Origin of the sequence: Streptomyces sp. NPDC006365, from assembly GCF_042870755.1 — a bacterium.
GTDB lineage: Bacteria > Actinomycetota > Actinomycetes > Streptomycetales > Streptomycetaceae > Streptomyces > Streptomyces xiangluensis.
In genome coordinates this window covers 111,701-168,325 of record NZ_JBIAHS010000013.1, presented here as the reverse complement: position 1 = coordinate 168,325, position 56,625 = coordinate 111,701, and the positions used below count along the sequence as shown (strand labels likewise).

48 protein-coding genes and 5 pseudogenes (2 of these 53 only partly in view) are annotated in these 56,625 nt (G+C 69.4%); 28 read left to right on the top strand and 25 right to left on the bottom strand.

Annotated elements, in window-relative coordinates:
- Positions 1–483, bottom strand: a pseudogene (locus ACFYO0_RS30750) (3-oxoadipyl-CoA thiolase) (its annotated part extends 155 nt beyond the left edge of the window); the annotation flags it as partial.
- A 24-nt stretch (positions 484–507) separates the two neighbouring features.
- On the opposite strand from ACFYO0_RS30750, the gene ACFYO0_RS30745 reads away from it, so the two are divergent.
- The 3 genes from ACFYO0_RS30745 to ACFYO0_RS30735 all read left to right on the top strand — a co-directional run bounded on the left by ACFYO0_RS30745 (position 508) and on the right by ACFYO0_RS30735 (position 3,135).
- Positions 508–735 carry an ATP-binding protein gene (locus ACFYO0_RS30745; RefSeq protein ID WP_388682545.1) on the top strand — a complete coding sequence of 76 codons (228 nt, stop codon included), beginning with the start codon at positions 508–510 and terminating at the stop codon, positions 733–735.
- A 118-nt stretch (positions 736–853) separates the two neighbouring features.
- Positions 854–2,425: an alkyl/aryl-sulfatase gene (locus tag ACFYO0_RS30740; protein WP_388682706.1), complete on the top strand. Its 1,572-nt coding sequence runs from the start codon at positions 854–856 to the stop codon at positions 2,423–2,425.
- Positions 2,422–3,135 carry a collagen binding domain-containing protein gene (locus tag ACFYO0_RS30735; RefSeq protein WP_388682542.1) on the top strand — a complete coding sequence of 238 codons (714 nt, stop codon included), beginning with the start codon at positions 2,422–2,424 and terminating at the stop codon, positions 3,133–3,135. Before ACFYO0_RS30740 ends, ACFYO0_RS30735 begins: the two co-directional genes overlap by 4 nt.
- Positions 3,136–3,374: 239 nt before the next feature.
- Here ACFYO0_RS30735 and ACFYO0_RS30730 read toward each other — a convergent pair whose 3' ends face one another.
- Positions 3,375–4,073 (bottom strand): TetR/AcrR family transcriptional regulator, encoded by a 699-nt coding sequence (locus tag ACFYO0_RS30730; protein WP_388682540.1) that lies wholly within the window; start codon positions 4,071–4,073, stop codon positions 3,375–3,377.
- A 143-nt stretch (positions 4,074–4,216) separates the two neighbouring features.
- On the opposite strand from ACFYO0_RS30730, the gene ACFYO0_RS30725 reads away from it, so the two are divergent.
- From ACFYO0_RS30725 to ACFYO0_RS30710, 4 genes are all read left to right on the top strand, one after another.
- Positions 4,217–5,152, top strand: a complete 936-nt coding sequence (locus ACFYO0_RS30725; protein WP_388682537.1) for an NADP-dependent oxidoreductase — start codon at positions 4,217–4,219, stop codon at positions 5,150–5,152.
- 48 nt (positions 5,153–5,200) lie between these two features.
- A complete protein-coding gene (locus ACFYO0_RS30720; RefSeq protein WP_388682535.1) occupies positions 5,201–5,875 on the top strand; it encodes an SDR family NAD(P)-dependent oxidoreductase in 675 nt (224 codons plus the stop codon).
- 111 nt (positions 5,876–5,986) lie between these two features.
- Positions 5,987–6,358: a DoxX family protein gene (locus ACFYO0_RS30715; protein ID WP_196463117.1), complete on the top strand. Its 372-nt coding sequence runs from the start codon at positions 5,987–5,989 to the stop codon at positions 6,356–6,358.
- A gap of 95 nt (positions 6,359–6,453) precedes the next feature.
- Positions 6,454–7,512, top strand: coding sequence for an LLM class flavin-dependent oxidoreductase (locus ACFYO0_RS30710; RefSeq protein WP_388682532.1), 1,059 nt, complete (start codon positions 6,454–6,456; stop codon positions 7,510–7,512).
- A 1,036-nt stretch (positions 7,513–8,548) separates the two neighbouring features.
- Here ACFYO0_RS30710 and ACFYO0_RS30705 read toward each other — a convergent pair.
- Positions 8,549–9,037: a nuclear transport factor 2 family protein gene (locus ACFYO0_RS30705; RefSeq protein WP_388682530.1), complete on the bottom strand. Its 489-nt coding sequence runs from the start codon at positions 9,035–9,037 to the stop codon at positions 8,549–8,551.
- Positions 9,038–9,252: 215 nt separating this feature from the next.
- Positions 9,253–10,128 carry a catechol 1,2-dioxygenase gene (locus ACFYO0_RS30700; RefSeq protein ID WP_388682528.1) on the bottom strand — a complete coding sequence of 292 codons (876 nt, stop codon included), beginning with the start codon at positions 10,126–10,128 and terminating at the stop codon, positions 9,253–9,255.
- A gap of 173 nt (positions 10,129–10,301) precedes the next feature.
- On the opposite strand from ACFYO0_RS30700, the pseudogene ACFYO0_RS30695 reads away from it, so the two are divergent.
- Positions 10,302–10,439 (top strand): annotated as a pseudogene (locus tag ACFYO0_RS30695) (hypothetical protein); the annotation flags it as partial.
- Between the two features lie 83 nt (positions 10,440–10,522).
- On the opposite strand, the pseudogene ACFYO0_RS30690 reads toward ACFYO0_RS30695, so the two are convergent.
- Positions 10,523–10,702, bottom strand: a pseudogene (locus ACFYO0_RS30690) (transposase); the annotation flags it as partial.
- Between the two features lie 811 nt (positions 10,703–11,513).
- Positions 11,514–12,326, bottom strand: a complete 813-nt coding sequence (locus ACFYO0_RS30685; protein ID WP_388682526.1) for an IclR family transcriptional regulator C-terminal domain-containing protein — start codon at positions 12,324–12,326, stop codon at positions 11,514–11,516.
- A gap of 153 nt (positions 12,327–12,479) precedes the next feature.
- Between ACFYO0_RS30685 and ACFYO0_RS30680 the strand changes: the two genes are divergently transcribed.
- Entirely contained in the window at positions 12,480–13,004 is a 525-nt protein-coding gene (locus tag ACFYO0_RS30680; RefSeq protein WP_388682524.1) for a PAS domain-containing protein, read from the top strand.
- A 144-nt stretch (positions 13,005–13,148) separates the two neighbouring features.
- Here the strand turns inward: ACFYO0_RS30680 and ACFYO0_RS30675 are convergent, their stop codons facing one another.
- Positions 13,149–14,117: a helix-turn-helix domain-containing protein gene (locus ACFYO0_RS30675; protein WP_388682522.1), complete on the bottom strand. Its 969-nt coding sequence runs from the start codon at positions 14,115–14,117 to the stop codon at positions 13,149–13,151.
- Positions 14,118–14,325: 208 nt separating this feature from the next.
- Here ACFYO0_RS30675 and ACFYO0_RS30670 point away from each other — a divergent pair, with 208 nt between their 5' ends.
- On the top strand, positions 14,326–14,838 hold the full coding sequence (locus ACFYO0_RS30670; protein WP_388682520.1) for a 2,4'-dihydroxyacetophenone dioxygenase family protein: 513 nt from the start codon (positions 14,326–14,328) through the stop codon (positions 14,836–14,838).
- Between the two features lie 358 nt (positions 14,839–15,196).
- Here the strand turns inward: ACFYO0_RS30670 and ACFYO0_RS30665 are convergent.
- Positions 15,197–15,574: pseudogene (locus tag ACFYO0_RS30665) on the bottom strand (transposase); the annotation flags it as partial.
- 217 nt (positions 15,575–15,791) lie between these two features.
- Here ACFYO0_RS30665 and ACFYO0_RS30660 point away from each other — a divergent pair.
- Both ACFYO0_RS30660 and ACFYO0_RS30655 read left to right on the top strand, forming a co-directional pair.
- The gene (locus ACFYO0_RS30660) at positions 15,792–16,484 is read left to right on the top strand and encodes a response regulator transcription factor (protein ID WP_388682517.1); all 693 of its coding nucleotides are present in this window, start codon (positions 15,792–15,794) and stop codon (positions 16,482–16,484) included.
- Complete coding sequence (locus ACFYO0_RS30655; RefSeq protein WP_388682515.1) at positions 16,481–17,932, top strand: ATP-binding protein; 1,452 nt, start codon at positions 16,481–16,483, stop codon at positions 17,930–17,932. The genes ACFYO0_RS30660 and ACFYO0_RS30655 overlap by 4 nt, the downstream gene beginning before the upstream one ends.
- Positions 17,933–18,199: 267 nt before the next feature.
- Here the strand turns inward: ACFYO0_RS30655 and ACFYO0_RS30650 are convergent, their stop codons facing one another.
- Positions 18,200–20,350: an MMPL family transporter gene (locus ACFYO0_RS30650; RefSeq protein WP_388682514.1), complete on the bottom strand. Its 2,151-nt coding sequence runs from the start codon at positions 20,348–20,350 to the stop codon at positions 18,200–18,202.
- Between the two features lie 395 nt (positions 20,351–20,745).
- Positions 20,746–23,463: an aconitate hydratase AcnA gene (gene acnA, locus ACFYO0_RS30645; RefSeq protein ID WP_388682512.1), complete on the bottom strand. Its 2,718-nt coding sequence runs from the start codon at positions 23,461–23,463 to the stop codon at positions 20,746–20,748.
- Between the two features lie 275 nt (positions 23,464–23,738).
- Here acnA and ACFYO0_RS30640 point away from each other — a divergent pair, with 275 nt between their 5' ends.
- From ACFYO0_RS30640 to ACFYO0_RS30630, 3 genes and pseudogenes are all read left to right on the top strand, one after another.
- Positions 23,739–23,978, top strand: coding sequence for a DUF4236 domain-containing protein (locus tag ACFYO0_RS30640; protein ID WP_388682509.1), 240 nt, complete (start codon positions 23,739–23,741; stop codon positions 23,976–23,978).
- 64 nt (positions 23,979–24,042) lie between these two features.
- Positions 24,043–25,572, top strand: a complete 1,530-nt coding sequence (locus tag ACFYO0_RS30635) for a UDP-N-acetylglucosamine 1-carboxyvinyltransferase (protein WP_388682507.1) — start codon at positions 24,043–24,045, stop codon at positions 25,570–25,572.
- 113 nt (positions 25,573–25,685) lie between these two features.
- Positions 25,686–26,948 (top strand): annotated as a pseudogene (locus tag ACFYO0_RS30630) (FAD-binding protein); the annotation flags it as partial.
- Between the two features lie 7 nt (positions 26,949–26,955).
- On the opposite strand, the gene ACFYO0_RS30625 reads toward ACFYO0_RS30630, so the two are convergent.
- From ACFYO0_RS30625 to ACFYO0_RS30610, 4 genes are all read right to left on the bottom strand, one after another.
- A complete protein-coding gene (locus ACFYO0_RS30625; RefSeq protein WP_388682505.1) occupies positions 26,956–29,505 on the bottom strand; it encodes a YfhO family protein in 2,550 nt (849 codons plus the stop codon).
- Entirely contained in the window at positions 29,502–29,864 is a 363-nt protein-coding gene (locus ACFYO0_RS30620; protein ID WP_388682503.1) for a GtrA family protein, read from the bottom strand. The genes ACFYO0_RS30625 and ACFYO0_RS30620 overlap by 4 nt, the downstream gene beginning before the upstream one ends.
- On the bottom strand, positions 29,861–30,817 hold the full coding sequence (locus ACFYO0_RS30615; protein WP_388682501.1) for a glycosyltransferase family 2 protein: 957 nt from the start codon (positions 30,815–30,817) through the stop codon (positions 29,861–29,863). The genes ACFYO0_RS30620 and ACFYO0_RS30615 overlap by 4 nt, the downstream gene beginning before the upstream one ends.
- Positions 30,818–30,927: 110 nt before the next feature.
- On the bottom strand, positions 30,928–31,410 hold the full coding sequence (locus tag ACFYO0_RS30610; RefSeq protein ID WP_388682500.1) for a DUF6299 family protein: 483 nt from the start codon (positions 31,408–31,410) through the stop codon (positions 30,928–30,930).
- 232 nt (positions 31,411–31,642) lie between these two features.
- Between ACFYO0_RS30610 and ACFYO0_RS30605 the strand changes: the two genes are divergently transcribed.
- Positions 31,643–31,846 carry a DUF5999 family protein gene (locus ACFYO0_RS30605; RefSeq protein ID WP_388682497.1) on the top strand — a complete coding sequence of 68 codons (204 nt, stop codon included), beginning with the start codon at positions 31,643–31,645 and terminating at the stop codon, positions 31,844–31,846.
- Between the two features lie 143 nt (positions 31,847–31,989).
- Here the strand turns inward: ACFYO0_RS30605 and ACFYO0_RS30600 are convergent, their stop codons facing one another.
- Both ACFYO0_RS30600 and ACFYO0_RS30595 read right to left on the bottom strand, forming a co-directional pair.
- The gene (locus ACFYO0_RS30600) at positions 31,990–32,388 is read right to left on the bottom strand and encodes a RidA family protein (RefSeq protein WP_388682496.1); all 399 of its coding nucleotides are present in this window, start codon (positions 32,386–32,388) and stop codon (positions 31,990–31,992) included.
- Positions 32,385–33,563, bottom strand: coding sequence for an acyl-CoA dehydrogenase family protein (locus tag ACFYO0_RS30595; RefSeq protein ID WP_388682494.1), 1,179 nt, complete (start codon positions 33,561–33,563; stop codon positions 32,385–32,387). The genes ACFYO0_RS30600 and ACFYO0_RS30595 overlap by 4 nt, the downstream gene beginning before the upstream one ends.
- Before the next feature lie 119 nt (positions 33,564–33,682).
- Between ACFYO0_RS30595 and ACFYO0_RS30590 the strand changes: the two genes are divergently transcribed.
- The 8 genes from ACFYO0_RS30590 to ACFYO0_RS30555 all read left to right on the top strand — a co-directional run bounded on the left by ACFYO0_RS30590 (position 33,683) and on the right by ACFYO0_RS30555 (position 41,653).
- A complete protein-coding gene (locus ACFYO0_RS30590) occupies positions 33,683–35,401 on the top strand; it encodes an AMP-binding protein (RefSeq protein ID WP_388682491.1) in 1,719 nt (572 codons plus the stop codon).
- Positions 35,402–35,416: 15 nt separating this feature from the next.
- On the top strand, positions 35,417–36,271 hold the full coding sequence (locus ACFYO0_RS30585; RefSeq protein WP_388682489.1) for a PaaX family transcriptional regulator C-terminal domain-containing protein: 855 nt from the start codon (positions 35,417–35,419) through the stop codon (positions 36,269–36,271).
- Positions 36,272–36,354: 83 nt separating this feature from the next.
- Complete coding sequence (locus tag ACFYO0_RS30580) at positions 36,355–37,254, top strand: sulfotransferase family protein (protein ID WP_388682487.1); 900 nt, start codon at positions 36,355–36,357, stop codon at positions 37,252–37,254.
- Positions 37,251–37,685, top strand: a complete 435-nt coding sequence (locus ACFYO0_RS30575; RefSeq protein WP_388682484.1) for a hypothetical protein — start codon at positions 37,251–37,253, stop codon at positions 37,683–37,685. The genes ACFYO0_RS30580 and ACFYO0_RS30575 overlap by 4 nt, the downstream gene beginning before the upstream one ends.
- Complete coding sequence (locus tag ACFYO0_RS30570; RefSeq protein WP_388682481.1) at positions 37,682–38,947, top strand: glycosyltransferase family 4 protein; 1,266 nt, start codon at positions 37,682–37,684, stop codon at positions 38,945–38,947. Before ACFYO0_RS30575 ends, ACFYO0_RS30570 begins: the two co-directional genes overlap by 4 nt.
- Positions 38,944–39,495 carry an adenylyl-sulfate kinase gene (gene cysC, locus ACFYO0_RS30565; RefSeq protein WP_328768084.1) on the top strand — a complete coding sequence of 184 codons (552 nt, stop codon included), beginning with the start codon at positions 38,944–38,946 and terminating at the stop codon, positions 39,493–39,495. Before ACFYO0_RS30570 ends, cysC begins: the two co-directional genes overlap by 4 nt.
- Positions 39,492–40,412: a sulfate adenylyltransferase subunit CysD gene (gene cysD, locus ACFYO0_RS30560; protein WP_388682478.1), complete on the top strand. Its 921-nt coding sequence runs from the start codon at positions 39,492–39,494 to the stop codon at positions 40,410–40,412. Before cysC ends, cysD begins: the two co-directional genes overlap by 4 nt.
- A 2-nt stretch (positions 40,413–40,414) precedes the next feature.
- Positions 40,415–41,653, top strand: coding sequence for a sulfate adenylyltransferase subunit 1 (locus ACFYO0_RS30555; RefSeq protein ID WP_388682476.1), 1,239 nt, complete (start codon positions 40,415–40,417; stop codon positions 41,651–41,653).
- A gap of 203 nt (positions 41,654–41,856) precedes the next feature.
- On the opposite strand, the gene ACFYO0_RS30550 is transcribed toward ACFYO0_RS30555, so the two are convergent.
- Positions 41,857–44,154: a bifunctional salicylyl-CoA 5-hydroxylase/oxidoreductase gene (locus ACFYO0_RS30550; RefSeq protein WP_388682474.1), complete on the bottom strand. Its 2,298-nt coding sequence runs from the start codon at positions 44,152–44,154 to the stop codon at positions 41,857–41,859.
- The gene (locus tag ACFYO0_RS30545; RefSeq protein WP_388682471.1) at positions 44,151–44,978 is read right to left on the bottom strand and encodes an enoyl-CoA hydratase family protein; all 828 of its coding nucleotides are present in this window, start codon (positions 44,976–44,978) and stop codon (positions 44,151–44,153) included. Before ACFYO0_RS30545 ends, ACFYO0_RS30550 begins: the two co-directional genes overlap by 4 nt.
- A 377-nt stretch (positions 44,979–45,355) precedes the next feature.
- Here ACFYO0_RS30545 and ACFYO0_RS30540 point away from each other — a divergent pair, with 377 nt between their 5' ends.
- Entirely contained in the window at positions 45,356–45,808 is a 453-nt protein-coding gene (locus ACFYO0_RS30540; protein WP_388682469.1) for an ATP-binding protein, read from the top strand.
- Between the two features lie 11 nt (positions 45,809–45,819).
- Here the strand turns inward: ACFYO0_RS30540 and argF are convergent, their stop codons facing one another.
- The 5 genes from argF to ACFYO0_RS30515 form a co-directional block, all read right to left on the bottom strand.
- Positions 45,820–46,827 (bottom strand): ornithine carbamoyltransferase, encoded by a 1,008-nt coding sequence (gene argF / locus ACFYO0_RS30535; RefSeq protein ID WP_388682468.1) that lies wholly within the window; start codon positions 46,825–46,827, stop codon positions 45,820–45,822.
- Positions 46,828–46,951: 124 nt separating this feature from the next.
- Positions 46,952–48,175: an arginine deiminase gene (locus ACFYO0_RS30530; RefSeq protein ID WP_388682466.1), complete on the bottom strand. Its 1,224-nt coding sequence runs from the start codon at positions 48,173–48,175 to the stop codon at positions 46,952–46,954.
- A 221-nt stretch (positions 48,176–48,396) separates the two neighbouring features.
- Positions 48,397–50,964: a polynucleotide kinase-phosphatase gene (locus ACFYO0_RS30525; protein ID WP_388682463.1), complete on the bottom strand. Its 2,568-nt coding sequence runs from the start codon at positions 50,962–50,964 to the stop codon at positions 48,397–48,399.
- Entirely contained in the window at positions 50,961–52,436 is a 1,476-nt protein-coding gene (locus ACFYO0_RS30520) for a 3' terminal RNA ribose 2'-O-methyltransferase Hen1 (protein ID WP_388682460.1), read from the bottom strand. The genes ACFYO0_RS30525 and ACFYO0_RS30520 overlap by 4 nt, the downstream gene beginning before the upstream one ends.
- A gap of 291 nt (positions 52,437–52,727) precedes the next feature.
- On the bottom strand, positions 52,728–52,868 hold the full coding sequence (locus tag ACFYO0_RS30515) for a hypothetical protein (RefSeq protein ID WP_388682458.1): 141 nt from the start codon (positions 52,866–52,868) through the stop codon (positions 52,728–52,730).
- 126 nt (positions 52,869–52,994) lie between these two features.
- Here ACFYO0_RS30515 and ACFYO0_RS30510 point away from each other — a divergent pair, with 126 nt between their 5' ends.
- Positions 52,995–53,783: a DeoR/GlpR family DNA-binding transcription regulator gene (locus ACFYO0_RS30510; protein ID WP_388682456.1), complete on the top strand. Its 789-nt coding sequence runs from the start codon at positions 52,995–52,997 to the stop codon at positions 53,781–53,783.
- Between the two features lie 189 nt (positions 53,784–53,972).
- On the top strand, positions 53,973–55,100 hold the full coding sequence (locus ACFYO0_RS30505) for a glycoside hydrolase family 76 protein (RefSeq protein WP_388682454.1): 1,128 nt from the start codon (positions 53,973–53,975) through the stop codon (positions 55,098–55,100).
- 135 nt (positions 55,101–55,235) lie between these two features.
- Here ACFYO0_RS30505 and ACFYO0_RS30500 read toward each other — a convergent pair whose 3' ends face one another.
- Positions 55,236–56,159 (bottom strand): LLM class F420-dependent oxidoreductase, encoded by a 924-nt coding sequence (locus ACFYO0_RS30500; protein WP_388682452.1) that lies wholly within the window; start codon positions 56,157–56,159, stop codon positions 55,236–55,238.
- Positions 56,160–56,345: 186 nt separating this feature from the next.
- Between ACFYO0_RS30500 and ACFYO0_RS30495 the strand changes: the two genes are divergently transcribed.
- Entirely contained in the window at positions 56,346–56,510 is a 165-nt protein-coding gene (locus tag ACFYO0_RS30495; RefSeq protein WP_388682450.1) for a hypothetical protein, read from the top strand.
- A gap of 55 nt (positions 56,511–56,565) precedes the next feature.
- On the opposite strand, the gene ACFYO0_RS30490 is transcribed toward ACFYO0_RS30495, so the two are convergent.
- Positions 56,566–56,625, bottom strand: partial view of a DUF6099 family protein gene (locus ACFYO0_RS30490; RefSeq protein ID WP_388682448.1) — the final stretch only. 414 nt of this gene lie beyond the right edge of the window; only the last 60 of its 474 coding nucleotides appear in the window; the start codon falls outside the window, past its right edge — the gene reads right to left on this strand; its stop codon occupies positions 56,566–56,568.

Sequence of the window (56,625 nt, the reverse complement as noted above, 5' to 3'; positions counted from 1 at the left end):
AGAGTGGGGGAGGGTGGCCGAGGGCGATCGCGTCGCCCTGAGGGTCGAGGATCGTGGGGTCGAACTCGGGCCACTCGGCGAGGCAACCCAGGACCTGGGCGGCGAACGCCTTGTTCAGCTCCAGGACGGACAGGTCGTCGAATCCCTTGCCGGCCTTGGTGAGTGCACGGCTTACCGCCTCGACAGGGGCTAGACCGAAGTAGTGCGGGTCGAGGGCGGAGACTCCGGTGGCGAAGACGCGGGCGAGGGTTCACGGCCGGTGGCCTTCAGGCCTTCCTCGTCCGAGAGGAGAAGGGCGGCCGCGCCATCGTTGAGGGGCGAGGCGTTCCCGGCTGTCACCGTGCCCTGCTCTGGACGGAAGGACGGCCTGAGCTTCGCCATGGCGGCGAGGGAGGTGTCCGGTCGTACGCTTTCATCGGCGGCGAAGGTGATCGGGCCGCCCTCGCGTTGCGGAATCGACACGGGTGCGAGTTCGGCGTCGAAGGGCTGGCCCTCCCCACGGAGCTCATGGTCAGCGAACTGGCGACGAACGCGATCCATGCGAGGTTTCCGACGGCAGTAGCACCGCCCCGCACCCCGCGCCGTACCCGGACCTTCGACGAGGGCGGCCGCGGCCTGCTCCTGGTCGCCCGGCTCGCGCGGAGCTGGGGCACCCGGCACACCCGCGAGGGAAAGGTCATGCGGGCGGAACAGCCGCTGCCGGCGATCGGCAGCGGAAAGCCCCCGGACGCGTGAGCCGCCTGCCGCCCCGCTGCTGGTTGTGACGTGTCAGCGGCTCTTCTGTGATGCGTCATCGGGCGTCGTCGGCCCGGGGGTGTGAGGATCGACGACCATGACCAGCAGCGAGACGACCATGACCAGCAGCGTGCACGAGCCCAGGGGCATCGGCCTGGCCTGGGACGACGATCGGGACTTCGCCGATGCGGACCGGGGGTTCATCGCCCGACTGGAGCCAGGCGTGGTGCGGGCCGCGGACGGCCGGGTCGTGTGGGACGCGGACGCGTACGGCTTCCTGGACGGGGAGTGTCCGCCGACCGCGCATCCCTCGCTGTGGCGGCAGAGCGGGCTCGTGGCGCGGCAGGGGCTGTACGAGGTGGTGCCGGGGATCTACCAGGTGCGCGGCCTTGACCTGTCGAACGTGACCTTTGTGGAGGGCGAGCGCGGTGTCGTCGTCATCGACCCGCTGATCAGCGCCGAGGTGGCCGCTGCCGCCCTCGCCCTGTACCGGGAGCACCGCGGCGAGCGGCCCGTGACGGGTGTGATCTACACCCACTCGCATGTCGACCACTTCGGCGGTGTCCGCGGCGTCGTCGATCCGGCCGAGGTCGCGGCCGGGCGGGTACCGGTCATCGCCCCGGCCGGGTTCCTGGAGCACGCCGCCAGCGAGAACGTCTTCACGGGTACGGCGATGGCCCGCAGGTCGGGTTACATGTTCGGGGCCGCGCTGTCGAAGGGGCCGGCCGGGCAGATCGGCTGCGGGCTCGGGCAGACGACGTCGACCGGCAGCGTCGGCCTGATCGCGCCGACGGTCGACATCACCCGCACCGGGCAGGTGGAGACCGTCGACGGGGTACGGATGGTCTTCCAGCTCACGCCGGGCACGGAGGCTCCGGCCGAGATGAACTTCCACTTCCCCGATCTGGGGGTGCTGTGCGTCGCGGAGAACGCCTGCCACACGCTGCACAACGTGCTCACCCTGCGCGGGGCGCTGGTGCGGGACCCCAGCGCCTGGGCGCGGTATCTGACCGACACGATACGGCTGTTCGCCGACGACACCCACGTCGTCTTCGCCTCCCACCACTGGCCCACCTGGGGCCAGGAGCGCGCGATCCGCTTCCTGGAGGAGCAGCGCGACGCCTACGCCTATCTGCACGACCAGTCGGTCCGGCTGATCAACGCTGGGTACACCGGTGCCGAGATCGCCGAGGAGCTTACCTTCCCGCCCGCGCTCGCCAGTGCGTGGCACGCGCGCGGCTACTACGGCACGCTCAGCCACAACGCCAAGGCCGTCTACCAGCGCTACATGGGCTGGTTCGACGGCAACCCGGCCCACCTGTGGCAGCACCCGCCCACCGAAGCCGCCGTCCGGTACGTGCAGTTCATGGGCGGACCCGACGCGGTGGTCGCCAAGGCGTGCGCGTCGTACGAGGCCGGGGACCTGAGGTGGGTCGCGGAAGTGCTCAGCCACGTCCTGTTCGCCGAGCCCGAACACCGCGAGGCTCGCGCCTTGCAGGCGGACACCTTCGAGCGGCTCGGCCACGGCTCCGAGTCCGGGCCACCAGCCACAGATCGACCACTACCTCTACGGAGCCGTCGCCGCCGTGAGCCAGGTACTCCCAGGGATGCTGGAGCGAGGCAGCGGCGATCCCGGTCGGCGGACGCGTCCGAGGTGTGGAGAAGGCACCCGTGGCCGGAGCGGCGGTGACGCTGATCTCTCTGGAAGGACGTCCGCTGGGCCGCTCCGTCACCCAAGCCGACGGCTCATACGGCATGGAGGCGCCCAGCGCCGGATCGTACGTGCTCATCGCCTCCGCGGACGGCTACCAGCCGCAGGCCACGACGGTGGTCGTGGCCGATGAGCCGGTGGCCTACGACATCCTGCTCAGCGGCACCAGCGGACGGAGCGGTGTGGTGCGCTCCGCGGACACCGGGGACCCGATCGCCGCTGCCGCGGTCATCGTGACGGACGTCCGCGGGCATGTCCTGGCCAACGAACAGACCAACGCCTTCGGCGAGTTCGGCCTCGTGGGCCTGGTGCCGGGAACGGTCACCCTCGCGGTCACCTCCCCCAAGCACCGGCCGCTCGCCCAGCCCGTCGACATCGGCGCCGGCGGCACACACATAGAGGTCGAACTGCTTCCCGGGGCCCACCTGCGCGGTACCGTGCGCGGCGGTGGCGTCCCGCTCAGCGACGCGCGCGTCACACTGGTCGACTCTGCCGGCAACGTGGTCGCCACCACGACGACCGGCATCGACGGGGCGTACGCCTTCTCCGACCTGGACAGCGACTCATACATCGTCACCGCCACGGGTTACCCGCCTCGGGCGGCCGAGGTCGCCGTCTCCGGCGGCGGCGTCGACGGCCTCGACGGCCTCGACGGCGTCGACATCGAACTCGCCCACACCAGCGAGTAGTCCAAAAGCCCGGCCCGCGGACGGTTTCCCAGCGCGGGAGGCTCGTCGTCCGTTGAACCCCAGCGCGTCGCCGTCGCCTCGAAATCGGCGAAGGGCCTTCCATCTGGTGGCCTGCGCCGCCTCCACGACCCGGACCCAGCCTTACCCACGAACAGGAACGACTCGCTGGACACTGACTGTCACCCGACTGCACGCGCTCGGCTCACGCTCACGATGCGCAGTCGGGCGGACGTGGCCCTTCAGTCCTTCCTCCCTGGTTCCGCCGAGGCGGAGCACGCCTGACCGGCACGGAGCATGGCTTTGTAGAGGGCGCGGGGCTCGGGCGAGTCGGGCAGGGGGCCGCGGGCGGGGGCCTCGAAGGACTGGAGCATCAGGGCGACGACGCGTTTCCAGGCGTCGGGAGCGGAGTCGCCGGTGGCGTTGACGACGCCGGCAGTGGCCATGTGCACCAGCACCAGGTCCTCGGGGCTGAAGTCCTCACGCAGACGTCCGGCGGCCTTGGCGCGGCCGATGAGCTGGACGACGCCCTCGTACGCCTGCTCTCGGCGCTCCTCCAGAGCCTTGGCTCTGGAGAAGGTCATGTTCAGCACGTCGGCGAAGCCGTAATCGGCGGCCTGCATCGCGCAGCCGGTTTCGATGAACCCCGCGAGACCGCGCCAGGGATCGGGGTCATCGAGGGCGACGCCGACCGCGTCGACGTAGGCGTCCATACGGTCGGCGAAGACCGCGGCGACCAGTTCCTCCTTTGTCGGGAACCGGCGGAACAGGGTGGCGATGCCCACCCCCGCCTCGCGGGCCACGGAAGCCATGGAGGCATGCAGGCCGTCACGCCTGAACACCGTGCGCGCGGCGGCGACGATCCGCGCGCGGTTGCGCTCGGCATCGCTGCGCAGAGGCTGTGCGGCAGGGTCATCGCTGGATCGGGCGCCAAGGTTCATGACACTCAGTCTACCGAATCGGAATGCCCCATCCAGTTTCAGTGCTATCGTAGACACCGCAGAACCGGACAGGCCTTTCCGGATTCCCGAATCGGATACCCCTTTCCGAATCGAGCGAACCGATGCCAAGGAGTTGATGATCAGTGCGCGCTGTGACACTGGCGCAGGTACCCGGCAGCCCCGAGGTGACCGAGGTGGCGGTGCCCCGCCCGGAGGCCGGTGAGGTGCTGGTGAAGGTGGCCGCCTCCTCGGTGAACGGGTTCGACCTGGGCACGGCGGCCGGATACCTGCGGGGCAAAATGGAGCACCGCTTCCCGCTGATCCCCGGCAAGGACTTCGCCGGCACCGTCGAGGCGGTCGGTGAGGGTGTCGAGGGTTTCGCGGTCGGCGACGACGTGTTCGGCGTAGTCACCAAGGCGTACCTGGGCACCGGTTCGATGGCGCAGTACGTCGCCGTTCCCGCTGCCATCGGCATCACCCACCGGCCCGACGGGGTCTTGGTGCGTGACGCCGGCGCGCTCGGGCTGGCGGGCACCGCCGCCTTCGACGGTCTCGCCCTGCTCGGCCCGCTGGAGGGCAGGACGGTGCTGATCTGCGGTGCCACCGGCGGCGTGGGGGCCATCGCCGTACAGCTGGCCGCGGCCCGGGGCGCGAGGGTGATCGCCACGGCCAAGCCGGGTTCCGAGAGCGGCTTCGTCTCGGCGCTGACCGACGCCGAGGTGACCGTCATCGACTACCTCCAGGACGTGACCGCGCAGGTCCGGGCGATCGCCCCTGACGGCGTGGACGCGGTGCTGCACCTCGCTGGCGACCTGGCCGAGCTCACCGCGCTCACCCGCGACGGCGGCGCCATCGCCTCCGCCCTCGCCGTCCCCGAGGCCTCGGAGGACCGCAAGCTGCAGACCGCCATGATCCAGTCCAACCCGACCGCCGACACCCTGTCCACCCTCGCCGGGCAGGTCGCCTCCGGCGCCCTCACGGTGCCGGTGAACTCCGAGTTCGACCTCGAGCGTGCCCCCGAGGCGTTCACCTCGTTCGGCGCCGGCACCGTCGGCAAGATCGCCATCACCGTCGCCTGACCAGTCCATATCCCAGACGCTTCCCCCACAACACGAAAGGACTTCACCATGCCCAGCATCGCCATCGTCGGAGCCGGCCCCGGCATGGGCCTCGCCATCGCCCGCACCTTCGGCTCGCGCGGCTACGACGTCGCTCTCATCGCCCGCAACCGCGCCAAGCTCGACGACCTCGTCGGCCGACTCACCGCCGAGGGCATCACCGCCGCGGCATTCCCGGCGGACGTGCTCGACCACGACGCGCTGACCCAGGCCCTCAAGGACGCCGCCACCCGCTTCGGCGGCATCGACGTCCTGGAGCACTCCCCCGCTCCCAGCATCGGCTCCATGAACCTCACCTCCCCGTCCCAGACCAGCCCCTCCGATGTGCAGGGATGGATCGACTTCCTGCTCTACAGCGCCATCACCGCCACCCAGGCCGTCCTGCCCGCGATGCGTGAGTCCGGCGCGGGCACCCTGCTCTTCACCAACGGCGCCGGCTCGGTCGACCCCATCCCGATGCTCGGCAACGTCAACGCCGCCCAGGCGGCGCTGCGCAACTGGGTGCTCAACCTGCACAAGGAGCTGGCCGGCACCGGTATCCAGGCCGCGCACGTCGCCATCGGCGTGTGGATCGGCGCGGGCGGCCCTCCCGGAACCCCGACCGCCGAGGCCGAGGACATCGCCCCTCTCTACTGGGACCTGCACACCCAGCGCGACGAAGCCGAGCGCGTCTTCACCGTCTGACGCCTCCCAGCTCTCCCCCGTTGAATCTTTGTTGAACCTTGATCCGCTCCATCCTCATCCGCCGCGGCGATCCCCGCCGCGGCGCGACCGAAGAAGAAGGTCTCCGCTCCGATGAACGTGTTCCTGTGGATTCTGCAGGGCGTCCTCGCCGCGTTGTTCGTGGCCGCCGGCGTCACCAAGTCCACCCAGCCCCGCGAAAAGCTCATGTCCCAGCTGCCGTGGGTCAGTGACGTCTCGACCCCCGTGGTGCGTCTGATCGGCGTCGCCGAACTCGCCGGCGGCCTCGGGCTGATCCTGCCAGGTGCTTTCGACATCGCCACGGTGCTCACCCCGCTGGCCGCCACCGGCCTGGCTGTGATCATGGTCCTGGCCATGGGCCTCCACGCCCGCCGCAAGGAGCCGCAGGCCATCGGGTTCAACGCGATCCTGCTCATCGTCGCCGCGGTCATCATGTGGGGCCGTTTCGGGCCCCACTCCTTCTGACCACCCGGTCCCCCGCACCTTCACAGCGGCCCGGCCCGCGACCACGCCGGCCGGGCCGCTCCCTCCCAACCCCTGTCCGCCAATCGGAGACGACCGTGGAACTGGGCATCATCTCCCTGTCCGACCTGCAGACCGACCCCACAACAGGAAAACTGCACGACCCGGGGCGCCGCACCCGCGAGATCGTCTCCTACGCCATCGCCGCCGACCAGGCCGGCCTGGACGTCTTCGGTCTCGGCGAGCACCACAGCTGGGACTTCGCAGTCGCCAACCCCGCCGTGCCGCTGGCCGCGATCGCCCAGGCCACCGCCCGTATCCGGCTGGCCAGTGCCGTGTCGGTGCTGTCCACCGCCGATCCGGTCCGGCTGCACCAGGACTTCGCCTCCCTCGACCTGATCAGCGACGGCCGCACCGAGATCATCGCGGGGCGCAGTGCGTTCGTCGAGGCGTTCCGCCTGTTCGGCGTGGACCTCGAGGACTACGACGACGTGTTCGCGGAGAGGCTGCGGCTGCTGCTCGCCATCCGTGAGAACCCCGAACACGTCACCTGGCGCGGACGGTTCCGCCCGGCCATGGACGGCCTGTCCGTCCAGCCCCCGCCCCAGCAGCCGCAGTTGCCGCTGTGGCTCGGCGTGGGCGGCACCCCCTCCAGCGCGGAACGCGCCGGACGCCTCGGCCTGCCCATGGTGCTCGGCCTCATCGGCGGGGACATCCGAAGTGTCCGCCCCCTCGTCGAGCACTACCGCGCGGTCGGCACAGCGGCCGGCCACCCCGCCGACCGGCTGCGGCTCGGCAGATCCGGCCACTTCTACGTCGGCCGCACCTCCCAGGGCGCACGCGACGACGTCTTCCCCTTCTACAAGGAATACGTCCGCCCCAAGCCGCCCACCGGACGCGGCTTTCACATCGGACGCGCCGAGTTCGACGCCGCGGCGGTACCGTTCGGCGCGCTGATGGTCGGCAGTCCCCAGGAGATCATCGACAAGATCCTCGCCGAACGCGAAGTGCTCGGCATCGACCGCTACATCGGACAGGTCGATTTCGGCGGTATGCCCGCCGGGATGGTCCACGACTCGATCGAGCTTCTCGCCACCGAGATCGCCCCCGTCATCCGCAGGGAACTCGCCCCACCGGCCGGACCGGCCGCAGCCTGACGAACTACTGAACCGTCGTCGCGGACGTCGGCGGCCACGATCTTGCGACATGCGCATCCTCTTTGAAACGACGATCGTCCTGCTGAAGCACCCGACCCGACGTCAGGCGTCCCAGGATCCTCGCCACGACCGTGATCGACGATCGACCTGAAAACCTCGACGAGGGTGGCGGCGTGGGGATTGGCCAACGCCCGGTCGACGTAGGACAACCCGGTTGCTCAACTCCTTCTGCGGGGTCTCAGCAGACGCAGGACGCTGATGTAGACCCGGTGCAGCGGAGTTCGTCGGCCTGACCCGGGTCGTCTTCACCGGCGGTCGTAACACAGTGGACGAAGACGCGGCCCGCGTCGAGGCAACGCAGTGCGTGGTGCTGTTGACCCGGATGGACGGGTCGTCGACTCCTGTGGACGCCAAGGCGCTGAGCGAGGTACTGCTCGCCGAGTACGACGAGTTACTTGCCCGCCACACCCCCGTTTTTGTTCCACTCCGGCCGTTACCCCCTGCTCAGCTCCAGCGGAGTCCCCCCGCTTCGGCTGACCGGACTGTGGCTGAGGGCCTCGGGTGCCGCTGGTCCGGCGACTGCACCACCGACACCAACATCAACCTCCAGATGGCCGGGCGGTCGTCACCGGCATGCCCCGAACTGTCGAATGTCGAAGGTCGCCGCAGCACTGGGCTGCGACATCGATGCCCCCGCCACGCGCGCCGAGCTGTGGTTCGCACTGCAACCTGACGACCGGTCCTGAGGCAGGATCGGGGCCGCGGTGCCGGCCGAGATGCCGAAGCCGGCCGGGGCTGCGCGAGACCGTCGCGCCGACGCATCGTGACCCACTCGAATCAGCGGGGCGCTGAGAGCCGCTACCGGTTGCCCCGGGAGGCGGCCGATCCCCGTACTCGACTCGAGCCGGGATGGTCCGCGAGATCGCCGCCCGCACCTGTCTGGACCCGGACGGGCTACGCGGCGTTCCCGCCGGGGCCGCGCTCCCACACCGCATCACACACGCCGCGCCCAGGTCGAACTCGGCGGTTTCGGTGGTCACGGATGTGTCGGCAGCCTGAGATTCTGCGCCGTGGCGTCAGGGTTCGCGTTCGTCTGGAGCACGTTCATGATCCTGTGCTCGAACAACCAACCGGCGTCCGTCCGGACAAGTCGATCATCCCAGCGGTGAGTGATGACATAGAGCCCATCCCGTGCCAGTTCACGCGGGACCTGGCGGAACACCAGGATGTACGACATCTGGGTCGCCTTGTCACCCTCGATGGTGATGACGTTGTCGGTGGTGGCATGCACGGTAGAGAAGAGATGTCCCGTCATTCCGAAGCCAATGTCGATAGGCTCTCCATGCGCCTGGGCGTCAAAGAAGGCTGCGATGGCCGCTCTGCCCTCGTGGCGCGGGCCCGCCTCGAGTACGCCGTTCTCGGTGAAGGCCGCGGCACAATCGGCGCCGCGCAACTGGTCGACCATGTGATTGAAGCGTGCGGTAAGGCCACGGATGGCCAACTCGTCAGCGACCCTGTCGGGCACGTGGATCCTCCTTGATCGCTCCGTGCAGCACGGAGTTGTGAGCTTGATGGCGTCCGGTCCGGGCGTGGACGGGAGGTGTCGACGCCCGGACGTTGCGAAATCGGGCCGGCGCGATGGATGTCCGCCCCACTAGGGACATCGCCGCCAGTCCCTGGGCTGCGGTGGAGCGCGGTCTGTCGCCCCGCGCTCCGCCGAGCTTCCTGGGTCCGGTTCACTCAGACTGCTGGGGTCACCGGGCGCAGTACGAAGTCGTGGGTCACGGTGTGGTAGGGCGCATCCAGGCCGCGCGCCTTGAAGTCGGCCGGGTCGTCATGGAGCTGTGTGACGTGCACGCTGGACTCGGGCGTCGTGCGGGGTTCGAGGGTCTTGTAGACGATCGGGTCGCTTTCGAAGTAGGACTGCGTGGTCAGCGTGTGGAAGCCGGCGGCGGTGACGATCGTGTGGATGTGCAGCGGGCGGATGTCGACCCGGTCCAGTGTCTTGATGAGCCTGCCCAGAGGGCCGTCCTCGGCGATGCCCATGACCTCGATGCCGGGCATGACCGTCCGGTACTCGAAGCGACCCTCGTCGTCCGTGAGCAGCTTTCCGCGCAGGTTGAACGGGGGCAGGCTCTCGTCAAGGTCTATGACCAGAGGCCGGATCATCTCCGCAGTCAAGTTCGAGTAGTCGCCCTTGGCGTTGGTCATCCAGATGTCGAGCTCCGCGCCCGCGATCGGCTCGCCGCTCGTGGAGCGCACCTGTCCCGAGACGAAGAGCACCTCGCCGGGTTCGTCGGGGCGCATGGGCAGCGCGTACGGGCGTTCCAGGACCGGCGCCCCGGGCACATAGGCCGGCCCCCTGCCGACCCAGGGGCTCGCACCGTCCTTCTCCGGATTCGCATACGCGGCGCCCAGGTTGGCCTCCAGTACCGGATGCATGAAGAACTGGTAGGTCGTCATGGGTATTTCGCCGGCTTCGGCGAGTTCCAGGGCCCATGCGATGGCTCGCTGGAACTCCTGCTCGGTCACTCCGTGCTTGATGATCAGATCCGCGATCGTCAACTGGAGGTCGTCGAAGACGACCTGGAGCCTGGTGCTTTCCGACGTGCTCATCAAAGTCCCCTGCCGGTGGTGGGCGTTGGGCCGCGACGGCCCCCGGAACCCCCAATTGGATTGGGTGCTCCAGTTGAGGTTACATCAACTGGAAAAGGCTATCCACTACTCAGTTGAAGTCACGGAGTCCGGCAGGTCGTGACGGTTCTTGATCGTTGCGGTACGACGGCGTCATGCGGTACGCGCATGGGGGCGGGCCGACACCCAGGGAGCAGGAGAAGCGGGAGCGGGTGCGCCTGGAGGCGGCCGAGCGGTTCGCACGCGGTGAGAAGACCGAGGCCGTCGCGAGGGATCTGCGGGTGACGGCTCGGTCGGTGCGGCGCTGGCGTCGGGCGTGGGAGCAGGGCAGCGCGGACGCGTTGCGCTCGAAGGGGCCGGCGTCGGTGGAGCGGCTATCCTGGCGCACACCCATCAGGACCAGGACGCAGGAGTGTGCCTTCCCGAGCCGGACCTCGGGGTGCACGCCGTCGGCCCACACGTACACGTAGTCGGTGTCCGGCAGGTCGCGGCGCTGGAAGGCGGCGTGGTCGTCCTGCCACTGCTTCGTTAGCCGGGTCACGGTTGCGGGCGACAGGCAAAAGAGCGGCAGACGAGTCAGGCTATACGCCGGGTTCTGTGCACAGGAGGAGGCCCGCTCGTTGGCTTGTCAACACGCAGCTGCAGCACATCGCCTAGCGGCGCTCGTTCGCCACACGCTCACAAGGACAGAAGAACCCCGCGCCTGGTACCAGGCGCGGGGTTCTTCGTCGTCGTAGGATGCGCAGCTCCGCTCCGGGAACAGATCGCCTGCGATCACGGTCACAGGCGACGTCTTCCGCACCGTCGAGCGCGAGTGCCCCGCCCCCCGCGCGCGAGATGCAGGGGCAGGGCACTCGTTCACGTCAGGTCAAGAACCGGCAAGTTGGCGAAGCACGTAGTGAGACATGCTTCGATTGCCGTTCTTAACGCTATTCACCGCCGCCGTTTGACCTCACTCTCGACCAACCACACAAAACGCCTGGCCAGAGGCGTGCCGAGGGATACAAAGAGGCACTGACTCGCAGTTGGTGAAGCACCTCAGTTCACATGCTTCGGCTGCGGTACTCGGGATCGCCACCTCCCCTGAAATCCGACGTTGCGATCGCCCCGGGGTCCGAGCCGGGCTTCCGCGCTTGGCACCGGCTTCGTCGGTCATGGGTGGGCATGGCAGCGCTGCTGCGGGCAGGCGAAGACCAGTCGTCCTGAGCGAAACCGACGCGTTCGGCTGACGAGTCGAGAGCGGCTCGTACTTGAGGAAGGAGGCTGTCGGTCCAAAACTGACGATCACCATTGACACCTGGGTCTCCGATCACTAAGGAGATCCACATGCCGAAGTGAGCCGGCGGTGGCCCGGAAGGGTGCTTCGCTCAGGCGTCGGCGCCAGGACTGTCCAGTCGTTGCGGGGTGGCTGCCGCAACCTGCTCTTCTATCCGGTGCGCCGCGGACTTCAGGTCGTCGAGGTGGCGGCGTGCCACCTCCTGCGCGGGCATGACCGTCCTGCGCCAGGTCACGTTGACGCACCCCAGCACCTCCCCGTGCACCCGGATCGGCAGGGCGATCGAATTGCGACCGTCGAAGTCGTACTCCGGTGCGCGCACGCTGTATCCGCGTGACCGAGTGGTCGCCAGCAGCCGGCTCAGCCACTTCGAGTCGTGGGCGTAGGCGTTACCGGGGGCGTCGTGTTCGCGAAGACGTCGCAGGACCGCCTCGCGCTCCCGCTCGGGGCAGAAGGCGATGTAAGCCCGGCCCGAGGCGCCGAGCAGCATGTGCGAGCGGAAGCCGATGGGGGCGACGGGGACGACCTCGTCGAAGTAGGCCCTCGGGCTGTTCGTGTCGATGGTCTCCATGTAGTCCAGGCGCGGCACGGTGAGCACGGAGGGCCACATGACGCGTTCGCACAGCTCTTCCAGGACCTGCGTCGCCAGCTCGCCGAGCCACTCGGTGTCGTCGTACGGGACGCGCTGCGGCCTGAGGCTCGCGAGGAAGGCTCCGTCGGCGAGCCGTTGCCACACCAGTCCCTGCTGATTGCAGGTGTGAAGGATCCGGAGGAGTGTGGCTTTGGGGATGCCGGTGACCTGGTACAGGTCGTGCAGACTGGCGGCACGCATCTCCTGAAGGGTCCGCAGCACGTGCAGGCCGCGTTCCAGAGAGCTGATCGTCTTCACTTGGTAGTTCCGCATGGGACCTGCTCTCACCTGCGAAGATGCGGCGGGCGGAACCAGGCTGGAATCCGCACAGCGAGCGTGGTCGGCACGGCGGTGGGCGAGCGGCCCTCGTCGACGTTCGTCGCACCCCATGCCGACACACGCCCGTGGACCAACAGGAGGCGGGGTGTGAGGACGAGCGACACGACCCCGGACAAGGACGCCGGGGCATCCCAACCGTCTCGGCATCACCTCTCCACGGCCGAGGACGACGGGATGTCGAGCGCCCTGGCCGGTACGCCGGGTGAGCGGACGTCTCCACAGTGCGACGACGTGGTTCTTGGCCTGGTGCGGGCCACGGGTGAAGCCGTTTTCACGGTCGACGCGGCCTGGCGGATCACCTTCGCCAACGACTCCGCCGAGCGACTTCTCGGCCCCGGTCGACTGTTCGGCGACGACCTGTGGGAGATGCCCGCGGCTCGCGTACCCGGCCTGGAGGTTCAGTGCCGCCGTGCCTCCGTCGGGGGGAAGACGGTCGAGTTCGACCTCCGATGGCCCGGTGACCGAGGCCTTCGGAGGGTGCGCGTGATCCCGGTCCGGGATCGCGGTCAGATCATCTCCCTCTCCGAGGCCACCGAGCCGAGGCAGACGGAAGTCGGGCAGAACGCCCGGACGCAGTCCCCCGATCGGTTGGCGAGCCGGATGAGCGAGTAGACCATGGCAGGCGTTAGGTAATGCCGGCCGCAGACATCGCTGTCGCCGAAGAGTTGGCGGCGTGCGCCCAGCCGGAGACGAGCCGCGGCAGCTTCCCCTTCGGCGGCGCCACCGCCCCGCTCTGCCCTCCGGCCAGGGCGCCTGTCAAACGGGGCCGGAGGGCGATTGCCTGTCGCGGTAGGCGCGTGGACCCGTTCCGTAGTGGTTCTTGAACGCCCTGGTGAAGTGGGAAGCGTCTTTGAAACCGAGACCGAAGGCGATGTCGGTGATCGTCCGCCCCGCATGCCGAGGGTCCGTGAGGAGCCGCGCGGCGCGTTCGAGCCGCCGCTCCTGGATCGACCGGGAAGGTGAAGTGCCCTCGGCACGGAAGAGCACCTGCAGATACCGGATGGACACACCAAGGGCCTCGGCGACCATGGCGGGCGAAAGCTGCGGGTCCGCGATGTGCTCCGCGATGTACTGACGGGCCCGCAACCACTGTGCCGATCGAGGGAGCGCCGAGCCGTCACCAGAGGCGGGCCCCTTGGGCAGAGCAGCACCCAGGAGCTCCAGAACATTGATGCCGACCTGCTGGACGACATCGGGCGCCAGTTCGGCCGCGTGCCTGGCCAGCGAGCGGAGGTAGGGCGAGAGCAGGGCGCCTACGCCGTGATCGCCTCGAACGACGGTCGCCGTCACGTCCTGCGGCAGCCGACAGTATGCGGTGAACAATGTCCGGGGGATCCTCAGCGATACCAGCCCGAATCGGTCGGGGCCCGTGATCCGGCACGGACGGGCGCTGTCGTAGAGGGTGAATTCTCCCGGCCGCAGGACCGCGTCGCGCTCGTCCTGGGTCACGATGACCGACCCACGGACGGCCAGGTTGACGAGGAAGTCGTCCTGTGGCGACCGGCGTATCAGTGATGGCGTCCTGAACACGGTGTGCGGATCGGCCTCGACCGTGGCCACCTGCATGCCGGCGATCGCGTGAGTGCTGACCGTCCCCTGGAAGCCCTCGGTGCGGCGCCGCGGCGCGGTGACGTCGTAAGGGACGAACGCCTCGCTGACCACCTGGCGCCAGTACGACAGCTGTGAGGGGTCATCGACCGTCGCTGTGGAGAATTCCAGACTCATGCGGTCACCTCGCTGCCGACCCTGCACGGACAAAGGAGACCCGTGTGCGCGCAGAGTCAACAATCCCGTGCGGCGGGAGTCAAGACCTGGCCATACGTCTCCATCTACGTTCGGCGTGGGGCCAGGAACCGGCGCCCGCCGGCGGCAGCCGCACCGGAATCGGTTGTTGCGAAATCCCCTCCTTCCCCGCCTTCAGAAAAGAGGACAGATGACCACGTCCGAAGAGATCATGAAGCAGCACGTCGCAACAGAGTCACGGGTTGACCTCATGCGGGACAAGTACGCACTCGAAGAGGGCTATATCAGCGACGACAGCACTCCGTGGGTGCCGTTCGCCCCCAACGTCTTCATCAAGCACCTCACCTTTGACGTCCGGACCAGCAGTGCCGCGAACGTGCTGTGGGTGCAGGAGGGCGGTGTGCTCGGCCGCCACCGCCACCGCGGCCCGGTCTCCGGTTACGTACTGGAAGGCAGCTGGCGCTACATGGAATACGACTGGGTCGCGCGGCCGGGCGACTTCGTCCGCGAGAGCCCGGGGCGGAGCCACACGCTCTACTCCGAACGTGGCATGAAGACGATGTTCTGGCTCAACGGGCCGCTGGAATTCCTCGACGAAGAGGACCGCGTGCTCGAAACGGTCGATGTCTTCTGGTTCATCGATCATTACGAGAGCCACTGCAAGGCGAACGGAATAAAGATCAACGAGAGGCTTTATCTGTAACGTCGGCCCTTCACGGTGAGCGGCCCACCGGGGCGGAAGTCATGGTCGGCTCTGCGATGTCCTCGACGACGACAGCCGCACCGGGGACGGTCCGACGGGCTCCGCCACCGGGCCGGCCGGGGCACCGCCACGGCGACCAGCATCTGCATCCTCTGGGCAATCCCCACGGGGAGACCAACCAGGACTCATCCGTTTCTCATAGGCTCCACGGCCTGCGCCCCGGCCTCGATCCCGCCACAGCGGCGACGCAGCGGCAGCCGCCTCCCGTCTCCGTGGGCTGTCCGCGGACCCCGCCTCCCGGCAGGCGGCGTCGATCAGTCCGGGAGGCTGCGGACCAGCCGTGGCGGCGGCCTCGATCTTTGTTGCGGCCACGGCCGTACACGTGACAGAACAACCGGTCCGGGCTCGTCACCGCGTCCGGGCGTAGCCACGCGGATATCCACCGCCAGCATCAACCGGCCGTCAACAGCACGAGGAAGGGTGAGCCCGGCCAGCGCGGTCCGCAACAGCTGCACGTCGATCCGACCCTGATTCACCGCGTCGTACATCGCACCGTGCCCGCGCCGGTGTTCCGGCGCCAAACTCAACCCCACCAACGATTTCACCGGCCCGTCAGTACACAACAGCGCATCCGTCAACTCGAACAACGCATCCCCCGAGCGGTCAGACAGCGGTGCAACTCCCGCCGGAAACCCGCCAGTTCCCCGGCCGCGTCCACCGGACACACGTCATGCACGCTGTTCAACGAGACAGCCCTTGGTATTGATGCTCTTCCCTCGACAAGAAGATCATCGACCAAGAGCTGTTCCCATGGCCAACCAGGGGTCACCACCGACCAGCATGGGTTAACAACAAGCCAAGAGCGCGGTCCCCAGCCACGCGCTAATCCTGGCCTCAGGTTGATCGGAGACAATGAGCGGCAAAAAGCATCGACTGGAAGGGGGCGGGCCGGCGTGCGGATCATGATCGCGGATGATGAAGTGGCCATCCGTGAGTCGCTGGAGCGGGTGCTCCAGGTCGAGGGTTACGACACCAGCACCGTCACCAACGGTCTCGCCGTGCTCGACGGGGTCGGTGGGGTCGGCGGTGACACACTGGATCTGCTGATCCTCGACGTGATGATGCCCCGCCTCGGCGGGTTGGAGACCTGCCGGCGGTTGCGGGCCGCGGGTCGGGATCTTCCGGTGCTGATGCTGACCGCCCGTGACCAGGTCTCCGACCGGGTCACGGGGCTGGACGCGGGCGCCGACGACTACCTGCCCAAGCCGTTCGCCACCGAGGAGTTGCTGGCCCGGGTGCGGGCCCTGCTGCGCCGGCGCACGCCGACCGACGGGGAGTCGCAGATCCTGTCGTTCGCCGACGTTCGGCTCGATCCCGACAGGTTCGAGGCGTGGCGGGGCGGGCGGCCGCTGCGCCTGACCCGGACCGAGTTCTCCCTCCTGCAGGTCCTCATGCGCAACGCGACCCGGGTCTTGACCCGCGACGCGCTGTTCGAGGCGATCTGGGGCTTCGACATGAGCGCCACCGCCAACAACCTCCAGGTATACGTGAGCTACCTGCGCCGCAAGATGGAGGCCGAGGGTGAGCCGCGATTGATCTACACGCTGCGCGGCCTGGGATACACGTTGCGGGAGACTCCTCCGTGAGCAGGCCCGCCGGCCGGGAACCGCGTCGGCTGACCCGATGGTGGCGCCGGCGATCCCTGCGGACCAGGCTGACGGTGATCGCGGCGACGGCCATCGCGGTCAGCGTGTTCGTGGCCTTCCAGGTGGCCAGCGAGCTACTGGGCTGGGAGCTGCAGGACACCGCCGAGAATCAGCTACGCGCCGACTCCCGCGTCCTGGCGACGAACGCGCAGCGCGCCGGTCTGGCGCAGGTCCAGCTACCGCCGTATCCCGGATCCGGTCGGCTGGTGCGGGTCATCCTGCCCGACGGCTCGACCCGGACGCCGGCCGGCCAACCCGCGCTGCCCCCCGTCAGCGAGCACGCCGGGCGCGTGGCGCAGGGCGCGTCGGCCGACCTGATGGAGTCGAACGACAGCGACGACGACGGCTACCTCATCTACACGCTGCGTGCGGGCGACGGCGCGGTCCAGGTGGCCCAGGTCGCCGACGACAGCCCGATCAACCGGTTCGGGTTCGGCATGCTGCTGATCGGGCTGCTCTGCGTGGTCGGCGGCGCCCTTGTCGGGCGGACCGTGGCGCGGACCGGGCTGGCACCGATCGACCGGCTGACCGCCGCCGCGGTACGTGTCGCCCACACCCGGGATCTCGACGCCGACATCCCGGATGAGGGCGGTGGGGAGATCCGGCGACTGATCCAGTCGATCAACGACATGCTCGCCGCGCTCCGGGACTCCCGGCGGGCCCAGCGGCTGCTCGCCGAGGACGCCGCCCACGAGCTCAAGACCCCGCTCACCAGCCTGCGCCTCAACGTCGAGCTGCTGATCCGGCTCAATCGGCGCGGCACCCTGGACAGCGCACTGCCGGCGGAGAGCCGGACCCGGCTGCTCAACGATCTCGGCGCCCAGGTGGCCGAGTTGAGCACCCTTGCCGCCGAGCTGACCGACCTGGCGCGCGGTGACGTCAGCGACGAGAACACCGAGCTGCTCGACCTCGCCGACGTGGTGGGGGCCGCCGCGACCCGGGCGCGTTCCCGTGTGCCCGACATCGAGGTCGCGCTCGACGTGACCTCCGTGTGGGTGAGCGGGCGTCCCGCTGCGCTCCAGCGGGCGGTGCTCAACCTCATCGACAACGCCGGCAAGTGGTCCCCCGCGGACCAGCCGGTCCAGGTCCGGCTCCGTGCCGAGGGCGCGTCGGCGGTGCTCGAGGTCGACGACGCCGGGCCGGGCATCGACGCCGCCGACGTACCGCGGGTGTTCGACCGGTTCTACCGTGCCGACAGCGCCCGGGCGTTGCCGGGATCCGGTCTGGGGCTGTCGATCGTGCAGCGGGTCGTCGACGCCCACGGCGGCCGGGCCACCGTCGCCCGCTCCGCACGCGGTGGCGCGCTGCTTCGGGTCGACCTTCCGGCCGCGGCCCCGCCCGCCCCGATCGCGCGGCTCACCGCCGGGGAGGACACCGCGGTGCGCTGACCCGCCCCGGCGGCGCGGCGCAGGACAAGGGACGGCGGTCGGCATGGCCCCGCGCGGCTCACCGTCGGGGCAGGACACCGCGGTGCGCCGACCCCAGCCCCGGCCGCACGGCGCAGGACAAGCGGCCCACCACCGGGCAGGACACCGCGATGCGCCGACCCCAGCCCCGGCGCGTGGCGCAGGACCAAAGGGCGGCGACCGTCGGGCCCATGAAAGATCCGGGACGGGCCTGGGTCCCCGTCCCGGATCTCGTCCGTGCCGCCGCGCTCACCGTTGCAGCGCGGGCTCCTCCTCGTCGGCGAGCGGCTGTTGACCGTCCGGCAGCTTTGCCGCTGGACGGGACAGCCGGCTCGGCCACCACATCCGGCGGCCGATCAGCAAGGTGAGGGCGGGCACCAGGACCGACCGCACCAGCAGGGCGTCGAGCAGCACGCCGAAGGCCACCAGGAACCCGACCTCGACCAGCATCACCAGCGGAAGTGTGACGAGGACCCCGAACGTGGCCGCCAGGACCAGGCCTGCCGAGGTGATGACGCCACCGGTGGCGGAGAGGGCTTTGAGCATGCCCTCTCTGGTGCCGAGGCGCACGGTCTCCTCCCGGGCCCGGCTGGCCAGGAAGATGTTGTAGTCGACGCCGAGCGCCACCAGGAACAGGAATGCCAGCAGCGGCACCGAATAGTCGACGCCCTTGAACCCGAGGATCGTGTCGAAGACGAACACGCTGCCGCCGAAGGCCGCGGCGAATGAGACGATCACGGTGGCCATCAGGACCAGCGGGGCCAGGATCGCGCGCAGCAGCAGCCCGAGGACGATCAGGACGACGGCGAGCACCAGCGGGATCACCAGCTTCTCGTCGCGCTTGGTGGTCACCTCGGTGTCGAGGTTCTCCGCACTCGGCCCGCCGACGATCGCCTCCGCCCCGCTCACCGCGTGCACGGCGGTGCGCACCCGCTTGATCGTGTCGTACTCTGCGACGGTGTCCGGCGCGTCCTTCGGGAACACGGAGATGTTGGCCCAGCCACCGCTGGTCTGCTCCGGGACGGCCAGGGCCACACCGCGAGTGTCCTTGACGATGTCGAGCACCCGCTCCTGGTGCGCCGGCCGCGTGAAGATCGTCATTGGCTGGCCGCCGAGCTCCGGGAAGTGCTGGCGGAGAACGGTGAAGCCGGTGACCGACTCCGGCGCGGACAGGAACTGGTCCTGCTCCCGCAGGGCGCCGGTGTTGCCCGCCAGCCCGAGGGCGAGCACGCCGAGGACTCCGAGCGAGCCGAGCGTCGCCACCCACCGGCGGCGGCTGATGGCGGTGCCGAGCCGTCCCCACAGCCCCGGCTTCTCCGCCACGGCCGTGCTGAACCGCGGGATGGCCGGCCAGAAGATCCGCCTGCCGAGCACCACGAGCACCGCCGGGAACAGCGTCAGCATGGCCACCAGCGCGCACAGGATGCCGGCCGCACCGATCGGGCCCAACCCGCTGGTGCTGTTCAGGTCGGCGACGAGCAGGCAGAGCAGGCCGGCGACCACGGTGGCCGCGGACGCGACGATGGCCGGCGCCGCGCTGCGCAGCGCGTGGACCATCGCGACCCGGACGTTCTCATGGTGGTGCAGTGCCTCCCGATATCGAGCGATGAGCAACAGCGCGTAGTCCGTGCCGACGCCGAATACCAGGATCGTCAGCAGCGCCGAGTTCTGGTCGTTGACCACGATGCCGAAGCCCTTGACGAGCAGGTAGACGGTCCCCATCGAGGTCAGTGCGGCCGCGCCAACGGCCACCAGCGGGATGATCCACAACACCGGGCTGCGGTAGGTGAGGATGAGCAGGAGCGTGACGACGAAGATGGTGGTGAGGAGGACCTGCACGTCGATGCCGTCGAAGACGGCATCCATGTCGCCGTCGATCGCGCCCGGGCCGGTCACGTCGAGTTCCAGGCCGGAGGGGCGGCCCTTCGCGGCGTCACGCAACGGGCCGACGATGTCCTCCGGTGCGCCGTAGGTCGTGCTCACCTCGAGGGTGAACATCATCGCCTTGCGGTCGGTGGAGGGGCTCGTCGGTGAGCCCTCTTCGTCCTCGCCGGCCGCCGCCGTCGCCTTCGGCGGGTACCGCTTGGCAAGGGTGTTGTAGTGGCGCTCGACCGTCGCGCGGTCGGCGTCGGTCATGCCGCCGGCGCGGTGGTACACGAAGACGAACGTGTTGTCGTCACCGTCGGGGAGACTGTCCTCCAGTACCGCGACCTTGGTGGACTCGGCACTGGCCGGCAGGGTGTCTACGGCGCTGTCGGTGGTGACCGAGCTCAACTTTCCGCTCAGCGGCACCATGCCCGCCGCCAGCACCAGCCACAAGCCAATCACTAACCACGGCACCCACCGGCCTGCCAACCGACCGGCCGGCGCTTCCCCGGACGGCGCTGCGTTGACTGCCATCACTAGCCTCCTACATACGGGTTACATCGCTGATCTGATGCCTACTTCCTAACGAGCGAACCTGAGACGACCGTTAGAGCCTGTGAAGTAGCCGGCGGGACGAGGAGGAGCATGGATTCTTCACGATCTCGCAGGCTTCCTACGACGCCATCAAACGCTCCGTGGGAGTCAGTCAACTTCTAGCCCCTCGTGTGACGGTGAGCCCTGCCCCAGCCAGCTCAGGGCAAAGGGCGGATCAGCGTCGGCGGGACACGTACCGGCCACTACTCGATCAGCATGAAACAGCAAGCGCCCCGCCAGGCCGAAGCCTGACGGGGCGCTTGTGCGAGACTCTTGTGCGACCGCCGGTAGCAGCGAGTCAGCGACCAGATCCTCTGGTATCCGAGCCGATCAGCTCAAGAACCGACAAGTTGGCGAAGCACGTACTGCATGATGCCGCCGTTGCGGTAGTAGTCGGCCTCGCCGGGGGTGTCGATGCGGACGACCGCGTCGAACTCGACGCCCGTGTCGGTGGTGACCTTGACCGTGCGGGGCGTGCGGCCCTCGTTCAGCTCGGTCACGCCGGTGAAGGAGAAGGTCTCCTCGCCGGTCAGGCCGAGGGAGGCGGCCGAGGCGCCCTCCGGGAACTGGAGCGGGAGTACGCCCATGCCGATGAGGTTCGAGCGGTGGATGCGCTCGTACGACTCGGCGATGACGGTCTTGACGCCCAGCAGCGCCGTGCCCTTCGCGGCCCAGTCACGCGACGAACCCGAGCCGTACTCCTTGCCCGCGAGGACGACGAGCGGGATGCCCTGCTCGATGTAGTTGCGGGAGGCGTCGTAGATGAACGACACCGGACCGCCGTCCTGGGTGAAGTCGCGGGTGTAGCCGCCCTCGGTCCCCGGCGCGATCTGGTTGCGCAGGCGGATGTTGGCGAACGTGCCGCGGATCATGACCTCGTGGTTTCCACGGCGGGAACCGTAGGAGTTGAAGTCGCGGCGCTCGACGCCGTGCTCCGTGAGGTACTTGCCCGCCGGGGTGTCGGCCTTGATCGCACCGGCCGGGGAGATGTGGTCGGTGGTGACCGAGTCGCCCAGCCTGGCGAGGACGCGCGCGCCGGTGAAGTCGGTGACCGGCGTGGTCTCCATCGTCATGCCCTCGAAGTACGGGGGCTTGCGGACGTACGTCGACTGCGGGTCCCACTCGAAGGTGTTGCCGGTCGGGATCGGCAGCGCCTGCCACTGGGCGTCGCCCGCGAAGACGTCGGCGTAGGACTTGTTGAACATGTCCTCGCCGATGGCGTTCGCCACGACGTCGTTGACCTCGGCCTCGGTCGGCCAGATGTCCTCCAGGTATACGGGCTTGCCGTCCTGGTCGGTACCCAGCGCGTCCTTGGTGATGTTCACCTTCATGGAGCCCGCGATGGCGTACGCGACGACCAGCGGCGGGGACGCCAGGTAGTTCATCTTGACGTCGGGGTTGATCCGGCCCTCGAAGTTGCGGTTGCCGGAGAGTACCGAAGTGACCGCCAGGTCATGCTCGTTGACCGCCTTGGAGACCTCCTCCGGCAGCGGACCCGAGTTGCCGATGCAGGTGGTGCAGCCGTAACCGACCAGGTTGAAGCCGACCTTGTCGAGGTAGGGGGTGAGCCCCGCCTTGTCGAAGTAGTCGGTGACGACCTTGGAGCCGGGGGCGAGGGTGGTCTTGACCCAGGGCTTGCGCGTCAGGCCCTTCTCGACCGCCTTCTTGGCCACAAGGGCGGCGGCGACCATGACGTACGGGTTCGAGGTGTTGGTGCAGGAGGTGATGGCCGCGACCGTCACGGCACCGTGGTCGATCTCGTACGTCGAGCCGTCGGGGGCGGTGACGGTGGTCGGGCGGCTCGGGGCGCCGTTGGGGGCGACGGCCGGGGCGTCGGAGGCCGGGAAGGACTCCTGGCCCGCCTCGTCCACGGTGTCCACGTAGTTGCGGACGTCGGTCTTGAACTGCTCGGCCGCGTTCGCGAGGACGATACGGTCCTGCGGGCGCTTCGGGCCGGCGATCGACGGGACGACCGTCGACAGGTCGAGCTCCAGCTTCTCGGAGAAGTCGGGCTCGGCGGCCGGGTCGAGCCAGAGGCCCTGCTCCTTGGCGTACGCCTCGACGAGCGCCAGCTGCTGCTCGCTGCGGCCGGTCAGCTTCAGGTACTTGATGGTCTCGGCGTCGATCGGGAAGATCGCGGCGGTCGAACCGAACTCCGGCGACATGTTGCCGATGGTGGCGCGGTTCGCGAGGGAGGTGGCGGCGACGCCCTCTCCGTAGAACTCCACGAACTTGCCGACGACGCCGTGCTTGCGGAGCATCTCGGTGATGGTCAGCACGAGGTCGGTGGCGGTGGTGCCGGGCTTGAGCTCACCGGTCAGCTTGAAGCCGACGACACGCGGGATGAGCATCGAGACCGGCTGGCCGAGCATCGCGGCCTCGGCCTCGATACCGCCGACGCCCCAGCCCAGCACACCGAGGCCGTTGACCATGGTGGTGTGCGAGTCGGTGCCGACGAGGGTGTCGGGGTACGCCTGGCCGTTCCGGACCATGACCGTACGGGCCAGGTGCTCGATGTTGACCTGGTGGACGATGCCGGTGCCCGGCGGTACGACCTTGAACTCGTCGAAGGCGGTCTGGCCCCAGCGCAGGAACTGGTAGCGCTCGCGGTTGCGGCCGTACTCCAGCTCGACGTTCTGCGCGAAGGCCTCGTTGGTGCCGAACTTGTCGGCGATGACGGAGTGGTCGATGACCAGCTCGGCCGGGGCGAGGGGGTTGATCTTCGCGGCGTCGCCGCCGAGCTCCTTGACGGCCTCACGCATGGTGGCGAGGTCCACGACACAGGGCACGCCGGTGAAGTCCTGCATGATCACACGGGCGGGGGTGAACTGGATCTCCTGGCTCGGCTGGGCCTGTGAGTCCCAGCCACCGAGGGCCCGGATGTGGTCGGCGGTGATGTTCGCGCCGTCCTCGGTCCGGAGCAGGTTCTCCAGCAGCACCTTCAGGCTGTACGGAAGGCGAGCCGAGCCTTCCACCTTGTCCAGCCGGAAGATCTCGTACGACTCGTCGCCCACGTTCAGTGTGGCGCGGGCGTCGAAGCTGTTCGCCGACACGACAGTCTCCTTCATTCATGTGCGCGTACCACCGCATCCTGCCGCCACGCCGGTTGGCCGATCAGCTAAGGTAAGACTAAGTTAGGCAACCCTTACCGATCCGGCGGCCGAGGTACGTCTCGGCAGATATCTCGATGTCGAGATAACTCTAGTACATGACCGGTGTCCGGTCATGCCCGGAGGGTGCGCCACCCTCCCGAAGGCGACCGGAGAAATCAGCCGCGGCGTGCCGTTGCCGATCCGGGGTACCCACCCGGGAACCAAAGGAGGCAGACATGCCCCTCACGTTCCGCAAGAGTTTCCGGATCCTTCCGGGGGTGCGGTTGAACATCAACCGGCGCTCCTGGTCCATCACCACGGGTGGCCGGCACGGGCCGCGGCACACGCGCAGCAGCACCGGGCGCCGGACCACGTCGTTCGATCTGCCCGGCCCCTTCGGGTGGCGCAGGACACACACCGCGACCCGGCGCCGCCGCGGCGCCATCCTCACCAGGCGTCACAGGGGTCGCGCCTGAGCGACCGTCACTCCAATGGCCCCCCCGGGAAGGTGACATCTCATATCCGAGATAGCCTTCCGGCATGGCAGACGATTACCTCGTACGCATCGGCAAGCTCATCCGTGACGCCCGTCAGCACCGGGGCTGGACACAGACGCAACTGGCCGTGGCGCTCAGCACGAGTCAGAGCGCCGTGAACCGCATCGAGCGCGGGAACCAGAACATCAGTCTTGAGATGATCGCCCGCATCGGTGAAGCCCTGGACAGTGAGATCGTCTCGCTGGGATACGCGGGCCCGATGCATCTACGAGTGGTTGGCGGCCGGCGGCTCTCCGGCTCCATCGACGTGAAGACGAGCAAGAACGCGTGTGTGGCGCTGCTGTGCGCGACCCTCCTGAACAGGGGGCGCACGGTGCTGCGCCGGGTGGCCCGCATCGAGGAGGTGTACCGCCTTCTCGAGGTGCTCGGCTCCATCGGCGTACGGACCCGGTGGATCAACGACGGGGTGGACCTGGAGATCGTGCCCCCGGCGGACCTCGACCTGGGCACCATCGACGCGGAGGCGGCCCGCCGTACGCGCTCGATCATCATGTTCCTCGGCCCGCTGCTGCACCGTATGGACCAGTTCAAGCTGCCGTACGCGGGCGGTTGCGACCTCGGTACCCGCACGATCGAGCCGCACATGATCGCGTTGCGCCGGTTCGGTCTGGACATCACCGCCACCGAGGGGCTCTACCACGCGCAGGTGGACCGGTCCGTCACCCCCGGCAGGCCGATCGTGCTGACCGAGCGCGGGGACACGGTCACCGAGAACGCGCTGCTCGCCGCCGCGCGCCACGACGGCGTGACCGTCATCCGCAACGCCTCGTCCAACTACATGGTCCAGGACCTGTGCTTCTTCCTGGAGGCATTGGGTGTACGGGTGGAAGGCATCGGTACGACGACGCTGACCGTGCACGGGGTGCCGAACATCGACGTGGACGTGGACTACTGGCCCTCGGAGGACCCGGTCGAGGCGATGAGCCTGCTGGCCGCCGCCGTCGTCACCGAGTCGGAGCTGACGGTGCGTCGAGTGCCGATCGAGTTCCTGGAGATCGAGCTGGCGGTCCTGGAGGAGATGGGCCTCGATCACGACCGTACGCCGGAGTACTTCGCGGACAACGGCCGTACGCGGCTGGTCGATCTTCTGGTCCGGCCCTCGAAGCTGGAGGCGCCGATCGACAAGATCCACCCGATGCCGTTCCCGGGCCTGAACATCGACAACGTCCCCTTCTTCGCGGCCATCGCTGCCTCCGCGCAAGGCAAGACGCTGATCCACGACTGGGTCTACGACAACCGCGCGATCTACCTCACCGACCTCAACCGCCTCGGCGGCCGCCTCCAACTCCTCGACCCTCACCGGGTGTTGGTCGAGGGCCCGACCCGCTGGCGCGCCGCCGAGATGATGTGCCCACCCGCGCTGCGCCCCGCCGTGGTCGTCCTGCTGGCGATGATGGCGGCCGAGGGCACGTCGGTGCTGCGGAATGTGTACGTCATCAACCGGGGGTACGAGGATCTGGCGGAGCGGCTCAACACGGTGGGGGCACAGATCGAGATCTTCCGGGACATCTGATCCCTTGTCGTCCCCCTCCTCACCGCCACACCTGCTGAGATCGGGATTCTGGCACCACCCCTGCCGGTGGTGCCAGGCCTACTGACCGTGCCGCCTGCGCCGCTTGGGTTCCTGTGCGTCCAAGAGAAGGAGCCACGGTGAGCTTATTCAGCAGAAGGAACGTGCTGCGGGGCGGCTTGGCCGCGACGGCGGCGGGGGCCGTCGTTCCCGCGACGGGAACGGGCGTCACGGCGGCTGTCCCGGACGCTTCGTCCTGTCCCCCGCCGCCCGGCCCCGTCAGGGTCGGGCGCAGTGATCCGCGCCATCGGTCCCTGGCCTCTCGGGGCTACAACCGGCGGTTCGTGGGCGAGCCCGAGCATGTGTGGGTGGTGGGCACGACCGCGCATGTCGTACGGGCGGTGCAGCAGGCAGTGGACAGCGGCCGACGGGTCACGGTCCGCAGCGGCGGCCACGGCTTCGAGGGCTTCGTCGCCGATCCGGCCGTGGAGGTGGTCATCGATACGTCGGCCATGACGGCCGTCTCCTACGATCCCGGCCGCCGTGCCTTCGCCGTGGAGGCGGGTGCCCTGCCGGGTGATGTGTACCGGAGGCTGTACCTGGGGTGGGGAGTGACGATCCCGGCCGGCTGGTGTCCCACCGTGGGTATCGGCGGGCATGTGCCGGGCGGTGGTTACGGTCCGCTGTCGCGGCTGGTGCGCAACCACGGCGAGTGGGCCGAACGGCACAGCGCTCCCGACTCGCGGTACCTCGGCCTCTACAGCGAACTCGCACTCACCCGCCGCCCGTCGGGAACGGTCCTCATGATCGGCCAGGTGGCCGCGGACTCCGGCGCCCAGCGGCTGCTGGACGACCACCTCACCGCGATCAACCAGGGCGTAGCGGTCCAGCCGGTGCGCACGGTGAAGAACCAGGCCTGGCTGGCCGCGGCCCTGGCCGGCTCGCCGGGCGACCCGGGCCCGGTCCACCGGTTGAAGGTCAAGTCGGAGTACCTGCGCCGCGGTCTGACCGACCGGCAGATCGAGGTCCTGCACCACCACCTCACCCGGTCCGACTACGACCATCCGGGCGGAGGCCTGAGCCTCCACCCCTTCGGCGGAAAGGTCAACACGGTGGCCCCGGACGCGACCGCGACCCCGCACCGGGACACGGTCATGAAGATGTTCTACGTGAACGGCTGGGAGAACCCCCAGGACGACGCCCGCCACCTCACCTGGCTACGAGAGCTCTACCGTGACCTGTACGCCGACACCGGCGGCGTCCCCGCGCCCGCGGACGGGGCCTTCATCAACTACCCGGACAACGACCTCGCGGACCCCGCCTGGAACACCGGCGCGCCCTGGCACACGCTCTACTTCGGGGACAACTACGCGCGGCTCCAACGGATCAAGGCGAAGTGGGATCCGCGGAACGTCTGCCGTCACACACTCTCGGTACGCGCTGCCCAGCGTCCGGGGCGCGGGCACGTTCACGCCGCGCCCTTCGAAGAATCGCGGTCAGGCACAGCAGGAGCGTCACCGCTCCCGCGCTCGCCGCCGAGGCCGCGCGCAGGCCGGGTGGCCGGAAGGAGCAACGGAGTTGGTGCTCCCTGGCGTCGTCCGGCAGTGGTACCGCCAGCATGCCCAGGCGGCTCTGCGGGGCGCGCATCGGGCCGCCGTCGACCGCGCAGCGCCAGCCCGGTGTACGCGCGGTGGCGATGACGGCCGTGCCCGTGGAGCCGGCCGGGAGTGTGGCTCGTACGCTGTGGCCGCCCGCCGCGACGTGCGTGGCGCCCCGGACTCGCAGGTCCGTGATGGCCCGCCGTAGTGCGGCGGGGTCCAGGCAGGCCAGGGGTGAGTGGGTCAGTTCGGTGTCCTGGAAGACCGTGGCGATGGTGAGCGTGACACGGCCGTCCGCGGGGACGGTGCCGAGCGGCTTGGTGGCCACCGCCTTCTCGGGGCGCTCACCCCACAGGCGTACGAACCTTCCGTCGGGGCCCGCGAGCATGGCGTCGGTCCAGGAACCGTCGACGTACAGGCGGCTGCCCGGGCGGCATCGGGCGGTGATCCGGTACGGGGCGCCTGCGGCCGTCAGCCGGTACGGGCCCGACGCGCGCACCGGGGCCGGGCCGTGCGCACCGGCGAGGGAGATCCGTGGCAGCTTGTACACCTCGTGTCCCAGTGCCGCCTGCTGGTGGGCGAACACCGAGGAACCGGGCGGGGGTTGGGGCGCCTCGCGTGGGTGAACGGTCACCAGCGGTGGCGCGGGGAAGCGTTCGACGCGTACCCGTGCCGCGGCGTCGGTGTGCCGGATGCGGGCGCCGACGGAGAAGATCGCGTCGGCGACCGGGTTGTCCTGGGGGATGAGATGGCGGCCGTACATCGTCCAGGAGTAGCCGAGGCGTCGCAGCAGGCGAGCGGTCTGCTTCGGCACGTAGCTGCTGTAGTAGGCCGGGCCCTCGCCGCCCAGGAGCTGGGGGTCGTTGTTGACGATCTCGGGCGGGCCGGTGTCGGTGCGATGAGCGGGCCAGTCGGCGACCCGCTTGACGGCCTCGCGTACCGCGTCGTGACGGGCGCCCCAGGTGGGTTTGGGGGTGTAGAAGGCCAGCTTGTGGCGCTGTTGGTCGACGGCGACACCGCTGGCCACGGACTCTGCGAGGACGAGCACGGCGAGTGCGGCGCCGACCAGCCGGGCGCCGCGCTTCCCGGCGAGCAGCAGCAGGAGCCCGAGCGTGAGCCCTCCCGAGCCGAGGACCACGAGCCAGGTCAGGTGACTCACGCCGTTCTCGTTGCGTACGGACGCGGCGGCGAGGACACAGGTGATCGCACCGGCGGCCAGCAGCGGCCATGGCCGTGGCCGGTGGGCGAGGCACAGCCACGCGACCGAGACCAGCAGACCGGCGAGCACGAACGTCGCACGGTACGGACTGCCGTTGGGCAGCGAGAGGCCGTACCAGGCCTTGACCGTGGGCAGCGAGCAGAAGGAGGCGACGACGGCGAGCAGCGCCAGACACCACGCCACCCGCGTACGCACGGGGATCTGTCTGCTGAGCGGGAAGGCGAGCACCAGCAGCAGCGCGAGCATGCCCACGAAGAACCGGGGCAGGCTGCCGAACCCCCACTGTGCGGGCAGCAGTTGGAGCAGATACTCCAGGGGCGGCGGACGGCTGTAGGGCAGCGCGGGAATCGGCTGGGCACCCGCGGCGGCCAGGTAGGAGGGCCAGATCACGGGCGCGGCGAGTGCCGTACCGAGCGCGAAGGTGAGGGCCGTACGGCCGAGGAACCGCAGCAGCCCTGTCCGGCTCCACTCGCGGGTGGCCAGCAGCACGACACCGACGACGGCTGTGCCGACGGCGGCCATCAACGCGGTGTAGAAGTTGCCGGCCCAGGCCATGCCCACCATGGGCGCGGCCCACAGCCAGCCACGCTCGCGCGTACAGCGGTCGAGCGCCAGCAGCATCAGCGGGAACCCCGTCAGGCCCCACAGCCACATCGGGTCGAACGCGCCGTCGCTGAGCGTCCAGCCCGACAGTCCGTACGCGGCGCCGAGCAGGCCCGTCTGCCACCACCGGCCGGGCTTCAACCGCCGTAGCCACAGCGCCATGACGGCCGCGCCGAGCCCGATGCTCAGGCACTCCCCCACGTACACGCCCAGGTCGGCCTGGCGCCGCGGGAAGGCCGCGACGAGCAGCGAGAAGGGGTTGCCGAGGAAGCTGACGAAGTCCGCCCAGTACGGCACTCCGAAGGCGCTGTTCCAGTTGAAGAAGAGGTCGCCGGACGAGGTGCCGTGCAGCAGGTCCCGCAGGTGGGCGTGGAAGGGCACGAACTGGTTGCCGAGGTCGTTGACCGCACGCGAGCGGTCCCCGAAGGGATACGTGCCGCGCAGCCCGCCCGAGATGACGAAGGCGGCCATGGCGATCGCCGCGGCCAGGCCGGGTCCGGCGAGGCGGGTCTTCATGCCGGCACCAGGATGCGGCGGGCGATCAGGAAGGTGACGGGGATCGCGCCGACGGCGGCGATCAGCGGGGCGATCCGTGCGTCCATGCCGAGGCCGGAGACCAGCACGTAGACCCCGGCCGTGGTCAGCAGGAGGTTCGCGGCGTTCGTCAGCGGGAACAGCACGAACTTCTGCCAGCTCGGATTGGTCCGGTAGGTGAAGCGGACGTTCATGAAGAAGGAACCGATCATGCTCAGCAGGGTCGCCAGGACATGCCCGACCAGATACGGCGTCCACAGGCACAGCAGCCGGTAAAGGGCGTAGTACGTCCCGGTGTTGACGGCCCCGACCAGTGCGAACCGCAGGAGCTGCCCCTTCACGAGGAGCGGGTCCTGAGCGCGGGCGGACGGGTGACGTCCGCGGGCTGGCGCTCACTCACCAGGTAGTGGGGGCGCTGCTTGCACTCGTAGTAGACCCGGCCGATGTACTCGCCGATGAGGCCGAGCAGCACCATCTGCATACCGCCGAAGCCGGTGATCGCGACGAGCAGGGTGACGTAACCGGGTGCGGTGACGCCGCCGATGAGCACGGCGCCGACCGTCCAGACGGCGTAGGTGAGAGCCAGGCCGGAGAGCAGGAGCCCGAGGTGGAGGGCCAGTCGCAGGGGGCGGCTGTTGAAGGAGACCAGGCCGTCCACCGCGTAGTTGAGGAGCTTGGGGTAGCTCCACTTGCTGTTGCCTCCGGCGCGTGGCGTGTCCTGGTAGTCGAAGAAGACGGTGCTGAAGCCGATCCACGAGAACAGGCCCTTGGAGAAGCGGTTGCGCTCGCCCAGGTCCACGAGCGCGTCCACGGCTCGGCGCGAGAGCAGGCGGAAATCCCCGGCGCCGTCGACCAGTTCGACGTCGGCCCAGTGGTTGAGGAGCCGGTAGTAGGCGCGGCTCAGCAGGGTTCGCAGGGGGCCGTCGTGGTTGCGGGAGCGGCGGGCGACGACCTGGTCGAAGCCTTCGCGCCGCAGGTCGAGCATCTTGCCGAGCAGGGAGGGCGGGTGCTGGAGGTCGGCGTCCATGATGGCGATGTGGTCCCCGGTGGCCTCGCTCAGGCCCGCGAGCAGTCCGGCCTCCTTGCCGAAGTTGCGCGAGAGGGACAGGTAACGGACGCGAGGGTCCCGGAAGGCGAACGCGCGCAGCAGGGACAGCGTGCCGTCGGTGGACCCGTCGTCGACGAACACCACCTCGTACGGCTCCCCGAGTTCGTCGAGTCGCGCGTGGAGTTCGTCGTTGAACGCCTCGAGCACCTGCTCCTCATTGAAGCAGGGCACCACGACTGACAGCATCCCGCGCTCCTTGCTTCTGACCCGGAGGCCGGGGTGCCTCCGGGACGGATGTTCGGTGGACGACGTCGGGTGGACGTCGGGTCCTGTACGGCGGCGTCCTGTGCGGGGCGTCAGGCTTCGACGAGCGTGATGGCCTGTTCTTGGGTCGCGTGGACATGCGGCCGGGGGAGGTTGAGGGGGAGGCTGCCGTCGCTGCGGAGTTCCATCACCGTGGCCTCGGCATGGGCCGGTCCGGGCTCGAAGCGGCCCGGCCGCGTCCGGCCGGTGCTCGTCCAGGTGTGCTCGGCTCCGTCGCAGACCGCGCGGGTGCCGCCGATGCCGTATCGCACATGGCTGCTTGCCCGAGCGGCCAGCGACGAGCTGACGAGCACCGGGCCGGAGCTGTCCGAGCAGCGGTAGGTGCCGGAGAGGGTGATGGTGCCGTCCGCCGCGATCCGGCCCGTCTCGTCGACGGTCACCACGTCGGCGGCGACGGTGGTGGTGGCGTCGGCGGGATCGGGATCGGCCGGTTCGTCGACGGCGGTGGCGGACGGGGCGGCGAGCATCAGCAGCGCCGCACCGGCGGCCACGCCGGGGATCTTGCGTAGGAACATCGGTTTACCTCCTGGGGTGGGATTCCCAGAGGTACCCGGCGCTCGTCGCCGCGGCCGTGATCGTCACCCCTTCGGTGGCGAGTCCGTACCGTCCGTTCCGGGGACGTCCGAAGCATGTCCGCGTGTTGTCACGCTTCACGGACGGCGGTTCCGCCGAGTCCACGGGCGGGGCATGGTCTCATTACGAGGCGGCGACCACGTCGCCCGAACCCGTCGCACGTGGAGGTACGCCATGTGTACTCACCGGCCTTCCTGCCCGCAGTCCGACCGCTCCGGCCGCGACACCGCACACATCGTCGCGGCCCACCCCGAGCAGGGCTGGTACCTCCTGTGCGACGGCGCCATCGTCTTCGACGACACGGGCGCCCTCCTGCCCGACGGCCGCGTCGTCGCCCCTCACCGAGTACCGGTGGAGCACCTGAGCATCGCGGCGTAAGCGCTCCGCCGGCCAAGCGGTGCAAAACTGCGGGCCCGTCGTGGCTGGTCGCGCCCGCGCGGCGGAGCGGCAAATTGATACAGCCCCGCGCCCCTGAGGGGCGCGGCACCGCACCGGACTTCGACAGGTAGCCCCGAGCAGTTCTACGGGAGGACCGCGACCCCGTCGAGTTCCACCAAAGCCTGTGTGTCCCAGAGGCGTACGACTCCGAGGACGGCCATGGCCGGGTATTCGGGGCCTGCCAACTTGCGCCAGATGCGGCCGAGTTCGGGGGCGTGGGTGCGGTAGTCGGCCACGTCCGTGGTGTAGACGGTGACGCGGGCGAGGTCGGTGGGGGTGCCTCCGGCGGCGCGTAGAGCGGTGAGGAGGTTGGTCAGGGCGCGTTCGAACTGGTCGATGAGGGTGGAGCCGACGATCTTGCCCTCGGTGTCCAGGGCGGTCTGGCCGGCGAGGTAGATGACGCGGGAGCCGGTGGTGGTGACTGCGTGGGAGAAGCCGGTGGGCGGGGAAAGCTCGCCTGGGTTGATGCGCTCGGTGGTCATGCGCGGTCCTCCTCCGCGGACGGCTCCCTGTCACCCAATTCCTTGTACAACTCCTTTGCGATGACCGCCCGTTGGACCTCGCTCGCCCCCTCGTAGATCCGTGGGGCGCGTACCTCGCGGTAGAGGTGTTCGAGGAGGTGGCCGCGGCGCAGAGCGCGGGCACCGTGCAGTTGGACGGCGGCGTCGACCACGTACTGGGCCGTCTCGGTGGCGAGCAGCTTCGCCATCGCGGCGCGTTTCGGGACGTCGGGGGCGCCTTCGTCATACGCCGCTGCCGCCGCGTAGACCATCAGGCGAGCCGCCTCCGTCCGCTGGGCCATCTCGGCGACCTGGTGGGCCACGGTCTGCAGGTCGCTCAGTTTGCCGCCGAACGCGTCGCGTCCCGCGGTGTGCGTGAGGGTGGCGTCCAGCGCGGCCTGCGCCATGCCGACCGCGAAGGCGCCGACGCTCGGGCGGAACAGGTTGAGGGTGTTCATCGCGACGCGGAACCCACGGTCGGGTTCACCAAGGATGTCGCCCGCGTTCACCGGTACGGCGTCGAAGGCGAGGGTGCCGATGGGGTGCGGGGAGAGCATGTCGAGGGGGGTGCCGGTGAGTCCGGGGCGGTCGGCGGGCACCAGGAAGGCGGTCACCCCGCGGGCGCCGGCGTCGGGCGTGGTGCGGGCGAAGACGGTGTAGAAGTCGGCTTCGGGCGCGTTGGAGATCCAGCACTTCTCGCCGGTGAGGCGCCAGCGGGCCGGGCCGTCGGGTTCGGCCTGCGGCGAGGTGTCCCGTTCCGCCCGGAGGCTCAGCGCCGCCGCGTCCGAGCCCGCGCCCGGCTCGCTCAGGGCGAAGGCCGCCACCGCCGTGCCGTCGGCGACGCGGGGCAGCCAGCGGTCGCGCTGGGCCGGGGTTCCGTGCGCGTGGACCGGGTGGGCGCCCAGGCCCTGGAGAGCCAGGGCTGTCTCCGCTTCCGTGCAGGCGTAGGCGAGGGACTCCCGCATCAGACACAGGTCGAGTGCACCGGAGGTGAAGAGCCGCTTCATGAGGCCGAGTTGAGCCAGTTCCGCGAGGAGCGGGCGGTTGACGTGGCCCGGTTCGCCCTTCTCGGCCAGGGGGCGCAGACAGTCGGCGGCGACGGCACGGAGCTTCGCGCACCAGGCGGATTGTTCCGGATCGAGCGAGAATGCGGTCATTGCCGGTCCCTTCTCCCCCTGCCGGGCCACACCCCAAGGCTATCGCGGACCGTTGACTGTCGTCACCAACACGATACGCTCGATGCGCGAGCCCACCACGACACAGGGGGCGAACCGCCATGGAACCCACGGACTCCAGGGACGCCATCGACACCGGGCGGCCGACGACCTCGGCCCACGTCGACACCTTCGCCCGCGACCATCTCCCACCCCCCGGCCAGTGGCCCGAGCTCCGCTTCGACCTCCCAGGGCTTCACTACCCAGAACGGCTGAACTGCGCCGCCGAGCTCCTCGACCACGCCGCCCCGGACCGGCCCGTCTTCCGTACACCGTCCGGCGACCTGTGGACGTATGGCGATCTCCGCGCCCGAGCCGACCGGATCGCGCACGTCCTGACCCGTGACCTCGGTGTGGTGCCCGGCAACCGCGTTCTCCTGCGCGGGCCCACCACGCCCTGGCTGGCCGCGTGCTGGCTGGCCGTCCTGAAGGCGGGCGCGGTCGCCGTCACCGTGCTCGCCCAGCAGCGCCCTCACGAGCTGGCCACGATGTGCGAGATCGCGCGGGTCGGGCACGCGCTGTGCGACATCCGGTCCGTGGACGACCTCGCGAAGGCGGAGGTCCCCGGGCTGCGGATCACGACGTACGGCGGCGATGCCCCGGACGACCTCCTCAACCGAATAGACCGCCGGGTGAGCCCCGGAACCCCCGACGAGCCGTACCCCGCCGTGGACACCGCCGCCGACGACGTCGCCCTCATCGCGTTCACGTCCGGCACCACCGGCCGCCCCAAGGGCTGTATGCACTTCCACCGCGACGTCCTGGCCATAGCGGACACCTTCTCCGAGCACGTCCTGCGACCGCACGCCGACGACGTCTTCGCCGGCAGTCCCCCGCTCGGCTTCACCTTCGGGCTCGGCGGCCTGGTCGTCTTCCCGATGCGCGCGGGCGCCAGCGCCCTGCTGCTCGAACAGGCGAGCCCCAGGCAGTTGCTGCCCGCGATCGCCGAGCACCGGGTGTCGGTGCTGTTCACCGCGCCGACCGCGTACCGCGCGATGCTGGAGGAGCTGGACTCGTACGACATCTCCTCGCTCAGGCGCTGCGTGTCCGCGGGCGAGAACCTGCCCGCCGCCACCTGGCAGTCCTGGCACGAGCGCACCGGCCTGCGCCTCATCAACGGCATAGGCGCCACCGAACTGCTGCACATCTTCATCTCCGCGGCCGACGACGACATCCGACCGGGGACCACGGGCGTTCCCGTACCGGGGTGGGACGCGCGCGTGCAGGACGAGAACGGCGAACCGGTGCCCGACGGCGAGCCCGGACTGCTCGCCGTGCGCGGACCGGTCGGCTGCCGCTATCTCGCCGACCCACGGCAGTCGGAGTACGTACGCGACGGCTGGAACATCACCGGCGACACATATGTCCGTGACGCCGACGGCTACTTCGCCTATGTCGCACGCGCGGACGACATGATCATTTCCGCCGGGTACAACATCGCCGGCCCGGAAGTCGAGGACGCGCTCCTGCGTCACCCGGACGTGGTGGAGACGGCCGTTGTCGGCCTGCCCGACGAGACACGCGGCCAGGTCGTGGTGGCGTACGCGGTACTGCGGGCCGGAGCGCGCCGGGACCCCGAGGGGCTGCGCGCCTTCGTCAAGTCCGAGCTCGCGCCGTACAAATGCCCGCGCCGGATCGTCTTCATGGACGCGCTGCCGCGTACGGCGACGGGGAAGCTTCAGCGTTACCGATTGCGTGGAGGCGTCAACCCGGGCCATACGGAAAGCAGTTCCGCGGGCACGGAAAGCGATCTCCGGTCCACGCAAGGTGACCTGGCATGACGCCGACGACCTAGAATGATCAACGTGTCCGAGCAGCACACTCCCCGGTCCCTCATCGTCACCTTCTACGGCGCGTACGGCCGCTTCGCCCCCGGTCCCGTGCCGGTCGCCGAGCTGATCCGGCTGCTGGCCGCGGTCGGCGTGGACGCGCCCTCCGTACGGTCGTCCGTGTCCCGGCTCAAACGCCGCGGGCTGCTCCTGTCGGCGCGCACGGCGACGGGTTCGGCCGGGTACGAACTGTCACCGGACGCACGGCAGTTGCTCGACGACGGCGATCGGCGGGTCTACGCGGCGGCGCCCCCGGAGGACGACGACTGGGTGCTCGCGGTGTTCTCCGTGCCGGAGTCCGAGCGGCAGAAGCGGCATGTGCTGCGCTCCCGGCTCGTGGGCCTCGGCTTCGGAACGGCCGCCCCCGGGGTGTGGCTCGCGCCGGCCCGCCTCCACGAAGAGACCCGCCATACGTTGGAACGGCTGCGCCTCGACGCGTATGTGGAGCTGTTCCGCGGTGCGCATCTGGGCTTCACGGCGACGGCCGAGGCGGTCGCGCGCTGGTGGGACCTGGCCGGGATCGCCAAGCAGCACGAGGAGTTCCTGGACCGCCACGCGCGCGTGCTGCACGACTGGGAGACACGGCCGGACACACCTCCCGAGGAGGCGTACCGCGACTATCTGCTCGCCCTCGACTCCTGGCGCCACCTCCCCTACGCCGATCCCGGACTGCCGCCCGCGCTGCTGCCGCCGGACTGGCCGGGGGCCCGCTCGGCGGCCGTCTTCCAGGCGCTGCACGAGCGGTTGCGGGACGCGGGCGCCGCCTTTGCCGGCGCCCCGACAGGGCCGTCCGGAACCTGCACAAATCCCAGGACGACGTGAGTTGTGTCACATTTAGGTCAGTGCGGGCAACGCTCAGGCCGCTCCTAGCCTCTTCTCATAATTCTTACCTAGGCTTGCGACGCATGAGTCTGATGCGCAATCTGAACCGGGCACTCACCGCCACCACCGGCCTCCAGGTGCACAGGGCCCCCACCGCCCCCGCCGCGCCCAAGCAGCCGAAGGCCGCACCGGCGAAATCCGCGAAGCGGCCCACGCCGGTGTACCGACGCCCCGCCACCGAGGACCTGGCGACGGACCGACTGCTGCGGCAGCCGGTCTTCATCATGTCGCCCGTGCGCTCCGGTTCGACCCTGCTGCGCATGCTCCTGAACGCTCACTCGCGACTCCACTCCCCGCACGAGACACACATCCGCCGGCTCGAGGTCGGCTACGGCAGCAAGCTGTCGCAGCGCGCCATGAGCGCCCTCGACCTGGAGCGCGGCGACCTGGAGCACCTGCTGTGGGACCGGGTACTCCATCGCGAACTGGTCAAATCGGGCAAGGACTTCCTGGTCGAGAAGACGCCGAGCAACGCGTTCGTCCATCAGCGCATCGAGGACTGCTGGCCCGACGCCCGCTTCGTCTTCCTGCTCCGCCACCCGGTGTCCATCGCCCGGTCCTGGCACGAGGGCGACCCCGAAAAGCGCACCTACGACGAGGCGGCTGCCGACGCGCTGCGTTACATGAAGGCCGTGGAGAAGGCCCGTAAGGACATCACCGGCGGCCACACCGTGCGCTACGAGGACATCACCGCGGATCCCGAGAAGGAGATGCGGAGCCTGTGCGAGTTCCTCGAGGTCGAGTTCGAGCCGTCGATGCTCGACTACGGCAAGAAGGACGACTCGCAGGTGGTCAAGGGGCTCGGCGACTGGCGCGACAAGATCAAGTCCGGTCAGGTGCAGGCCGGTCGTGCGCTGCCGAAGGACGACGAGGTCCCCGAGCTGCTGCGCCCCATGTGTATGTCCTGGGGTTATGTGTCATGAGACCGCACGCTGAGGTTGAAGAGGTCTGGCCGCGCGACGGCCGTATCCGCCTCGTGGGCCGCATCCACGGCCGGGCCGCGGGGGACACCGACGGCTGGCGGCTGTTGCTCGTGCTGCGCGGGACCGACCGGCGGCTGCGCTACCCCGCGCGTGTGAAGGGCGATCGCTTCGAGAGCGAGCTGCCCGTCTCCGACCTCGCCGACCGTGACGCGGAAGCCGGCGGAGAGGTTGAGGAGTGGGACATCCATCTCACCGACGGCGAGGCGGAGCTGCGCGTCGGGCGGCAGCTCGACGACATCCGCGGCAAGAAGAAGATCATGGTGTTCCCGGAGCAGCGGCTGAGCGGCTGGAGTGTCCGTCCGTACTACACGGTCAAGGACAACCTGTCGCTGGAGTGCCGTCTGGAATGCCGTTCGGAAGAGGCGATATGACAGTCCGGAATCAGGCGCCACGACTTACGACGCATGAGGCCCCAAAGCGTCCGAAGGTCCGCTATCTGCTCTTGCACGCGTACGGCCGCGGCGGCACGATCCGCACCGTGATGAACCAGGCCAACTCCCTTGTGCGGGCGGGCTGGGACGTCGAGCTGGTGAGTGCGATGCGCCGCCGCAAGGACATCCAGTTCCCGCTCGATCCGCGGGTGACGGTCTCCACGGTCGTCGACCTGCGGGAAGGCAAGTACACCCCGCAGTCCTCTCTCGCCGGCCGGTGGCACGACTGGCGCCGGGGCAGGCTGCTCGAGCTGCCCGGAAAGCACATCCCCGCGGGCGAGTTCGGATACCGGTACTTCAACCGGTACGTCGAGGAGCAGCTCATCGCCTACCTGTCCACGCTGCGGGACGGCGTCCTGGTGACCACCCGGCCCGCGCTCAACTTCCTGGCCGCGCAGCACGCGACGGGCGGCGTGGTCCGTGTCGCGCAGGAGCACATGAACCACGGCACGCACAAACGTGATGTGCAACAGCGCATCCGGGAGACCTATCCGAGCTTCGACGCGGTCGCCGTCCTGACCGAACGGGACCGCCAGGAGTACGAGCAACTGCTGCCCGGCACCAGGGTCGTACGCATCCCCAACGCCGTGCACTCGCTCGACCAGATCCCCTCCGACCATCACGCGAAGATCGCCGTGGCGGCCGGGCGGCTTTTCCCGCAGAAGGGCTTCGACATGCTCATCGAGGCATGGTCGAAGCTCGTCGAGACGTACCCCGAATGGCAGTTGAGGATCTACGGCAGCGGTGAGAAGAAGGCCGAGCTGCGGGCCCTCATCGAGGAGCATCACCTCTACAACCATGTGTTCCTGATGGGCCACACCGACCGGCTGGACGACGAACTCGCCAAGGCCTCGTTCTACGTGCTCAGTTCACGCTTCGAGGGCCTGCCCATGGTGATGATCGAGGCGATGAGCCACGCGCTGCCCGTGGTGAGCTTCGACTGCCCGACCGGGCCCTCCGATGTGTTGACGCACGGAGTGGACGGGCTGCTGGTTCCGCCGGAGGACCCGGACGCGCTCGCCCAGGCCATGGCCAAGCTGATGGCCGACGAGTCGCTGCGTTCGGAGATGGGCGTCGCGGCCGTGCTGACGGCCGCCTCGTACGGCCCGGACGCCGTACACCCGCGCTGGGAAGCCCTGTTCACCGAACTCCACGAACAACGGCTCGGCACCGCCGGCGCCGCGAAAGGACTGCGCGTATGACCCACACGGCAAAGGCTCAGGGAGCCACGATCTGGCTCACCGGGCTGCCGAGCGCGGGCAAGACCACGATCGCCCGCATTCTCGCCGGCCGGCTGCGCTCCGAGAACCATCGCGTGGAGGTGCTCGACGGCGACGAGATCCGCCGCTTCCTCTCCGCGGGACTCGGCTTCTCCCGCGAGGACCGCAACACCAACGTGCAGCGCATCGGCCTGGTCGCCGAAGTCCTCGCACGCAACGGCGTGCTGGCGGTGGTGCCGGTCATCGCGCCGTACGCGGACAGCCGCGAGGCGGTGCGCAAGCGGCACGAGGCAAGCGGGACGCCATACATCGAGGTGCATGTCGCCACTCCCGTGGAGGTGTGCGCCGAGCGCGACGTCAAGGGGCTGTACGCCCGTCAGGCCGCGGGTCAGCTGACCGGGCTCACGGGCGTCGACGATCCGTACGAGCCGCCACTGGACCCGGCCATCGCGCTGAAGACCCAGGGGGAGACGCCCGAGGAGTCGGCGGACGCGGTGTACGCGGTGCTGGCAGAGAGGGGGCTCGTATGACCTCCGTGAGCGCCGAGCGTGCGTACGCGCTCTCCCATCTGGATGCCCTGGAGTCGGAGGGTGTGCACATCTTCCGTGAGGTGGCGGGCGAGTTCGAGCGGCCGGTGATCCTGTTCTCCGGCGGCAAGGACTCCATCGTCATGCTGCATCTGGCGCTGAAGGCGTTCGCCCCGGCGGCGGTTCCCTTCTCGCTGCTGCATGTGGACACCGGGCACAACTTCCCCGAGGTCATCGAGTACCGGGACCGGGTGGTCGCCGAGCACGGGCTGCGGCTGCATGTGGCCTCCGTGCAGGACTACATCGACGCCGGCAAGCTGCGCGAGCGGCCGGACGGGACGCGCAATCCGCTGCAGACCGTACCGCTCACCGAGAAGATCCAGACCGAGCGGTTCGACGCCGTGTTCGGCGGCGGGCGCCGGGACGAGGAGAAGGCCCGGGCCAAGGAGCGGGTGTTCTCGCTGCGCGACGAGTTCTCCCAGTGGGACCCGCGCCGGCAGCGGCCCGAGCTGTGGAACCTGTACAACGGCCGCCACGCGCCCGGCGAGCACGTCCGCGTCTTCCCGCTCAGCAACTGGACCGAGCTGGACGTCTGGCAGTACATCGCCCGAGAGAAGATCGAACTCCCGCAGATCTACTTCGCGCACCAGCGTGAGGTGTTCCAGCGCAGCGGCATGTGGCTGACCGCCGGCGACTGGGGCGGCCCTCGCGAGGACGAGAAGGTCGAGAAGCGGCAGGTCCGTTACCGCACGGTGGGCGACATGTCCTGTACGGGCGCGGTGGATTCGGACGCGGTGACCCTGAAGGACGTCATCGCGGAGATCGCCGCCTCCCGGCTCACCGAGCGGGGCGCGACCCGCGCGGACGACAAGTTGTCCGAGGCCGCGATGGAAGACCGCAAGCGCGAGGGGTACTTCTAGCCGTGACCAGCACCATCGATCCTTTTGTCGGGACCACTACGGACACGCTGCGGTTCGCGACCGCGGGGTCCGTCGACGACGGCAAGTCGACGCTCGTCGGACGGCTGCTGCACGACTCCAAGTCCGTTCTCGCGGACCAGTTGGAGGCTGTGGAGCGCTTCTCCCAGAGCCGGGGGCAGCAGGCGCCCGACCTGGCGCTGCTCACCGACGGGCTGCGGGCCGAGCGCGAGCAGGGCATCACCATCGACGTGGCGTACCGCTACTTCGCCACGCCCCGCCGCCGGTTCATCCTCGCCGACACCCCCGGCCATGTGCAGTACACCCGCAACATGGTCACCGGCGCCTCCACCGCCGAGCTGACGGTCATCCTGGTCGACGCCCGCAACGGCGTCGTCGAGCAGACCCGCCGGCACGCCGCGATCGCGGCCCTGCTCCGGGTGCCGCACATCGTCCTGGCCGTCAACAAGATGGACCTCGTCGGCTACGAGGAGCAGGAGTTCGACCGGATCGTCGCGGACTTCGCGGGCCACGCCGCCGAGTTGGGCCTGCCCGGCTTCACACCGATCCCGGTGTCGGCCCTGGTCGGCGACAACGTGGTGGACCGCTCGACGCGTATGGGCTGGTACGCGGGTCCGGCGCTCCTGGAGCACCTGGAGACGGTGCCGGTGGGCAGCGACGTGGCGTGCGAACCGGCCCGGTTCCCCGTCCAGTACGTGATCCGGCACGACGAAGTCCGCTACTACGCGGGCCAGTTGGCGTCCGGCTCGCTACGCGTCGGCGACCGTGTGACGGTGCATCCCTCCGGCGAGACGTCCACGATCACGGGCCTCGACGTGCTCGGCGAGGAAGCGGACGTCGCCTACGCCCCGCAGTCGCTGACCGTGCGCCTGGCCGACCAGCGCGATGTCTCTCGCGGCGACATGCTCACGACCGGGACGGATGCGCCCGCGCTGACGCAGGATGTCTCGGCGAACGCATGCCATCTGGCCGACCGGCCGTTGCGGGTGGGTGACCGGGTGCTGGTCCGGCATACGACGCGGACGGTGAAGGCGCTCGTGAAGGACCTGGGCGGGGCGCCCGAGTTGGCCGCGAACGACCTGGGCCGCGTCAGGCTGCGCACGGCGGAGCCGCTGGCGCTGGACGACTATGCGGTTTCCCGTCGTACGGGGGCGTTTCTCCTGGTCGATCCGGCGGATGGGGCGACGTTGACGGCGGGGATGGCGGAACTCGGGCCCCGATAGGGGCGCGAGGCTGTGTCAATTCGCGGCTCCGCCGCGATGGGGGTCCCCGCTCATGGGGTCCCCCCGCTCATGGGGTCCCCCCGCTCGAGCGGAGCCGAGAGTGGGGAGAAGCCGAGAGTGGGGGAGCGACCAGCCGCAGACGACCCGCACTCGCCGACGAATTCGAACCCCCACCCTGGAGGGCGCAGGCTGGGGACTTTCGCTCAGCTCCCCAGCGAAAGCCGCGGCTTCGGCGCATCCGTGCGGCCCGTCTGCGGGCGTCGGCTGCCCGCCCGATACGGAGAGGGCCAGCTGACGCCCGGCCCGGCGTAGCCCTGTTCCGCCGCCGCGTGCAGCGTCCAGTGGGGGTCGTACAGGTGGGGCCGCGCCAGAGCGCAGAGGTCGGTGCGGCCCGCCAGGATCAGGGAGTTGACGTCGTCCCAGGAGGAGATCGCGCCCACCGCGATCACCGGGATTCCCGTCTCGTTGCGGATCCGGTCGGCGTACGGCGTCTGGTAGGAGCGGCCGTACTCCGGCTGCTCCTCCGCCACCACCTGGCCCGTCGAGACATCGATCGCGTCGGCGCCGTGTGCGGCGAAGGCGCGGGCGATGGTGACGGCATCGTCCGCCGTGGTGCCGCCGTCGGCCCAGTCGGTGGCGGAGATGCGTACGGTCATCGGGCGGTCCTCGGGCCATACGGCGCGTAGGGCGTCGAAGACTTCCAGCGGGAAGCGCAAACGGTTCTCCAGAGGGCCGCCGTAGGCGTCGGTGCGGCGGTTGGTCAGCGGGGAGAGGAAGCCGGAGAGCAAGTAGCCGTGGGCGCAGTGGAGTTCGAGCAGGTCGAAGCCGCAACGGGCGGCCCGTCGGGCGGCTGACGTGAACTGTTCGCGTATGTCGGCCAGTTGAGCTCGGGGCAGCTCGTGCGGCGTCTGGTTCTGGGGCTTGTACGGGAGCGAGGACGCGGCCACGAGCGGCCAGTTGCCCTCCTCCAGTGGTTCGTCGATGCCCTCCCACATCAGCTTGGTGGAGCCCTTGCGGCCCGAGTGGCCGAGCTGCACGCCGATCGCCGCGCCCGGCGCCTGTGCGTGCACGAAGTCGGTGATCCGCCGCCAGGAGTCGGCCTGTTGGCCGGTGTAGAGTCCGGCGCAACCCGGCGTGATCCGGCCCTCCGCACTCACACACACCATCTCCGTCATCACCAGACCGGCGCCGCCGAGCGCCCGCGCGCCCAGGTGGACGAGGTGGAAGTCGCCGGGTACGCCGTCCACGGCCGAGTACATGTCCATCGGTGAGACCACGACCCGGTTGCGCAGGGTCAGTCCGCGCAGCCGGAACGGCGTGAACATCGGCGGCGTACCGGGCGGGCAGCCGAACTCGCGTTCCACGCTTTCCGTGAAGCGCGCGTCGCGCAGTCTGAGGTTGTCGTGCGTGACCCGGCGGCTGCGGGTGAGCAGGTTGAAGGCGAACTGGCGGGCGGGCTGGTCGAGATAGAGCCCCAGGTTCTCGAACCACTCCAGGCTGGCGCGCGCCGCCCGCTGCGTGGAGGCGACGACGGGGCGCCGTTCTTCCTCGTAGGCGGTCAACGCGGCGTCCAGGGAGGGCTGTTCCTCCAGGCAGGCGGCCAGGGCGAGCGCGTCCTCGACGGCGAGCTTCGTACCGGAGCCGATGGAGAAGTGCGCGGTGTGCGCGGCGTCGCCGAGGAGGACCACGTTGTCGTGGGACCAGCGCTCGTTGACGACGGTCCGGAACGCCGTCCACGCCGACTTGTTGGATCTGAGCGCCCGTCCGCCGAGGGCGTCGGCGAAGATCTTGGCGCACCGTTCGACTGACTCCCGCACATCCGACTCCGCGAACCCGGCCGCCTCCCACACCTCTTCGCGCATTTCGACGATCACGGTTGAGGCGTCAGCCGCAAACGGGTATCCGTGCAGCTGCATCACCCCGTGCTCGGTCTCGGCGATCTCGAAGCGGAACGCCTCGAACGGGAAGTCTGCGGCGAGCCAGATGTAGCGGCACCGGTGGGTGGTCACCCGCGGTCGGAACACCTGCGCGTACGCCTCACGCGTGGCGCTGTGCACGCCGTCCGCCGCGACCACGAGGTCGTACGACTCCGAAAGCCGCGCCGTGTCCGGTGCCTGCGTACGAAAGCGAAGCTCGACACCGAGCGAACGGCATCGCTCGTGCAGGATCTCCAGCAGCCTGCGGCGCCCGAGCGCCGCGAAGCCATGTCCTCCGGAGGTGTGGCGGATGTTCCGGTGGACGATGTCGATGTCGTCCCAGCGCACGAACTCGTCCCGCAGCGCCTCGTACACGACGGGGTCGGCGTGCTCGATGCCGCCGAGGGTTTCGTCGGAGAGGACCACGCCGAAGCCGAAGGTGTCGTCGGGGGCGTTGCGTTCCCAGACAGTGATTTCGCGGGCCGGGTCGAGGCGCTTGAGGAGGGCGGCGGCGTAGAGCCCACCGGGGCCGCCGCCGACGACGGCGACCCGGAGGTGCTCTCTCGGGGGCGGTGCCACCGTCACCGCCCCCGCCACTTCGGTGGCCGCTTTTCCGTGAAGGCCGCGTGGAACTCGGCGTAGTCCTCGCCGTTCATCAGGAGGGCCTGGGTCGAGGCGTCCAGCTCCACCGAGGCGGCCAGTGGCATGTCCAGTTCGGCGGTCAGAAGGGCTTTCGTCTGGGCGTACGCGAGGGCCGGCCCCTGGGCGAGACGGTGGGCCAGGGCCTGGGCGGCCTCGTCGACGTGGCCTTCCTCCGTCAGCTCGCTGATGAGGCCGATCCGTTCGGCTTCGGGTGCGCGTACCGGCTCGCCCAGCATCAGCAGGCGGGTCGCGTGGCCGAGCCCGACGACGCGCGGCAGCAGATAGGCGGCTCCCATGTCGCCGCCCGACAGGCCGACGCGAGTGAAGAGGAAGGCGAAGCGGGCGCTCGAGTCGGCCACCCGGAAGTCCGCGGCCAGGGCGAGGACCGCACCCGCGCCGGCCGCGACACCGTGCACGGCCGCGATCACGGGGAAGGGGCATTCTCGTACGGCCCTCACGACCTGCCCGGTCATGCGGTTGAAGTCGAGCAGCTGGGACGTGTCCATCGACAGCGTGGCTCCGATGATCTCGTCGACGTCACCGCCGGAGCAGAAGCCGCGGCCCTCACCGGCCAGCACAAGGGCGCGTACGGACTTCTCGCGGGACAGCTCGGCGAGCAGGTCGCGCAGATCGGCGTAGGCGCCGAAGGTGAGGGCGTTCAGCTTCTCGGGACGGGCCAGAGTGACGGTGGCGACCCCGTCGACGTACTCGCAGCGCAGGTGCTGCCAATCGGGCGTGCGGGTCGCGGAGCCGGTGAAGGGACTCATGAGGTGCGGCCTCCTCGGACGGGGGCGGCGATCTTGCGCTGCGAGCGCTACCCATGAATTTATCACTCATCTTTGACTGTCGTCAGTAGTGCGCGATAAAGCCGACCACCAGGCGTCGGTATGCGAGCTTCAGCACATGAACCGACGTGAAGTTCGATACGTGAGTTTTGATACGCCACAAGACGTGGCATCGACACAACAGTCACGGAGTCACGGGTGCGCGACAGCGCCGTAACAGCAGGACTCCCGGCGCGAGCCGGACCGTTCACCTGGGTACAGCCCGAAAGCAGACCGATCGTCCAGAAAGGCATCCGCCGGGCGTTACCGCCCGGCACCGCAGTACTATTCTTATTGTTGAAAGCAGGACTACCTGCTCCATGAACGGACCCGCCTTGCACGAGCCCTCAGCCCCAGCCTCATGGCGCGTCGCGCTGCCGCACTCCGCCGCAGCCGTGCCCGTCGCCCGCGCACTGGTCCGTACGGCACTGGCCGAGATCGAGCACGCCGCCGACTGCGACACGGCCGAGCTGCTCACCGCCGAGCTGGTGGCCAACGCCGTGGAGCACACCAAGGGGGACGCCCCCATAGAGCTGGTCGTGCAGTTGCTGCCGACCGGCTGCCAGGTCGAGGTGCACGACCGCGACCCGGCCCCGCCCGGCAGTCTCACCCGCCCCGGTCCCGACCACCCGGACCCCTGGCAGGAGCACGGCCGCGGCCTGCTGCTGATCCGCGCCCTCAGCTCGTCCTGCGGGCACCGGCCCACGGAGTCCGGCAAGGCGGTGTGGTTCAGGCTGCCGGCGGTGCCCCAGCAGCGCAGGCCTGCGGAGTGATGATTCAGGGCTCAGGCGAGCGTCGCCACCAGGACCGCCTTGATCGTGTGCAGCCGGTTCTCCGCCTGGTCGAAGACGACCGAGTGCGCCGACTCGAAGACCTCGTCGGTCACCTCGAGTGAGTCCAGGCCGTGCCGCTCGTGGATCTCGCGCCCGACCTTCGTGCCCAGGTCGTGGAAGGCCGGCAGGCAGTGCAGGAACTTGACGTCCGCGTTGCCGGTGGCACGCAGAACGTCCATCGTCACCGCGTACGGACCGAGAGCGGCGATCCGCTCGTCCCAGACGTCCTTGGGCTCCCCCATGGACACCCAGACATCGGTGGCGATGAAGTCGACGTCCGCGACGCCCTTGTCGACGGTCTCGGTGAAGGTGATGCGGGCGCCGCTGGTCTCGCTGATCCTCAGGGCCTCGGCGATGACCTCCTTGGCGGGCCAGTAGGCCTGGGGGGCCACGATGCGGACGTCCATCCCGAGGAGCGCGCCCGTGATCAGGTACGAGTTGCCCATGTTGAAGCGGGCGTCGCCCAGGTACGCGAAGGCGATCTCGTCCAGCGGCCGGTCCGCCTGCTCCGTCATCGTGAGCACGTCGGCGAGCATCTGCGTGGGGTGCCAGGCGTCGGTGAGGCCGTTGTAGACGGGCACACCCGCGTACGCGGCCAGCTCCTCGACGCTCGCCTGGCTGTCCCCGCGGTACTGGATCCCGTCGTACATCCGGCCGAGCACCCGCGCGGTGTCCTTCACGGACTCCTTGTGCCCTATCTGCGAGCCGGACGGATCGAGATACGTGGTGGACACCCCCTGATCCGCGGCCGCCACCTCGAACGCGCAGCGGGTGCGCGTCGAGGTCTTCTCGAAGATCAGCGCGATGTTCTTCCCACGCAGGTACTGGGTCTCGGTCCCGGCCTTCTTGGCGGCCTTCAGCTCGGCGGCAAGCTCGATCAGACCGCGGAACTCCTCCGCCGTGAAGTCCAGCTCCTTCAGAAAGTGGCGGCCGGCGAGGGCGGTCGGGACTGTCGCCATGGGGGCGCTCCAGACATGCGGGGACACGGACGGTTGGAAGTCTATACGACCATTCGCATTTCTATGCGACCCTGAGGCGACTACTGTGCGACCTCTACGCGGCCTCTCCGTGTTCGCCTCGCCTCTACACCGCATCGCGTACGACCGGGCAGCTCATGCAACGCGGCCCGCCCCGCCCTCGCCCCAGCTCGCTCCCCGGGATCTCGATCACCTCGATGCCCTGCTTGCGGAGATGGGTGTTGGTGGTGGAGTTCCGCTCGTAGGCGACCACGACGCCCGGCTCGACCGCGAGGACGTTGCAGCCGTCGTCCCACTGCTCGCGCTCGGCCGCGTGCACGTCCTGCGTCGCGGTCAGTACGCGGATCTCGCTCAGCCCGAGGGCCGCGGCGATCGCGCGGTGCATGTGCTCCGGCGGGTGGTCGGTGACCTTGAGCTCCTTGTCGCCCACGCCCGGTTCGATGGTGTACGAGCGGAGCATGCCGAGTCCCGCATACTGCGTGAAGATGTCGCCGTCAACCATCGTCATCACCGTGTCGAGGTGCATCAGGGCCCGTCTCTTGGGCATGTCGAGCGCCACGATCGTGGTCGCCGACCCGGCGGCGAACAGCTTGTGCGCGAGCATCTCCACTGCCTGCGGTGTCGTCCGCTCACTCATGCCGATGAGCACGGCGCCGTTGCCGATCACCAGCACGTCGCCGCCCTCGATGGTGGAGGGATAGTCCGCCTGCCCCTGAGACCAGATGTTGAAGGTCTCGGCCCGGAACAGCGGGTGATGCTGGTAGATCGCCTCGAAGTGCACGGTCTCGCGCTGACGGGCGGGCCAGCGCATGGCGTTGATGGAGACCCCGTCGTAGATCCAGGCGGAGGTGTCCCGGGTGAACAGATGGTTGGGCAGCGGGCGGAGCAGGAAGTCGTCGAGTTCCATGACGTGGAAGCGCACGGACGTCGGCTCCGCGTGCGCGTCCAGGAACTCCCGCTTGGTCATACCTCCGACCAGGGCCTCGGCCAGCTCGCCCGCCGGCATGGCGTCGAAGGCCTCCCGGATGTGGTCCGTGGCGAGCGGCCCGTACTCCTTCTCGTCGAAGACGCGGTCCAGTACGAGCTCCCGGGCGGCCGGGATCTCCAGCACATCGGTGAGCAGGTCGCCGAAGAGGTGGACGATGACCCCCCGGTCACGCAGCACGTCCGCGAACCCGTCGTGCTCCGCGCGCGCCCGGCGCACCCACAGCACGTCGTCGAAGAGCAGGGCGTCCTTGTTACTGGGGGTGAGCCTTTTGAGCTCAAGATCAGGCCGGTGCAGGATGACGCGGCGAAGCCGCCCGGCCTCGGAGTCGACTTGGAATCCCATGCCTCCATCTTTGACCATCCGGACACGTGTTCATCCACCGATCGGCCGGGGTGACAGGGGCGAGATTGCGCGGGCGGACCGCATCCGGATTCTCGTCCCCTTGACGAAAATCGGCCGGCCGTACCTTCCGAGGCGCCGGTCGAGAAGCGCGGCCTGGACGAACCCGGCCGCGCCGCCCTGCATGCCCTGAGGGGTTGAGGTGACCAAGCCCACAGGCCGGGTCACAGCCGCGGATCCACCGGCTCCGACTCCAGCGCCAGCACCCCGAACACCGCCTCGTGGACCCGCCACAGCGGCTCGCCTTCCGCCAGGCGGTCCAGGGCTTCCAGGCCCAGCGCGTACTCCCGGATCGCCAGCGAGCGCTTGTGGTTCAGGGAGCGAGCACGGAGGCGGTCGAGGTTCTCCGGACGTGTGTACTCGGGGCCGTAGATGATCCGGAGGTACTCGCGGCCCCGGCACTTGATGCCGGGCTGCACGAGCCGCCCCTCCCGGTTGCGCACAACGGCATCCACCGGCTTGACGACCATGCCCTCACCGCCGCGCCCGGTCATCTCCAGCCACCAGTCGACACCGGCCCGCACGGAGTCCGGGTCACCCGTGTCGACGAACAGCCGACGCGTGGTCTGCAGCAGCCCGGAGGCGTCGCTCGACACGAAGCGGTCGATCAGCGCGAGCTGTTCGTCGTGCGGCAGAGCGGCCAGGCTCCGTCCCTGCACGGCGAGGATCTGGAAGGGCGCGAGCCGCACTCCGTCCAGACCGGACGTGGTCCAGCAGTACCGCCGGTACGCCTCGGTGAACGCGGCGGCGTCCGCGGCCCGTTCCCGCTGCTTCACCAGCAGATCCCGTACGTCGACACCCCGCGCCGCCGCCCCTTCGAGCGCGGCGACCGCGCCCGGGAACACGGCCCCGGAAGCGGCCCCCACAGCGGCGTACTGACTGCGCAGCAGCCCGGACGCCTTGAGCGACCACGGCATCAACTCGGCGTCCAGCAGCACCCAGTCGGTGGCCAGCTCCTCCCACAGCCCGGCCTCGGTGACGGCGCTGCGCACCCGCCCGAGGATCTCCTCGGTGACGGCGGAATCGTCGAAGAAGGGCCGCCCGGTGCGGGTGTAGAGCGAGCCTGTCGGCCCGTCCGCCCCGAAGCGCTCGCGCGCGGTATCCGCGTCCCGGCACACCAGCGCCACGGCCCGCGAGCCCATGTGCTTCTCCTCGCACACGACCCGCGCGACACCGTCCGCCGCGTACTGGGCAAAGGCCTCCGCGGGGTGCTCCAGGAAGTGTCCATCAGCGGCTCCGCCACGGGCCTCCACACGCGAGGTCGCCGTCGGGGCCATCGTGGGCGGCAGGTACGGCAGCAGCCGCGGGTCCACGGCGAAACGGCTCATGACCTCCAGGGCCGCCGCCGCGTTCTCCTCGCGGACCGACACCCGTCCCGCGTACCGGGTCTCGACGACGCGACGCCCGTGCACGTCCGCGAGGTCGAGTGGCCGCCCGTCGTGACCGCCGGGTGCCTCGGTCCGCAGCGGCTTCGTCGGCTCGTACCAGACCCGTTCCGCCGGTACTTCGACCAGCTCGCGCTCCGGCCAGCGCAGTGCGGTCAGCTTGCCGCCGAAGACGGCGCCGGTGTCCAGGCAGATGGTGTTGTTGAGCCACGTCGCGGTGGGGACGGGAGTGTGGCCGTACACCACAGCCGCGCGGCCCCGGTACTCCTCCGCCCACGGATAGCGCACCGGCAGCCCGAACTCGTCCGTCTCGCCGGTGGTGTCGCCGTACAGCGCGTGCGAGCGCACCCGGCCCGACGTACGGCCGTGGTACTTCTCGGGCAGACCGGCGTGGCAGACGACGAGCCGGCCGCCGTCGAGCACGTAATGGCTGACGAGCCCGTCGATGAACTCGCGCACCTGCTTCTTGAACTCCTCGCTCTCCCCCTCCATCTGCTCGATCGTCTCGGCGAGCCCATGCGTGTGCTGGACCTGGCGGCCCTTGAGGTAACGCCCGTACTTGTTCTCGTGGTTGCCGGGCACGCACAGCGCGTCGCCCGACGCGACCATCGCCATCACGCGACGCAGCACACCCGGCGAGTCGGGACCGCGGTCGACGAGGTCGCCGACGAACACGGCCGTACGGCCCTCGGGGTGCACCCCGTCCAGGTAGCCCAGCTTGCCCAGCAGTGACTCCAGTTCGGATGCGCAGCCGTGGATGTCGCCGATGATGTCGAAGGGCCCGGTGAGGTGGGTCAGGTCGTTGAACCGCTTCTCGGTGCGGATCGAGGTGCTCTCGACCTCCTCCGCACCGCGCAGGATGTGCACCTTGCGGAAGCCCTCGCGCTCCAAGTGCCGTAGGGAGCGCCGCAGTTCGCGGATATGGCGCTGGATGACGCGGCGCGGCATGCCGACCCGGTCCTCGCGCGAGGCGTTGCGCTCGGCGCACACCTCCTCCGGTATGTCGAGCACGATGGCGATGGGCAACACGTCGTACTTCTTGGCCAGTTCGACCAGCTGCTTGCGGCTCTCCTGCTGCACGCTGGTCGCGTCGACCACGGTGCGCCGGCCCGCCGCGAGCCGCTTGCCCGCGATGTAGTGGAGTACGTCGAAGGCGTCCCCGCTGGCGCTCTGGTCGTTCTCGTCATCGGCGACGAGGCCGCGGCAGAAGTCGGACGAGATCACCTCGGTCGGCTTGAAGTGCCGGCGGGCGAAGGTGGACTTGCCCGAGCCGGAGGCGCCGACGAGCACGACGAGGGAGAGGTCGGTGACGGGCAGAGTACGCCCCTTGGTCTCATTGCTGGTCATGCGGCCTTCTCCTCCTTCGCTGCTTTCATCGTGGCTGTGTTCATGGAAAACGTGGCCATCTGGGTGGGCGGACCCACCTCGGGGTCCTCGGGTCCGACAGGTGCGAACTCCACGTCGTATCCGTGCCGTTCGGCCACCGCCCCCGCCCAGGAGCGGAACTCCTCGCGCGTCCACTCGAAGCGGTGGTCGCCGTGCCGGGTGTGCCCGGCGGGGAGGGTCTCCCAGCGGACGTTGTACTCGACGTTCGGCGTCGTCACGAGGACGGTCCTCGGGCGTGCGGAGCCGAACACGGCGTACTCCAGGGCGGACAGCCGCGGCAGGTCGACGTGCTCGATGACCTCGCTGAGTACGGCGGCGTCGTACCCCTTGAGCCGGTTGTCGGTGTACGCGAGCGAGCCCTGCATGAGCTTCACGCGCTCGGTCCGCCGCTCCCCCATCCGCTCCAGCTTGAGCCGGCGCGAGGCGATGGTGAGCGCGCGCATCGACACATCGACACCGACGATCTCGGTGAACCGGGTGTCCTTCAGCAGCTCCTGCACCAACTGGCCCTGCCCACAGCCGAGATCGAGCACGCGGCCCGCCCCGGCAGCCCGCAGCGCCTCGACGATCGCGTCACGCCGCCGCACGGCGAGCGGTACCGGCCTCTCATCCGTGTCCTGCGTCTCGTCGACGGCGTTGTCGATCTCCTCGACCTCGCTGTCGTCCGCCTCCGCCAGCCGTACGAGTTCCAAGCGCTCCATGGCCTGCCGCGTCAGCGACCAACGGCGGGACAGATAGCGGCTGGTGATCAGCTTGTGCTCCGGATGCTCGGGCAGCCAGCCCTCACCGGCCCGCAGCAGCTTGTCGACCTCGTCGGTCGCCACCCAGTAGTGCTTGGCGTCGTCGAGGACGGGGAGGAGGACGTACAGGTGCCGCAGCGCTTCGGCCAGCCGCAGTTCGGCTTCGAGTACGAGGCTTACGTAACGGGAGTCGCCCCATTCCGGGAACTCGGCGTCCAGCGCCACGGGCTGAGCGGTCACCGTCCAGCCGAGCGGTTCGAAGAGCTTGCGTACGAGCTCGGCTCCACCGCGGGCGGGCAGTGCGGGCACCTCGATGCGCAACGGCCTTGCCTGCTCCGGGAGTTCAGGCTTGGCGTGGCAGGTGCCCTTCATCGCGCTGGAGAACACGCCGCTCAGCGCCACCGCGAGCAGTGACGAGGCGGCGTACGGCCGGTCGTTGACGTACTGCGCGAGCGCCGCGTCCGGCGCACCACCACGCCCCTTGCCCTTACCGCGCCGCACCAGCGCCACCGCGTCGACCTCCAGCAGCAATGCCACCGTGCAGCGCTCCGCGCTCGCCTCGGGGTAGAGGACGTGCGCCTTGCCGTAGGAGGTGGAGAACGCCTGTGATTTCTCGGGGTGTTTGTGCAGCAAGAACCCGAGGTCGGTCGCGGGGCGCTCTGGGGTACCGGTGGTGCTGATCGTCAGGAACACTGTGGTGACACCTCGAATTGCCTTCTGAGCTGTAGGTCCTCGCCGTGTCGTGCATGGCGGTGCACATCGCGTGCACACGCGCGGAACGCCGATGGATCCCAGCGAGGAGAGAGCGCGCTTCTGTGATCACTGCTCCTGGCCCCTTCTCAGCGTTGTAGCAGCACTGCGCTACGGCCAGTGGGCCACGGAAGCGCCTCTTCGGCGCGCCTCGACAACGTACAGCGAATGACCGCGGGAATACTCAGGATTTTCCGCTCATCCGCGGTCGCCCGGGTATGCCACGTGAGCCGCTCACTTCCCAGACGGCCGGACGCGCGTGCCGTGGAGGTCAGCGAGGATGACCACGTGCACCGCGGGCAGGGCCGCATCCGCGGCGATGCGGCGGGCCCCCTCGATGCCGCCCACCACCGGCATCCGGATGTCGACAGGCACGGCGGCGCACCGAATATGCTCAACTGCGAGCAGGACATTCCAAGTTTTTGACCGACATCAGTCATCCGCATGACCGAACCGTCCTCAGCATGGCCGAAGTCAGTCAGGCGGTGCTACTTTCTGCGCGTGACATCGAGCAGACGACGCGCGAAGATCGTGAAGTCACTGCGGATGACGGGAGGCGTGGCATCCGTACGCGAACTGGCGGAGCGGCTCCAGGTGAGCGAGTCGACCATCCGCCGGGACCTGACGCTGCTGGACCGCGACGGCGAGCTCATCCGGACCTACGGCGGCGCCGCCCTGTCGCTGCGTGCGAACGTCGAGGCCGCGGCGGAGGAAGCCGTCACCGAAGATCCGTTCGCTGTCGCGGCCTCGCACGACATGGCGATGAAAGAGGCCATGGCCGTCCGTGCCGCCGAACTCGTCGCGGACGACAGCGTGGTCGTTCTGGACATCGGCACCAGCACCTCGTTGATCGCCCGCCACCTGCGCGGCCGCCCGGTCACCGTGATCACCAGCAATCTGGCCGTACTGGATGAGTTGCGGGACGACGACACCGTACGGCTCGTGATGCTCGGTGGTGTGCTGCGCCGCAACTACCAGTCCCTGGTCGGCTCGCTCACCGAGACGGCCCTGCGGCAGATCAGCGCCGATCTGCTGTTCCTGAGCTGCACGGGCGTGCGCGCCGGCGGCCACGTGGTCGACGACATGGCCGTCGAGGCGCCCATCAAGCAGGCGATGATCGAGGTCGCCGACCGCGTGGTGCTGGTGGCCGCCGAGACCAAGTTCCCCGGCACCGGCAGCCTGCGGCTGTGCTCGCTCTCCGACGTCGATGTCCTGGTCACCACCGCCGGCGCCGACCCCCGGACGCTGGACCTCTGCCGTCAGGCGGGCGGAAAGGTGATCACCGCGTGAGACCGCCCCACGGCCGGGCGACCGCCGCCGCCCTTCAGTACTCCGCCGCCACTCCTCAGTAGTCCGCCTCAGGAGTCCACTCCGCCACCCAGCACGCGCACCCGCACCCGCACCCGCACCCGCACCCGCACCGTAGGACCCCTACCCCCACGCAAGGAGCAGTGCCCTCAACACAAGGAGTTGCAGGACATGCACAGATGGGCTCGAAGAATGTGGACCACCGCGGGCGCCACCGCCTGCGGCGTGGTTCTGTCCCTGCTCGCGACGGCCGTGCCGACCCAGGCCGCGTCTCCGGCCGTCCCCACCACCGCTCGTACCAGGGCCACCGCGGCCGTGGACGCGATGATGGGCTTCTACGACCAGGAGACCGGCCGCTGGCAGCCCGAATCACCGTGGTGGCAGTCGGGGAACGCCCTCCAGGCGCTTCTGGACTACATGGCGAAGACCGGGTCGCGGAAATACATGCCCGAGGTCAAGAACACCATCGCCATCCAGCGAGCGCCCCTGGAATGGTGGCCGGAGGGCGGAGGCGAGTTCAGGGCCGACTCCACCGACGACACCGGCTGGTGGGCACTGGCCATGACCCGCATGTACGACCTCACCCGCGACAAGAAGTACCTCGACATCGCCGAGCTGGACGAGGCCTACATGCGGGACTACTGGGACGACACCTGCGGCGGCGGCATCTGGTGGGACATCCCGGCCAAGAGCTACAAGAACGCGATCAGCATCGAGCTGTACATCAAGCTCGCCGCGGCGCTGCACAACCGGATTCCCGGAGACAAGGTCTACCTGGCCCACGCCCTCGAAGCGTGGCAATGGTTCAAGGACAGCGGGATGATCAACGGCGATCACCTCGTCAACGACGGTCTGAACACGCAGGGCGGCGGCTGCGCCAACAACGGCGGCACCACCTGGACCTACAACCAGGGAGTCATCCTGGGCGGACTCGCCGAGCTGTACAAGGCCACCGGCGACAAGAGCCTGATCGCTGACGGCCGGGCCATCGCCGACGCGGTGATCGCCAGTCCGGCCCTCACACAGAACGGCATCCTGACCGAGCCCTGCCAGGCGGCGGGCGACTGCAACTCCGACCAGGCGGCCTTCAAGGGCATCTTCGCCCGCAATCTCGGCGAACTCGACCGCGTCCTCACTGGACATCCCTACCGGAGTTACCTGCGTGCTCAGGCCTCCTCCGCCTACGCCAACGACCGGAACAGCTCTCATCAGTACGGACTGAGCTGGGCCGGACCGTTCGACCAAGCGACCATCGGGCGGCAGGAGTCGGCGGTTTCGCTGCTGACCGCCGTTCTGTGACACACGAACCCGACCCGGTGCACTCCCGCGTCGCCCCTCGGGGGGGGCAACACGGAGCGCACCGGGCGGAGTTACCAAGGACCCGGAACCACCTGTCAACGATCACGGCTGCCGGGGCCGGTAATCAGACTCGGGTTACGACAGCTGCGACTGCACCTGGGCCGAGAGCAGCTCCAGGTGGTCCAGGTCCTCGAGGTCGAGGATCTGGAGGTAGAGCCGCTGGGCACCGACCTCGGTGTAGCGGCCGATCTTGTCGACGATCTCGGCCGGGGAGCCGGCCAGGCCGTTTGCCTTCAGTTCGTCCACCTCGCGGCCGATCGCGGCGGCGCGGCGGGCGACCTCCGCATCGTCCTTGCCGGCGCAGACGACGAGCGCGCTGGAGTAGACCAGGTCGTCGCCCTTACGCCCTGCCTCCTCCGCCGCCGCCCGTACGCGGCCGAACTGGCGCTGGGTGTCCTCGATCGAACCGAACGGCATGTTGAACTCGTCGGCGTACTGGGCCGCCAGGCGCGGCGTACGGCTCGCGCCGTGACCGCCGATGAGTACCGGCACCTTGGCCTGTGCGGGCTTGGGCAGCGCGGGCGAGTCGGTCAGGTCGTAGTAGGTGCCGTGGTGGCTGAAGGTCTGGCCGACCTCCGTCGCCCACAGGCCCGTGACGATCGCCAGTTGCTCTTCCAGCCGGGCGAACTTCTCCTTCGGGAACGGTATGCCGTACGCCTTGTGTTCCTCCTCGAACCAGCCCGCGCCCAGGCCCAGTTCGACTCGACCGCCGGACATCTGGTCGACCCCTGCGACCTGGATCGCCAGGATGCCGGGCAGCCGGAAGGTACCGGCCGTCATCAGGGTGCCGAGCCGGATGCGCTTGGTTTCGCGAGCGAGTCCGGCGAGGGTGATCCAGGCGTCGGTGGGGCCGGGGAGGCCGTCCACGGAGCCCATGTGCAGATAGTGGTCGGAGCGGAAAAAGGCGTCGAAGCCGAGGTCTTCGGTGGCCTTGGCCACGGCGAGCAGGGTGTCGTAGCTGGCCCCTTGCTGGGGCTCGGTGAAGATTCGAAGATCCATGCCTCCATACTGCACGGTCGAACAGCGGTCAACGCCAGGGTCCCGCCGACTACCGCCTCGTCCTCGGCCGGGTGAAATCCGTCAACTCCGCGCGGATGGTGGGCTCTTGGCAGTGACTGGCCCCGGCGGTCTTCGTTGGAGTCGGGCGGAGCCGGACCGACCGGCGCGTTGCCGAGGAGGCCGTTCATGTCCCAGGAAGCTGTTCCGTCGTCGCAGCCCAAAGGCTTGCTGCAACAGATGGAGGAGCTGATGGCCGCCCTCAACGCGGACCTGTCCCAACTCGACGCCGACATCCAACAGTCGGCCACGCGCCCGGACGCGTCCCCGACGGACGGCTCCAAAAACGCCTGACTGCGCCGCCCTGACGGTCGGCTCATCCGGCGGCGCCTGCGGCGGGGGCGAATCCCTACGCCGCGGACCCCCGCTCCTGCTCAGCCTCATCCCGAACCGCCAGTCTGCGCAGCAT

Bases quoted from the DNA above. Each gene is read 5' to 3' on its own strand.
- ACFYO0_RS30570 (WP_388682481.1), top strand. From the start codon at position 37,682: ATGACAGTCCGGAATCAGGCGCCACGACTTACGACGCATGAGGCCCCA.
- ACFYO0_RS30700 (WP_388682528.1), bottom strand. From the start codon at position 10,128: ATGAGCACGTCGGAAAGCACCAGGCTCCAGGTCGTCTTCGACGACCTC.
- ACFYO0_RS30530 (WP_388682466.1), bottom strand. From the start codon at position 48,175: ATGGGATTCCAAGTCGACTCCGAGGCCGGGCGGCTTCGCCGCGTCATC.
- ACFYO0_RS30615 (WP_388682501.1), bottom strand. From the start codon at position 30,817: ATGCTGTCAGTCGTGGTGCCCTGCTTCAATGAGGAGCAGGTGCTCGAG.
- ACFYO0_RS30585 (WP_388682489.1), top strand. From the start codon at position 35,417: ATGATCAACGTGTCCGAGCAGCACACTCCCCGGTCCCTCATCGTCACC.
- ACFYO0_RS30675 (WP_388682522.1), bottom strand. From the start codon at position 14,117: ATGAGTCTGGAATTCTCCACAGCGACGGTCGATGACCCCTCACAGCTG.
- ACFYO0_RS30505 (WP_388682454.1), top strand. From the start codon at position 53,973: ATGCACAGATGGGCTCGAAGAATGTGGACCACCGCGGGCGCCACCGCC.
- ACFYO0_RS30730 (WP_388682540.1), bottom strand. From the start codon at position 4,073: ATGAACCTTGGCGCCCGATCCAGCGATGACCCTGCCGCACAGCCTCTG.
- ACFYO0_RS30670 (WP_388682520.1), top strand. From the start codon at position 14,326: ATGACCACGTCCGAAGAGATCATGAAGCAGCACGTCGCAACAGAGTCA.
- ACFYO0_RS30590 (WP_388682491.1), top strand. From the start codon at position 33,683: ATGGAACCCACGGACTCCAGGGACGCCATCGACACCGGGCGGCCGACG.
- ACFYO0_RS30540 (WP_388682469.1), top strand. From the start codon at position 45,356: ATGAACGGACCCGCCTTGCACGAGCCCTCAGCCCCAGCCTCATGGCGC.
- ACFYO0_RS30740 (WP_388682706.1), top strand. From the start codon at position 854: ATGACCAGCAGCGTGCACGAGCCCAGGGGCATCGGCCTGGCCTGGGAC.
- ACFYO0_RS30625 (WP_388682505.1), bottom strand. From the start codon at position 29,505: ATGAAGACCCGCCTCGCCGGACCCGGCCTGGCCGCGGCGATCGCCATG.
- ACFYO0_RS30715 (WP_196463117.1), top strand. From the start codon at position 5,987: ATGAACGTGTTCCTGTGGATTCTGCAGGGCGTCCTCGCCGCGTTGTTC.
- ACFYO0_RS30500 (WP_388682452.1), bottom strand. From the start codon at position 56,159: ATGGATCTTCGAATCTTCACCGAGCCCCAGCAAGGGGCCAGCTACGAC.
- ACFYO0_RS30575 (WP_388682484.1), top strand. From the start codon at position 37,251: ATGAGACCGCACGCTGAGGTTGAAGAGGTCTGGCCGCGCGACGGCCGT.
- argF (WP_388682468.1), bottom strand. From the start codon at position 46,827: ATGGCGACAGTCCCGACCGCCCTCGCCGGCCGCCACTTTCTGAAGGAG.
- ACFYO0_RS30525 (WP_388682463.1), bottom strand. From the start codon at position 50,964: ATGACCAGCAATGAGACCAAGGGGCGTACTCTGCCCGTCACCGACCTC.
- ACFYO0_RS30650 (WP_388682514.1), bottom strand. From the start codon at position 20,350: ATGGCAGTCAACGCAGCGCCGTCCGGGGAAGCGCCGGCCGGTCGGTTG.
- cysC (WP_328768084.1), top strand. From the start codon at position 38,944: ATGACCCACACGGCAAAGGCTCAGGGAGCCACGATCTGGCTCACCGGG.
- ACFYO0_RS30635 (WP_388682507.1), top strand. From the start codon at position 24,043: ATGGCAGACGATTACCTCGTACGCATCGGCAAGCTCATCCGTGACGCC.
- ACFYO0_RS30545 (WP_388682471.1), bottom strand. From the start codon at position 44,978: ATGAGTCCCTTCACCGGCTCCGCGACCCGCACGCCCGATTGGCAGCAC.
- ACFYO0_RS30745 (WP_388682545.1), top strand. From the start codon at position 508: ATGGTCAGCGAACTGGCGACGAACGCGATCCATGCGAGGTTTCCGACG.
- cysD (WP_388682478.1), top strand. From the start codon at position 39,492: ATGACCTCCGTGAGCGCCGAGCGTGCGTACGCGCTCTCCCATCTGGAT.
- ACFYO0_RS30595 (WP_388682494.1), bottom strand. From the start codon at position 33,563: ATGACCGCATTCTCGCTCGATCCGGAACAATCCGCCTGGTGCGCGAAG.
- ACFYO0_RS30580 (WP_388682487.1), top strand. From the start codon at position 36,355: ATGAGTCTGATGCGCAATCTGAACCGGGCACTCACCGCCACCACCGGC.
- ACFYO0_RS30720 (WP_388682535.1), top strand. From the start codon at position 5,201: ATGCCCAGCATCGCCATCGTCGGAGCCGGCCCCGGCATGGGCCTCGCC.
- ACFYO0_RS30605 (WP_388682497.1), top strand. From the start codon at position 31,643: ATGTGTACTCACCGGCCTTCCTGCCCGCAGTCCGACCGCTCCGGCCGC.
- ACFYO0_RS30685 (WP_388682526.1), bottom strand. From the start codon at position 12,326: ATGCGGAACTACCAAGTGAAGACGATCAGCTCTCTGGAACGCGGCCTG.
- ACFYO0_RS30640 (WP_388682509.1), top strand. From the start codon at position 23,739: ATGCCCCTCACGTTCCGCAAGAGTTTCCGGATCCTTCCGGGGGTGCGG.
- ACFYO0_RS30495 (WP_388682450.1), top strand. From the start codon at position 56,346: ATGTCCCAGGAAGCTGTTCCGTCGTCGCAGCCCAAAGGCTTGCTGCAA.
- ACFYO0_RS30600 (WP_388682496.1), bottom strand. From the start codon at position 32,388: ATGACCACCGAGCGCATCAACCCAGGCGAGCTTTCCCCGCCCACCGGC.
- ACFYO0_RS30610 (WP_388682500.1), bottom strand. From the start codon at position 31,410: ATGTTCCTACGCAAGATCCCCGGCGTGGCCGCCGGTGCGGCGCTGCTG.